Below are 57,671 nucleotides of genomic sequence, written 5' to 3'. Positions count from 1 at the left end.
AATGTCGGTAGTACTACCAATTCTATTACCACTTACACAAGAAGTAGGGTATCGACCTGAAATCATAACATTGATGACGTATATTATTGTCAATATTCATTTCTTATTACCATTTCATCAAGCAACGGTCATGATTGGAACGGCAAAGCAATACTATTCTGAAAAGTATATGCTACGTTTTGGAATGGCGATGACAGTCGTGACATTTATTTTACTGGCATTTGTTTATATGATATGGTGGAAAATAGTGCATATTTTATAAAAAACAGATACAACATCATTGCGATGCTGTATCTGTTTTTAATGTATCGAATAAATAGCGCATTGGTTTTTGTAGGACGGGATGAATATAGTGCGGAGCAATATCACACATTGGTTCAAGAACAAATGTGCGTTCTTGAATATAAGGATGAGGGACAATTAAATTGGATTCATAAATGATTTGATTATCGTAGAACAAAATATCAATATCAATTGTCCGTGGTCCCCAGTGTATGTGTCGTTCACGTCCTAACTCTAACTCAATATTTTGTAAGTGTTGTAGTAATGTTTGTGGTTCATAAAAGGTTTCGATTTCGATAACTTGGTTTAAAAAGTCAGGTTGGTCTGTTAAGCCCCATGCTTTTGTGCGATACAAAGAAGAAAGTTTTGTTACTTTTATGTACGCATTATTTAATTTTTGTATAGCTGTTTCTAAAAGTACTTGTGAGTCACCAATGTTTGATCCTAAACTTAAAAAAGCACGATGTCTTTTTCTGACAATATCAACATAGACGCTCTCCACAGGTAGAGTGATAGGAGCCCATGGTTTTTTAACACGTACATGTGCTTCATCAACGATTGGATATGTCGATAAAATAAAGTGTGCAATCTTTTCTGCACATGTTTCAATTAAATCATACGACTGTTGCTGAAATAATGTTGTGATATGTTGTGCGAGTTCTCCATAATGAACAGAGGCTGTTAAATCATTCGATAAAGCCGCACGTTGTGTGGATAAACCTAGTTTTAAATCTAAATAAAATTTTTGTCCGAGTGTTTTTTCTTCTTGAAAAACACCATGATTGGCAAAAATGAGTAAGTCGGATACGACAATATAATCCATAATATGCTCCTTTAAAAATGGCTAAATGAAAAGTCAGTGAAAAAACATCATCATGATGTTTTTTCACTGAGAGTGTTATAGTCCCATTAATTTATAAACTTCTTGTTTTAATGTTGTATCTGTTTCAAAAATCCCACGACTAATAGAAGTCACAGTAGATGTTCCGGGACGTTTGACGCCACGCATATTCATACACATGTGCTCTGCTTCAATAACGACTAAAGCACCGGATGCATTTAAATATTCCATAATTGCTTCGGCGATCTCTAAGTTTAATCGTTCTTGTAATTGTGGTTTTTTGGCATAAACATCAACTGTACGTGCTAATTTAGAAAGCCCTGCAACACGACCAGTTGGCATGTAGGCAATGTGAACCTTCCCCCAGAATGGTAAGAAGTGATGTTCACACATTGAATAAAATGGAATATTTTTTTCAATGACGACACTACTATCAACCAATTCAAATGTTTTTGATAAATGATGTTCAGCTGTTTGGTTTAGACCACTAAAAATTTCTTCATACATACGTGCAACTCGTTGAGGTGTTTCGAGAAGTCCTTCTCTGGTTGGGTCTTCTCCCACGGCTTCAATAATCATTTTAACGGCTTCTTCAATTTTTTGTTTGTCCATTTTATACCTCGTTGTTTGATATTACACCTCATTTTATCAAACTAAAAAAAGCAAGTCAATGAAGGGTTGACAAATCTTTTATAGAGCGATAAACTGATAGTAACGCTAAACATTAAACTATATTTTTATAGAATAATTTAGTTTCTCCTGTAAAAAGTTGCGGATATTTTCCGCAACTTTTTCGTTTTTTCTTTATTCATTTAAGTCAAAGTCGGTTTCTAATTTTTGAATGAGCGCTCGTAAAATATCTTTATTAACAAGATATTTGATAGGTTGCTCTTGCGAATGTTCATCGTTTTGAAAAATCAATAATAAATTAGAAGCTAGTTTATTTGTGTGATAGGAAACAGCAGCACTGGTCATTTTAAGTGTTTCGGCAATGTCTTTTGTTTTTGTGCCTTTTGATAGTGCTAACATCACTTTATAGCGTGTTGCATCACCTAATATTTTAGCAAGTTCGTGAAATGTATCATCATCTAATTGTTCATTAGCTGTGTTTAATAATTCTACCATGCGTGTCCCAATGAGTAGAATTGCTGGTTTATTTGATAAAGTATCTCTCCCGTTAAATAAAAAATAGGCGAAAAAGGGAGATAAAACACAAACGGTACAGGTGTCTTTTTTTGTGTCGTGATTTAATAATTGATTGTCAAAAATAGGAATTTGATTGATTAACGCTTCAGCAGTTGTTAGAGATGAACCGAAATTTGTGCGTTCTTCTTGCATTTGTTGATAAAAAGGATCATAAATCGTTTCGATTTTTAGAAGTAAATCGCATAATTGGTCAATCATTTCTTTAGGTTGATACAGTATGTTTGTGAGTTTCCATTTATCTGAATCAGATAATGCGTCAGCTGCTTGTGTAATCAGTCGATAAACATCTTCTATGGTATTTTGTTTTTTTATTTTTCCTTCATGGAATAAATATGCTAGTCCCTCAATAATCTGTTCGCTTGATAAGGTACGTAGAATATTTAATCCTTCAGTAAATGTTTGTACGGTTTCTGGTACATATACATTAAATAAGTGTAATGCAATTTTAGGAAGATTTTTGAAATAGAATTTTTTAATATCGCTTTTCAAAGGTTGTAGACATTCTAGCACATCATCTGTTTTTATAGGAAGATTACTTAATAAAATATCTTTTTGTTTGACGCTTAAGAGTGTTTCTTCGTCAATAAGTAATTCGGGTAAACAACAAATTTCAATAAATTTACTATAAAGTGGATAATAATGTAATTGCATGGTATCGATCCTTACTTTTTATTTTTCTTCTATTGTATCAAATTTTGCATAAAGTAGAATATATAATACTAATAATAAAGAAAATCCTAATAAAGTCCACACGATAATGTAAGGTGGGATAAATGTAATGAGTGTTGACACGGTTACACCAAGAACTAAATACCCAGATTGTAGAGCGGTTCCTAGTCCTCCTAGTGTTGTTGCCAATGAATCTTTGGGTAGAGAATTAAGTATAATGGCACTAAATTTTGGGTTTAATGCACTTGATAATAAACCTACTAACATAAGACCAAAAACAACAATATAAATATTTCCCAATCCGAATCCTAAGTATACGATAACGGGTGAGATAGTGGCACATTTTAAAAGAGTGGTTAATGACGTATTTTTTAAAAGTGTCATACCTAATACACTACCGATGATACCTGAAATGGTGATGCTTGTTGACATAATGACTAAAGTTGTTTGTGAGTTAATGATAAAAAAGTTTGGTAAATCGTGAATATAGCGTAACATGAGTGTGTTTACTGATGAAAACACGGCATTTAAGAAAATAGCAATGATACAAGTTTTAAAAACGATAGGTAAACTTTTTACATTTTCATAGGCTGTTTTTAAATTATTGAAAAAATGTGATTTATCTTTTGTAGAGTGACTTACTTCTTTTGGGACGAGTTTGTTTAATGGTTTATAAATACTTAACATAATAAGTGCAGATACTAAAAATGTGCCGGCATTAATAAACGCAATGTGTTGATAAGAAAACCAGGTAATAAATAGACCACCCAATGACAAAAATCCGATACGACTTACTTGAGAGATAGCTTGTCTAAAAGACATGGCTTGTTCACGGTCTTCGTCTGAGATGATGTAGATAGAAATAGGTGTAAAAAGTCCTGATTCGTACTGTCCAGAAATATCAGAAAAGAAGTTCAAAATAGCAACAATGATAACAATCCATAAAGCTGGTTGAAAGCCCATTAGTATACCGACAATGGAGTAAATCATTACTCTAAAAAACAGTGTTGCTAAAATGGTGTTTAGTTTGTATTTTGTTTTATCTGCCCAGTAGCCTGTAAAAACTTCGGCTAGCGTTGGTAAAAGTTCTGAGATGGAAATTGCTGAGATAGCAAGTGTTGCATCGGGTAGAACTAATACATAGTTCATCAGTGCCAAGTAAAAGAGTGTATCTCCGAAATTGGATAATAAATCTGCTGTGAAACTTGTCATGAATAGTTTGTTTTGTAAAATACGTTTCATATTAAAAAACTCCTTAATAAAAAATTAAACATTTATTTAACAAGAGTATAACTCTAAGAAGTAATTAAGTCAACGTTTAATTTTTGTTAAGCGAGTTTTTAATTATAAATAGGTAAAATATCTACTGTTGAATAATTTCTTGATAAGATTTATAGGCATGAGGTGCTTCGTCGAGTGTGGACATATTCATAGCAGTTGTGACAATAGATGCTATTTATTTTATAAGGATGATTTTTTCACTTAGCTACATGTAGTTGTTTATCTGCACCGCGAGGAGTGGAACAATTCCAGTCTTTGTTGCCCAAATTCTACAATTGAAAGAACCGTCTTTCATATTGAGTGGACTAATTAAATGTTCGTTTAATATCGCTGAGGGTGTTCCTTTCTTATCATATATTATAAGAAAGTATTGCACTGACGTGTGAAAGCGTCAGTGCAATACTTCTTGCTATTTATTGAGTATTTTGCTTGTTTGTAATGAATAGTCGAATACGTTCCATACTTTCTTTTAAAATATCCATACTTGTTGCATAACTAATGCGTATGTAGTTTTCGCCACCTTTTCCAAAAACAGATCCTGGGATAACACCGACTTTTCCATGAACGGCTAATTCACGTGCAAATGTTTTGTCGTCCATATTCAAGTGTTGTGGAATACGTGGGAATACATAAAATGCACCGTCTGGAGAAGCGACATCAAATCCCATGTTGGATAGTTCTTTGACGATAAAATCACGTCGTTCTTGGTATGCTTGTTTCATCATTGCAATAACGGCATCTCCGTCATTGAACGCTGTGGCTGCAGCAATATGGGCAAACTGAGATCCAACAGGCGTGCTAGATTGATGTGCTTTAAAAATAGGTGTAAATAAATCAGGAGGGCAAGCGATAAATCCAATGCGCCAACCTGTCATAGCATACGTCTTTGAGGCACCATTTAAGAGTATTGTTCGGTGTGGTAAATAACGAGCGATTGAATCATGTTTTTGATCGTAAACAAGTTCGCTATAAATTTCATCACTAATCACAATTAAATCTAATTCGTCTGCTGTTTTAGCGAATGTTTTTAAATCTTCGGGACTATATGTGACACCAGTTGGATTTGAAGGATAATTTAAAATAACCACTTTTGCATTTGGGTGATTGATTTTTGCTTGCCTTAAAGCCTCTGGTGTTAAAATAAATTGTGTGTGAGAGGTATCCACTGTCACGACTTCACCGTGATTGATAAGTGTGCATAATTCATATTGTGGAAAAGCAGGTGTTGGAATAATAACGGCATCTCCAGGGCTGATGAGTGCTTGTAAAACAGCGGCAAGTCCTTGAGATTCCCCAGTTGTAACGATAATATGAGAAGTATCATAAGATAAATCATATCGACGTTTTAAAAAGTGAACAAAAGCGTCGATAAGAACAGGCATACCTTTTGATGATGAGTAACCATTAAATCCATCATCAATAGCTTTTTTCCCAGCCTCTTTAATAAAATCAGGTACATCAAAATCAGGTGCACCAATGGTTAATAAATGAATGCCTTCTGTTTTTGCAAATAGTTCGTTATATGCCAAAATTTCTGAAGGGACAATTTTTTCTAATGCGATATTTGTCATTACAATTCCTCACTTTCATATCTTAAGAATACTTTAAAAAGATATTTAGTACAAGGTTTTTTTCATAAACGTTTCATTTTTTCTTAGGTCATAAAAGGAAGCTAATTTTAAAGCAAATATCTATTTCAATAACACGCAAAAAGCTTGAAAGCAACTCGTTGAATATGTTGCTTTCAAGTCTTTGCTATTTAAAAAGTATACATATTTTTTCCGGCCCACTATGATGGTATCGTCTTTGTACTTAGAGTGATGAAATACTTTTTTCCATGTGATAATAAAGATGCCCTAAAAAATCTATTTCATAAACTGTTGAAAAACCAAGACGTTCGTACAGTTTTTTTGCTTGAAGATTATCTTGTTCGCAATTTAAACCAACGCGTTGATAAGGAGCGACGATGTCTTTTAATACATCAAAAAATGCTGAAGCAATCCCTTGTCCACGATAATTTGAATGAACAACTAAAGAGTCTAAATACCATTCATTGTCGTGACTTTCACGATTACTTTCGTATTGACGTATGTTTAGGTGAGGAAAATGTGCATCAATAAAGGTATGAAAATGTTCATCAAATTGTCTTTCGTCTTGACCGGCATATCCATATAATACGCCAATAATTTGATTTTCTTTTTCGTAAACCCACGCATTTTTGTAACTAAATTTTGCGTGTTCGTCCGCTAAAATATGTAACATTGTTTTTTGAAAAGTATCCTTATCTAGTAGACGTAGCAATGGATAATTCATATCTTCCCAAATAATATATATCAATGGATAAATGGCATCAATATCTTGTTTCGTTGCTTTTCGTATCATTATAAACCTCCGTTCATACTTTTATTATATCTTATTTATAAAAAAATGTTATAATGTAATGAATAAAAAGCGGAGGTGTAGTGATGACAACAAAAGATAAATGGATGAGTACGATTTGGCTTATACTTTGCTTTTTTGTATTACAAGGCTTTATTTCTGTTCTTTTAGTTACAAGTTTTACTATAGACTGGTTTATGGCTCAAGCGATAGCACAAATGATTATATTTCCTTTGATGTTGAAGATTATGTCTTGTTACCGTATGGAACATTTTAAATTTTCTTCGATAACACTAAAAAATATTGGCTGGATGTTGCTTATAGGTATTGTGTGCCATTTTTTGACAGGCTATATCGTTGAATTGTTGCCTAAAGAAACATTAGTTAATCAAGAGTCGATTGAAACATTGGCGACAAAATCTAGTGAAGTATCTATTTTTTTAGCTGTTGTGATGATGGGACCTATTATAGAAGAACTATTATTTAGAAGTTTATTTATTCAAAATATTTTTAAAAATAAAAAATGGATTGGTTTTTTAGTGGCAACCACCTTATTTGCTTTAGCACATGCGGGTGTGACCGTAACCTCTTTTGTGACTTATTTTATGTTAGGTATACCGATGGGGCTTATTTTAATCAAAACAAAATCATTAGAGTGTGCTATATTGTGGCATCTCATCAATAATTTGCTAGCTGTATCCGTTATGTTTGGCTGGATTAGGTAGAATATGAAATGGAGTAAAACATGATTGTTGTAGAAAATTTATCATATGCATATAAAAAAGAAGATGGCACAAAAGAACATCAAGCGTTAGATAATGTGTCTTTTCACGTAAAAAAAGGAGAATGGGTTGCCATTGTTGGACATAATGGTTCTGGCAAATCAACATTGGCAAAATTATTGAATGGCTTGCTTGTGGCAGATAGTGGAAAAATATGTATTGATAAAACAGAATTATCCCAAGAAACAATTTGGGATATTCGTCAAGGTATGGGTATGGTGTTTCAAAATCCTGACAATCAATTTGTGGGTGCAACGGTGGAAGATGATGTTGCCTTTGGTTTAGAAAATCAAGGTGTACCTAGAGAGGACATGCAACAGCGTGTGGAAGAAGCTTTGGCATTAGTAGGGATGAGTGATTATAAAGATAAAGAACCTGCACGTTTATCGGGAGGACAAAAGCAACGTGTGGCGATTGCTGGTGTTTTAGCGTTGCATCCCAATATTATTATTTTAGATGAAGCGACGGCTATGTTAGACCCTAAAGGGCGTAAACGTGTGATTGATGTTGTACAATCATTACGTCAAACATTGGATATGACGGTTTTATCTATTACGCATGATGTTGAAGAGGCATCTCTTGCTGATAGATTATTCGTGATGAATGGGGGGTGCCTTTTATATGAGGGAACCCCGGCCGACATTTTTGGTACGGTCACAGACATCGAAACATTAGGCTTAGAATTACCGTTTGCAGAAAAAGTAAAACGAGCATTGGCGGAAAATGGGATACGTGTCCCAGAGCAATATATGACATTACAAGAGTTGGAGGAATGGGTATGTCGATTACTTTTGAACAAGTAAACTATATTTATCAACCCGATACACCTTTTACTTATACGGGTTTACAAGATATATCGTTTTCTATTGAAAAAGGCACTTATACAGCAGTTATTGGGCAAACAGGAAGTGGCAAATCGACACTTATTCAACATTTGAATGCTTTATTAAAACCTACTGAGGGAATGGTGAGCATTGAGCAATATACAATAACAAATCAGACAAAAGAAAAAAACTTGAAAATGTTACGAAAATTGGTTGGTATTGTATTTCAATTTCCGGAGTCGCAGTTATTTGAAGAAACGGTATTAAAAGATGTAATGTTCGGTCCAATGAATTTTGGAGCTAGTCAGGAAGAGGCTGAACAAAAAGCGAAGCGAGCGTTAAGCATGGTGGGGATTGATGAGAGATTTTTTACGCATTCTCCTTTTGAGTTGTCTGGTGGGCAAATGAGACGTGTGGCGATTGCAGGCATTTTAGCCATTGAACCGGATATATTGGTGCTAGATGAGCCGACGGCTGGATTGGATCCGCGAGGGGCTTTGGAAATGATGACATTATTTGATACATTACATAAAGAATATGGATTAACGATTGTGTTAGTAACGCATCAAATGAATGATGTGGCATTATATGCAGATAATGTTGTTGTTTTAAAACAAGGAAAAATTGAAAAAATGGATACACCAATACGTGTTTTTAGAGATAGAGAGTGGTTGAAAAATCAAGAAATTGATACTCCTCAAGCTATGGCGTTTGTGCAATCTTTAAGACATAGAGGGTGTGATGTGGAAGATGTTTTAACTTTTTCCGATTTAATTGATGTACTAACGAAAGCATTAGGAGGTCGTTCATGTTAGACAATGTGATATTGGGTAGATATATTCCGGGAAATTCACGCATTCATCGACTTGATTCACGTGCAAAATTATTGGGAACGATTTTCTTTTTGATGATTGTTTTTCAAGCTAACACCATTTATGATTATCTTTTATTGAGTATGTGTTTACTGTTAACAGTTAAATTATCAGAGGTTTCTTTTTCTTTTTTTTGGAGAGGAATTCGTCCGATGTTGTGGATTATTTTAGTGACAGCTAGTTTACAAATATTCTTATTACAAGAGGGAGATATTCTTTTTTCTTTCTCTTTTGTGAGTGTAACAACACTTGGTATTTGGAATGCATTGTTTGTGACGTTTCGATTTATGTTAATTATTGGTGCAGCGACTGTCCTATCATTAACAACTAATCCACTTATGCTGGCAGATGCCATTGAACGTTTAATTCGTCCTTTGAAAAAAATCGGTGTGCCTGTTGAAGAAATTGCGTTGATTATGTCGATTGCAATGCGATTTGTGCCAACGATTTTAGATGAAACCAAAACGATTATGAATGCACAGCGCTCAAGAGGTGTGGATTTTAATGAGGGTAGTTTTATCAAGCGTATTAGGGCGGTTATTCCAATTTTAATTCCTTTATTTGCAGTACAGTTACGACGTGCTGATGAATTAGCCAATGCTATGGAAGCTAGGGGATACCAAGGTGGTGAAAACCGTAGTAAATATCGACAGTTACAATGGGCAGCTCGTGATACATTCCTTTTTGTTTTGTTAATAGTTCTTAATATTATTGTATTATGTATATAGGTCATTGCACATGATTTCAATGAAAATTGTATTCAAAAGAAAAAATAGAGAAAATTCGGCAGAATAAGAAATATCGTAAATAATTAAAGTATTTGTGTGGTATGTATAATCGTTTTGTAGGTCAAAGTTCGTATTGCTTTGTTTCTTGATAGTCGATAAGTATATGTGACATACATATTTCATAAGATATTTGAGAACGGATTTTTTAATATAAAAGTGTTTTAAGAAAGTATTTATTTTTTAGTATATGTAATCTTTTATACTTTTAAGATTGGCGTTATTTTAGATTAAATGGCTCAAGTTTTTGAGCTTTTTTATTTAGTCTTGAACGTGTGTAGTGTTTTTCTTCATTTTACACTTTTATTATAGAACTAGATTTTTGTTCATTAAACTGTATTAATAAATAAAGTTGATAGATATAATGTTACATTGATTGATTTTGTGACAATTTTTCTTAGATTTAGTCTTATTACTCATAGGATAATCCTTTTATAATGAATTTTTGATGATGTGTATCGCTTATGAGATATTGTGCCAACTTATATTAAGTTAATTTTTTATAGATTATTATTTATTGTTTGATTGAAAGTGATTTTTTAAAAATATAAGGATTGACAAATTCGTAAGGGGGAGGGTACAATGTTTTAGTCTTATTTATAAAAATTATAGATAAAATAAATTAAAGAAAGGAGAGATTTTATGAAACGATGGATACAGATTTTAGGTATTTTGTGTTTAGTTTTTGGTAGTGTGACTCAAGTAGCACTTGGTTCAGAAGTGTATACACAAAATACGGTCGTTTATCAACATGTGGATATGGCTCAATTATCTAAAGTAGACAAATCCAAAATAGTCTACGCATCTCCTGATTTTTCGGTATATAGTGAAAATGCGCAAGTAGTTCTTGTTTATAAACAAACAGGGGAGTGTGTGGTAACACCAAAACAAAAACTAAGTGTTTTACCACATACAGGCACAAAAGAAGTTACGACAACTTTAATTGTATTAGGTAGTTTATGTTTAATTGGGGCGATTGTATTAGGTAAATGGCAACGTAAACGTTCAAAAATGATTGCGTTATTCTTGATTTTTTCAGGAGCTAATATTGGTTTATTATATACAAATCATGTGTATGCACATAGTTATTTAATGAATAATGTGTCGACAACAGTTCAAAATGGGCGAGTAACACATACACCAGAAAATATTCATGACTGCTATGAGTATGTTGGGTATATTCTTGTGAAACAATACAAGCCATATTATACGACAACAAAAGGTACATGGTCAGTACCGGAAGAGCCATTAAGTTATACATTACCGACACTAAAAATCTCATCAGTACCAGATGAAGCACCAAGCTACGACTTACCGACATTGGAATTGAAGTCGTCAGTACCAAACGAGGCACCAAATTATAGCTTGCCAACGATGAAAATCTCATCGGTGCCGGATGAAGCGCCAAATTATGAGTTGCCAAAATTGGAATTGAAGTCATCGGTACCAAATAAAGCACCAAATTATGAGTTGCCAACTGCGAACCCAGATGATTTTACTACAACAATTTTGAGAACACGTATTAATACAACCGCAACAGAAGAATTCGGTACAGTGGCTCCACCGTGATAAATGTAAAAAGATTGCTATTTTATGAAAGAATAGCAATCTTTTTTATTGGAATTAGTACGGTAGCTTTTTCTTTGATATGAGTTATGTTATACTAGACGGAAGAATAGTTTTTTGGAGAAACGTTTATGAAGAAAATAGCAAAAGGTATGGTAAAAGGATATCAGCACTATATTTCCCCGTTGTTTCCTCCAAGCTGTCGTTACGAACCGACGTGTTCTAACTATGCTTTAGAAGCAATTGAAAAACATGGAGCATTAAAAGGATCACTGATGGCAATGGGTAGAATTTGTCGATGTCATCCTTTTATTAAAGGTGGCGTAGATCCGGTTCCGGATTATTTTACATTAAGAAGAAATCAGTTTAAAGAAGATATATCAAATGGAGGTGCCCAAAATGGAAATGGGAATATTGAAGAACACATTTAAAATGCGACGAGATGTACTTGTTCTCTATGCATTTTTTAGTGTTATTTTATTATTGTTGTGTTTAGTTTGCCAGTATATTAAAGCGTTTTTCAGTACTTATCCGAGTATTTCTTTTATGTTTTTATTTGTACAATTAGTGAGTATTGGACTGATTGTGGCGATGTGGTATATCGCGGTTAGACAGCATCAGAAAACGGGTGTGTTTGAATTTTACGAATTGGGTATAAAAAATAGTAAAACAGAAGAAACGTATTTTTATCATGATATTATTAACTATTCATTTATTCCACAAACAAATAAACAGGCAAAGGCATTAGTGTTTGAAACAGATCAACATGAACAAGTTATTTTATCTGCAATGCTACCTCCTCAGGCTTTTGAATTATTTCAAGAGGATCATACAGCTGTTTGGAAATCATTTGTTCAAGAAGAATTAGAAAATGGGGAAATGTTTTCTGTTGATTTATACGAAGATGTCACATCTTTTAAAATGTCATTAACACCAACGCAAGAGCACGAACTTGTTATTTCTAAAGAGGGTATTGTCTTACATGATGTCTTTTATGAATGGAATGCGTTAAATTGGTATGATGTGTCATGGCATGGTATGTTAGCCATTCAAACGAAAGAGTATAAGGTAATTTTCTTAGAACCAATGACAAGTATATCAAGATACTTTTTATTTATTAGTATACTAGATGAGTTTTTACCGTCTAAAGTTGGGTGATGTGTGTGAAAGATAAAAAATTGATTTATATATTAAGTGGTTTATTACCAATCGTTGTGATGTTTATTGTATACATTTTTTTAGGTGTTTATCCATTTGGTTCAAACACCTTAATGGCGATTGATTTTGCAAGTCAATACATTGACTTGTTTGCTTTCTTTAGAAGAAGTGTTTTATCTTTAGATTTTTCAGGTATTTTTTATTCGTTCTCCAAATCTATTGGTGGAGATATGATGGGTGTGTGGGGATATTACTTGCTTAGCCCATTTAATTTTATTTATGCTTTATTCCCATTTGATGAAATTCGATTGGCAGCGACAGTAACATTGTTATTACGTTATGGTTGTATGGGATTAACATTTTGTCATTTTCTTGTGAAGCGTTATGACGCTTTGAAAAAACGTCCTTTATTAGTACCGACTTTTGCAACTTTGTATGCGTTGTCTGGTTTTGCTGTAGCGTATCAAATGAATCCGTTATGGTATGACGCTTTAGTCTTTTTACCATTGATTATCATGGGGGTTGAGAATGTACTAAGCGGACAAAAAGGGTATAAATATACATTGATATTGGCTGTAATGATGATTTGCCAATATTATATGGCATATATGATTTGTTTGTTTATTATTTTGTATAGCCTATTTTATATGGCGAAAATTTATACAGGAAAAACACTCAAAGAGAAATTAAAATCTTATTTTCTCCCTATTTTAAAATTAGCAGGGTATTCATTTCTTGCTGTGGGTATAAGTTTTGTGTTTTTGTACCCTATTATTCAAAATTTACTCATTAGTAAAGGTACCTATACAGATCCATTTGTTTTTTCTACAAAAATAGAAGCAGATCCGGTATTACTTTTATCAAAATTGATGATTGGAGCATTTGACCATGATCAAATGCCACATGGATTACCGAATATTTATCTTGGTAGTATTGCATTGATAGGCTTTATTTTTTACTTTATGACAAAAGTATTTCGTAAGTCTGAGCGTATAGCTGCTGTTGGTGTTTTTGGTGTGTTTTTATTATCCATGATTTTTAATATGATACATAGAATATGGCATTTAGGGCAAGAGCCAGCGTGGTTTTATCATCGTTTTAGTTTTTTGATTTGCTTCTTTATGGTGTTATTGGCATATCGAGCCATTAGAGAGTGGCAACGAGTGGATTTAGCAGGAGTATGTCTTTCTTCAGGCATCATTATATTAGTGAATGGTATTGTATATCAGTCATCACAATCTTTTATGTCCGTTCCTCAACAAATTTTATCAACACTGTTTTGGATGTTTGTTGTTGTGATGTTCTTTATGAAAGAATATAAATGGTCGAGTATTGTCTTATTGGCAGTAACATGTTTGGAATTAGGTGCTAATGCGTATATTGTACAATCACGAGTAGGGTATGCGGGTGCCTATCGTTTAGAAAATGCACAAAAGACAATAGAGAGTGCGATTGACCCAATTCGTCCACCGAAAACAAATTTTTATCGTATTGAAAAAATATTCCAACGCTCAAATAATGATCCGTTTATGTTTGACTATCCGGGGTTATCTCATTTTAGTTCGAATATGGAAGTTGACACCATGGACTTATTTGATGCGTTAGGTTCATCAGGAGCCAATGCATCAACAAATTATACATCGGGGACACCTTTAACAGATGCGTTATTTGGTATTCGTTATTTAGTCCAAATGAGAAATTTATCAGATGAACAAAAACAAAGTGAATATATTTACAGTTTTTCAAGAGAAACGACGAGAAAAGATCTCTATCAATATTATAATGCTATTTCTGAAACAGATCGTGTACGTGTTTATGAAAATAAACGTTATTTTTCAGTAGGATTTGGCGTTAATGAGGGTTTATTAAATTTAACGCTTGAAGATAATAAACCTGCAGAAAACCAGATGGCTATTTTACAACATCTTTCTGGACAAAGTATTCAATATTTTAAACGTGAGGCATTTAAAGAGATTACACTAGAAAATTTAGAAGCAACCAATCCGAATGATTTAGCTAATTCATCTTTTAAACGATTGGATTTATCAAAACCGGGTAAAATTCGCTATACATTTGTTCCGTCAACGGATAATGCTTATTATTTATCTTTGCCGGGGATGCTTAGTGAGCAACGGTCAGATATGGCAATTTCTTTAAATAAAGCAAATTATGAATATCATGGAATGTTTGATAAGCAGCAACTTTGGAATGTGGCTTACCAACAAAAAAATGTAGAAACCACTTTTGAAATAACCTTTACAAAAGCAAATGAAGTGTCGTTAAGAAATGTTGCCTTGTGGGAAATGGATAATAATGCTGTTGATATTGCGATTGGGCCTAAAACAAAACAAGGAATGACTGTGACAAATTGGGGTAATAACACCATGGAGGGAACGGTTCATTTGACGGATAATAGTACACACCTATTATTTAGTATTCCTTATAGTGAAGGATGGTCTATTTGGGTAGATGATGTTAAAGTACAACCACAAAAAGTTTGGAATAGTTTAATGGCAATTCCAATGGCAAGTGGACAACATCGTATTAAAATGGTCTATGTGCCTAAAGCATTTAGTGTAGGGCTATTGGTAACGGTCGTTTCTTTGGCGATACTAGGTGGCATGATATATGTAGGAGGTAGAAAAAATGAAGCTATACAATACTTTAACAAAGCAAAAAGAAACATTCGTTCCAATAAATGAGGGACAAATCAGCATGTATGTTTGCGGACCTACGGTTTACAATTATATTCATATTGGGAATGCAAGAAGTACGGTAGCTTTTGATACGATTCGTCGTTATTTTGAATATAGAGGCTATGCCGTAAAGTATGTTTCTAATTTTACAGATGTTGATGATAAAATTATTGCCAAAGGGCATGAATTAGGTTTAACACCTAGAGAGGTTGCGGATAAGTTTATTGAGGCGTTTTATGCGGATACATCTTTATTAAATATAAAAAAAGCAACGTTAAATCCACGTGTTATGGACTCTATTGACGATATTATTGCTTTTGTGGAAGAATTGATTGAAAAAGGATTTGCTTATGTTTCTGGTGGAGATGTATATTACCGTACAAGTACGTTTGATGCGTATGGAAAACTAAGTGGACAATCTTTGGAAGATTTAAGAGCGGGTGCTAGTGAACGCACCATTGATGATGAAAAAGATAAAAAAGAAAATCCATTAGATTTTGCCTTATGGAAATCTGCTAAGCAAGGAGAAATTAGTTGGCAGTCACCGTGGGGTGAAGGTAGACCGGGTTGGCATATTGAATGCTCTGTAATGGCGACGAAATATTTATCAAATACGATTGATATTCATGCCGGTGGGCACGATTTAATTTTCCCTCATCATGAAAATGAAATTGCACAATCTGAAGCTAAAACGGGTAAACCATTCGCGAACTATTGGTTACACAATGGATTTGTAACATTCGATGGCGAAAAAATGAGTAAATCTTTGGGGAATTTTGTGTTGGCGCATGATTTGTTAAAACAAGTTAATCCACAGGTGGTACGTTTGTTATTGGCAAGTGCGCATTATAGACATCCTCTTGCTTTCTCAGAAAATATTATCCAAGAGGCAAGTAATAATCTTGAAAAATTAAAACAGGCATATCGAAATTTAGCGCATCGCTTAGAAACAGCAAGTGTAGAAGTAGCTGAAAGCGATGAGGTAATGCGTCAAACGGTGCAATCCCATGAAGAACAATTTGTGATTGAAATGGACGATGACATCAATATTCCAAATGGCTTGACGGTTATTTATCAGCTTGTTAAAGATATGAATATTTATAGCGAAAAAGAACATATCAATCATGATGTTGCGGTATTTGCGTTGGAACGTTTGAAAACATTGGTAAGTATTCTGGGAGTTGAGCTGGAAGAAGAAACACTGTTAGATGATGATATTTTAGCGTTAATTGAAGAACGTCGTGTCGCACGTCAAGAAAAGAACTTTAAACGAAGTGATGAGATACGTGATTATTTAAAAGAACAAGGTATTGTCTTAGATGATACACCTCAAGGTACTCGTTTTAGAAGAATATAGAATACAGGATAAACCGATACTTGAAAAGGTCGGTTTATCCTGTTCTTGTCATAGAATGATGTGCTATAATACATCGAAGAAAGTGAAAGAAAGGAAGATGATATGCAACGTTATAAAGCGATTGTTTCTTATGACGGGACAGACTATGTTGGGTTTCAAAGACAGCTTAATGGAAAGAGCATTCAAGAAGAATTAGAAAAAGCGTTATATAAAATGACAAAAGGGATGTCAATAGGCGTTGTGGCGTCTGGAAGAACAGATTCGGGGGTACACGCAACGGGGCAAGTCATTCATTTTGATTATCCGGCTATTTTGCCCATTCAGCGTATGCAAAAAGCATTGAATAGTTTATTGCCAGAAGATATTCGAATAGATTCAGTTGAAATAATTTCGTCATTATTTCATGCGAGGTATCATACATGTGGAAAACAGTATATGTATCATGTTTCCTTAGGGGAGTATCAATCACCTTTTAAAAAGCGATATGCCTTACACCATCCGTATCGTGTAAATATAGATAAAATGAAACAAGCGTTACAAGATGTTTTGGGTGAACATGATTTTACGAGTTTTTGTTCAACAAAAACAGATAAAGAAAATAAGATACGTTGTGTGACAAAAGCCGATATTGTATACAAGGAAGAGGAACAAGAATTGATTTTTATTTTTGAAGGGAACGGCTTTTTATACAATATGGTTCGTATTTTAGTTGGGACAACGTTACAAATAGGAGATGGATTAAAACCTGTTACGGAACTAAAGCGATTATTAACTGTTAAAAATAGGCAAGAAGCCGGTCCAACAGCAGCTCCGCATGGTTTATATTTGACAAGTGTTTTTTATAAACCAGAAAATCAGTGGTTTCAAACGTATGAAGAAAATAAAGGGATGATGGTAGTTGATACAACTAACTGAATATATAAAAGCAGTGAACGGAGGTCTGAAAACGTCCGTTCACTGCTTTTGTATAATGGAGTATAGCTCCTGTTTATTTAATTTTTTTGTTTTCTTTTTTTATAAATAAAGAATCCTATAACAAGAATAACAATGGCTAATAGTATATATTTAAAAAGACTTGAAAAATGGTCAATATTATCCGCTGCCTCATGCCAACCTGAACCGGCAGCAGAACCAATCCATACCATTAGTATATTCCATAAAAATGTTCCAATTGTTGTATAGAGTGTAAATGGTACTAAATGCATGCGACTTGTACCCGCTGGGATAGAAATTAAACTTCTGACAACGGGAATACAGCGTGTGAATAATACAGTAATTGCACCGTGTTTATTAAACCATGAAATCGCTTTGTCTACATCGGTTCGTTTAAAACCAAAGATTTTACCAATTTTTCCATCAAGAATATTTTCGATAGTTTCTTTTTTTAGTAAAGCGCCTAAACCGTATAAAACAATGGCACCACCTACAGCACCGGCTGTTGCGGATAAAACAACACCCATAAAAGTCATGTTTGTTGTTAGTGTCATAAAACCACCAAATGTTAAAATGATTTCTGACGGAATGGGTGGGAAAATATTTTCCAGAGCAACCAGTAAGAAGATTGCTAGATAACCATGTTGACTCATAAAGTCTGTAATCCAATTTTCCATAATAAAACTCCGTTAGTTGATATTATTTTTGACATAACGTCATTATACTAATAAATGATGAAAAAGTCATTTAAAAATAATACCCCATAAAACTTAAAGTTTTATGGGGTATGGATTAAGCCATTTTTTGATGAATTACTTTTTCGATAATGTAATCGGCTAGATGAATGTTGCGAACGAGTAAAGGGCCGTGGAAGTAACTACAAAAGACATTTTTGTACCGAGCGCCCTCGGTTTTATCTTCGTTATTATTTCCAAAACCTTTTTCGACAATTCCTAAAGGTTGGACATTTTCACCTAAAAAGGTACGTCCATTATGATTTTCATATCCTTCATAAGTAAAGCCGGTTTCTTCATCATAAATGGTAATATCTCCTATATAGCGACCGTCTTGATTAGTAGTATAATAATCAATCGCTCCAATACCTTCTATGCGTTCTCCAACGGCACTTGTGTAATAATGGCCTAAGAGTTGGTATCCTCCGCAAATCGCCACGACAACACCGTTGTTTTCGATATAAGAGATGATAGCGTCTTTTTTGTGTTGAATATCTTTTGAAACAATACGTTGTTCATAATCTTGGCCTCCACCAAAGAAAATGAGGTCGTAGTCGTCGGGATTGAATGGGTCATCTAAACTGACAATGGTTGTGTCGACATTGTATCCGTGTTCTCTTGCTCGCCATTGGAGAATTAACAAATTGCCATTATCGCCATAAGTGTTTAATAGATTGCCATATAAATGACAAATACGAATGGTTTTCATTAGTTGAGTTCTCCTTTCACATATCCTTGTAGAGATAGTTGTTTTCTCAATTCAAGCATTGCTGTGTAGGTTGCCAAAACATTTATATGTTTGGTTGGGGCATGCTTAATGTGCTCTATAATATCTTGTATTGATGCAGCAATAATCATATTTTCTTTTTTAAAACCTGCCACTTCCAAGCGGAGTGACATTTCTTGATGACGTTTTCCTCCGACAACTAATTGTTGGATAGGCATATCTTGTAATTGTTCGTATTGACCGTCCCAAATCCAACTGACATCCTGTCCGTCAGCATAATTGTCATTCAAAACAGAAATCAATGTAAATGGATTTTTTTCAAATTGTAAAATATCCAGAACTTGATTTAAACCTGTTGGATTTTTAATAAGATTAATGAGCAGTGACTTATCGTCAACGTGAATGATTTCTTGTCGACCAAAGACACGTTGGGTTTGTTTAAAGCCTGTTTTTATGTCCTCAACGGAAATACCCATTAAAGAAGCAATGCTGTATGCAGCAAGTGCATTGTAAATATTGTATAAGCCTGAAATGGGTAAGGTAAATGTATGTCCGTCAATATCAAAAACACTTTCTTGTAGTGTCAATAAATCAATATTTGTCACAGCATAATCAAGATTAGGACGCTTAAACTGACAGTTTGGACAATAATACTTTCCTAAATTAGAGTAACTAATCGAGCGATAACGCAATATTTTTTCACAGTTAGGGCATAAAATACCGTCTGTATTGTAGTGTGCTTGTAAATCACTGTCTTCTTGATAATTAAATCCAAAAAAGACACGTTTGTTTGGCAATGAGGCAGAATGAAAAATAGGGCTATCTCCATTTGCTACCACAATCGTTTCTGGTGAGAGCATAATACCGTCTAAAATTTTTTGATAAATGGTATAAATTTCACCAAAACGGTCCATTTGATCTCTGAAAATATTTGTTGTCAAAATGATTTTTGGTTTTAAATGTGGTACAACATAGACTAAATTAGCTTCATCAACTTCAAGTACAGCAATTTTTTTCTCTCCTTTTTTCGCTTTATGTGATAAAAAGGCAGATACAATCCCTTGCTTCATATTAGAACCGGTTGAGTTAGTTAATAGATTTGGGTATTTTTGTTTCAGTGCTTGTACAGTCAGTGCAGTTGTCAATGTTTTACCATTTGTGCCTGTAATAATAATCGTTTCATAATCGTGTGCTAATTCTGACAAGACGTCTTTATCAACAGAAAGTGCTACTTTCCCGGGATAGCTACTACCACTTTTTTTCAAAAGTCGCAATGTTTTTAATGTTGTTTTTCCGATAAAACTAGCCAATTTTCTTTTTAAGTACATAGTAAACCTCCAATACATTAGATTGATTATATCATAGATATATCAAGACCGATAGTTTATAAGTTGAGAATAAAGTCTTTTTTAACATTTAAAAAACGTTCTAAATCATTTAGGAGTTGAAAGAGCATGGCACGTTCTTCAAATTCCTCTCGTGTTTGGGGTAGTGGTGCATCTTTAAGCGTTGTATAACATTGTTCAATGTCCTGAATAAGCGTTTCAGCTGTATTCCATTCGGTTACTTGTTGCGCTGTTTTTTCAAACAGATAGATAACGTGTTCTTTTTGATGCACGTTGACAGGGCGAACATAGGTAAACATATAAGACAGAAGAGTATACTGTTGTTTTCGCATTAGAATATATGACACATTATAATCACTTTGTTTATGAAAAACTTGATTATCTCTTTCGTTTAAAATAAGCGTTTCAGCTTTGATTAAGTCTGTATAAAGTGTATGTTGTATAGAATGTACCATATTTATTGTCGCTGTGTCACCACTGGATATTTGTGCATTTAAAAGAATAGCAAGTTGTGTTAATGTCACTGACAAATGTTCTTCGATACGCTGTTTTAATTCAGCAATATCTTTATCTTTTTTTGGCATGTAGCTATTGATGATACTTGCAGTTAAAATGCCAATGGATAAAATGGCAAATTCGTTTAAAAGAACAGTATAGTCAGTTGATTGGAGCGTGTATAAATGCCCAACTAGCACGCAACTAGGAACAAGTGCTATCTGCCCTTTTAGATAATAGGTCATAGGCACAAATACGAATAGGAAAAGTCCCCATACCCAAAAATAAAAGCCGAATACAAAAAATAACAAACTTGATAAACCTAGTGCTAAACATGCAATGTATAGACGTTTTTTCGCGTTATTTAAAGTGGATAGAACGGTGTCTTGTAAACTCAGCATCGCAATTAGCCCGCATGTTAGGCTATATTGAATGGAGAAAAGATCTGCAATAATGGTAGCAATAAGTGTTGCTACAATGGTTTTAAAAATTTTTAAAGACATATAAAGTCCCCTTTCCGTCCTTTTTATTGTATACAAATCTGAAAGGAGCGTCTATAAAAAGAATTGCGGTTTGTTCGGTTTTTATAGTATCATATAAAATAAACGAGAGGAGGTAGTTTATGAATGTGAAACGAATGGCAATGTTAACGTGTTTGACAGTGTGTATATTGTCAGGTGCTATTTTGATAACTTTATTATGTAAACCTTTATTTTTATGGCAGTTATCGAACTTGGATACCCAAGTGTTAGTAGGGTTAACACATGAACAAGTAAGTCAAAATTATGATGTGTTGTTGGGGTACTTACTAAATCCTTTTCAATCCGTTTTAGCCATGCCGAATATTCCCGTATCAGCGCAAGGGGCATTTCATTTTTTTGAAGTCAAACAACTATTTTTATTAAATAATGGTATTTTTGTATTGTCTTTAGTAGGAAGTATTCTTGTATTGTTTCGTATCAAAAAATATCAAGATGAGGCATGGTTTAAAGGCGTGTATCGTATCATGATTTTTTTACCGATTGTCATTGTGATTGTATTGTCCATGGGGTTCAATTACTGGTTTGTTTTGTTTCATCATGTCTTTTTTAATAATGATGCATGGCTATTTAATCCAGTAACAGATCCGATTATTTTAATTTTGACAGAGGACTTTTTCTTGGGATGTTTTATCATGGTGTTTGGTATTGTCGAAATTAGTTTTATAGTTTTATGGTGGTATTTTAGAGGCTCTTCGTCAAATTGTGTTGGTGGAGAGAAATAGTGAGCATATTCGTGATAGTGGTAGTATTTATCCATTCACTGCCTTTTTAGAATGATGTTATCTGAAGATTTTACTTGAATAAAGCAAAAGCGATGTAGCAGATATTAAAATAATGTCTGCTTTTCATTTATAAAAATGCTTTCTTGTAGAATCATGAAGAGGGAAACTGACATATAAAATCAGTTTTCCTCTCTGTTATATTGGATTCCTTTATACAACTTAGGATGTGTGATAGTTTTTTAATTTGCGAAAAAAGTATGTTTTGTTTTCCATTGTTCTAGTTTGATGCCTACCCAAAATGAGTAAATACCTAATGTAATAATGCTTAGAAGTAACCATTTTATCCAATTTCCAAAAAGTCCCATAGCTGTTCCGGTAAATATTAGTCGGTGTCCTTCTATGACAGTATGTTTTGTTTTCCAACGGTAGATTAAGCATACCGCCCAAGGATAACAAATACCAAGAGTTAGAACTGTGATTATGGTGCCGAAAAGTATGTGTCCAACAAGGCTGAGTAAACCTCCGTCAAAGTAGCTTTGTTTCATTATGTTCTCCTTTGTTTTTTATTGATAGTGAGAGTGTAACAGTAAATAGCTAGTTTGTAAAATAAAAGTTAAGTAATGAATAATAAAAAAGAGTTATAGATAAATAGTTTAATAGTTCGGCAACAATTCCGTTTAGTAAAGGAATGGATATGTAAATTAAATAAGAGATAAATGGATTTTTGAAAAAGAAGCGTCTGTACCATACTATTAGAATGGTATATGGGGATTGCTTTGTTTAGGGTATGTAGTAAACAAAAAAAGTATGCCATATCATGACATACTTTAATAGATGACGTTTCAGGAGGGATTCGAACCCCCGACCGTTCGCTTAGAAGGCGAATGCTCTATCCTGCTGAGCTACTGAAACAGAACCACTTAATTATTATATGTGTTTTTGTATCATAAGTCAATATTTTTAGTCATAAAAGTGGTTATTTGATACTCCAACCGCCGTCAATGGTGAGAATGTGCCCGTGAAGATAGGCGGCGCTTGAGCTAGCGAGGAAAATAGTTGCGTCGGCAATTTCATTTGGAAATGCCCATCTTTTTGCTGGTGTTTGTTCAGCTACCCATTTTGCTGTATCTCCAGTGCCTTCAAAGTCGGCTTGTGTCATGGATGTTTTGATAGCACCAGGAGCGATGCCATTGACACGAATACCTTTAGAGGCGTAATCGTATGCTAATTGTTTTGTATAGCCAATAACAGCGTGTTTACTTGCTGTATAAGCTGCTCCGCCACCGCCGGCCAGAAAACCGGCTATAGATGCCATATTGATAATGATACCTTGTTGTTTTTTTAGCATGTTATTTAATACGTGATTTGTGATTAAAAACATACTTTTTACATTGGTTGTCATAATACAATCCCATAGATCTTCGCTAGTCTCTAAACTAGGCATGTAATTATCTAGGATACCGGCACTATTGATAAGAATATCTATGGATTTTGGTAGTTTGGCAATATCCTCTCGAAGACAAACATCACCAATGATATGATGATAATTAGGATGTGTTATCTGACTTTTTTGTTTATCAAATCCGTATACAATGGCGTTTTGTTCTAAAAAAGCTTCGGCTTGTGCTTTTCCAATACCGCTAGAGCTACCCGTAACGAGAACGTTATAATTTATAAACATTTAGTCCACCAAAGTCCAATCTGTTGCAAAAATGTCGCATACGGTAGGGTTAAACATACTATAATAATCACTTTCTGTTTGGATAATTAAATAAGGTGTTGATTTTTCAACGTACGGAAGGGATTCTTGACGTTGAATAAATCGTTCTCCACCTTTCCAGCCGGTTCTGACTACTTTTTTGCCTGCTTTGATATAGGGTAAAATTTCTTCAAATGTCATCTTTTTTCTCCTTTATTTTGAAAGCATATAAAATATAATATGCTTTTAACTATATTATATAATATTATTTTTAAACAACAAGTCAGTCTTTAGCAGGATAAAAAATTTTTTAATTATGCTATACTAATAATGTTCAATGAACATAATAGCAGATAAATGAGGAATAGAGATGGCGAAAAAATTAACAAGATCAAGAACGGATAGACGTATTGCCGGGATATGCGGTGGTTTAGCTGAATATTTTAATATAGATGTCACAGTGATACGCATCATTGTTGCCATTAGTTCTATAATAACTTTTTCAACAACATTATGGATTTACATTTTAGGCATACTGATTATTCCTTTGGAATCGTATCAAAAAAGTAGACACTATACTTATTACCAAACATATCAAAAAACAAATACTAGAAAAGACGTCACACCGACAAAAGATGATTTTTAAGAAGTACCTACGGAGTACTTCTTTTTTTATGTAAGAATTGGTATACTTATGAAGATAAAGAGTAAGGAGTTAACATCATGAAACTATATGAACATGAGCGCTTGGATACATTGATAAAAGAAAATATTCAGATTATTCAAAGCAAGAAAGTTTTTTCTTTTTCTTTAGATGCGGTTCTCCTTGCACATTTTGCTGAATTGCCTAGGAATAAAAAAGCATGTATTTTAGATGCGTGTTCGGGGAATGGCGCGGTTGCTTTTATGATATCTGCTAAAACAAATAATCCTATTTATGCCATTGAATATCAAGAAATTTTAGCGGATATGGCACAACGTACGGTAACATTAAATCATCTCGAAGATAGAGTAAAGATTATTCACGGTGATTATAACGATGCACAAAAGTGGTTTGATAGAGGATCTGTTGATGTTATCACATGTAATCCACCTTATTTTACAACAGAAGATTATGCAAATATACATGAAGAAAATGCGATTGCTTTGGCAAGGCATGAATTAACCATTACACTGGATGAGTGGGTATCCACGAGTAGTCAATTATTAAAAAATGGTGGAAAGTTGTATTGTGTTCATCGTCCCGATAGATTGCTTCAATTATTAACAGTATTAAAAAGTCATCAATTAGTCCCTAAAAAGATGTGTTTTGTGCATCCGAAAAAAGAAAAAGATGCCAATATGGTATTGATTGAGGCAGTTAAGCAAGGAAAAGAAAAAGGGATTAAGATAATTCCACCTATCATTGTGTTTAATGAGAAAAATGAGTATATCGAGCCTGTTAGGAGTATTTTATATGGAGAGTAAGAATCATTATTTTTATGTACTAATGTGTGCGGATAATACATTTTACGCTGGATATACAACAGATGTTGCTAGAAGAGAATTAGAGCATAATACATCGGATAAGGGAGCAAAGTACACAAAAACAAGACGTCCGGTAAAAGTTATTCATGTTGAAAGTTTTCCAACACGATCCATGGCAACAAAGCAAGAAGCAATGTTTAAAAAATTAAGTAAAAAAGAGAAAGAAGCGTATATAAAACATGCACATTCAAAAGAGTTTTGAAAATAGCCAAAGTGGAATTTTATATTTAATTCCAACGCCTATTGGGAATTTAGAAGATATGACCTATAGAGCGGTTCGTTTGTTAGACGAGGTTACTTTGATTGCCGCTGAAGATACTAGACAGACAAAAAAATTATTAAATCATTTTCATATAAAAACACCTCAAATAAGTCTGCATGAACATAATATTATGGAAAAGATTGACTATTTAATTGATAAATTACATCAAGGAGAAAGTATTGCGCAAGTGAGTGATGCGGGTATGCCGTCCATTAGTGATCCAGGACATGAATTGGTACTTGCTTGTCTTGAACAGCATATTCCGGTAGTGTCAATTCCAGGAGCGAGTGCAGGACTAACGGCGCTGATAGCGTCAGGTTTATCGCCTCAACCATTTTATTTTTATGGTTTTTTACCTAGAAAAAAACAAGAACAGATATTTGTGCTTGAGCAATTAAAGTCACGAGAAGAAACGCTTATTTTTTATGAATCACCACATCGGATTAAAAAGACAATACAAGTGTTATCTAATGTATTTGATGAAACGAGGCAGGCTGTTATTTGTCGTGAATTAACGAAACGATATGAAGAATATATAAGAGGCAGTTTAAAAGAAATTCAAATATACTTAGAAGAAATCGAGTTAAAAGGTGAGATATGTTTATTAGTGTCAGGAACATCGGATGAGGATAGTCAGGAAGAGATGGTAGATTTGCCGTTGAAAGAGTGTGTTTTACAAGTTATGCAGGAGCAAGATCTGACAGCGAAAGAAGCCATTAAGTACGTGGCGAAAATGAAAAAAATGAAAAAGCAAGATGTTTACCAAGCGTATCATCAAGAATAGGAGAAATGTATGGAAACATTAGTATTAGGTGGGTATACAAAAGGACGTAATAAAGGAGTATCTTTTGCAACATTAGATACAGATAAAAAGAAAATAACGAATGTTAAATTAGCTCTTGAAATAGAGTCCCCAACATATGTGACAACAGTGGGAGATTTTGCCTTTTCTGTTGTGAAAGAAGGGGACTGGGCAGGTGTTGCTTTATTAGAAAAACAAGATGATGTGTATCGTCAAATTGCAGCGGCGTTAACAGAAGGTGTCAATCCACCATGTTATGTGTCATTTGATAAAAAGCGTCAGTTGATTTTTAGTGCAAACTATCATCAAGGTTTTTTTGATGTGATAGCTATCACAGATGATGGATTAGATGTGGTTCAGTCTGTGCAATTTGAAGGATCAAGTGTACATGAAAATCAACAATCATCTCATGTACATTATGTGCAAATGGATAGAGCAAGTGAGTATTTAATGGTTTGTGATTTAGGGACAGATAAGGTGCATGTGTTTGATGTGAAAGTAAGTGGAGAGGTAAAAGAGGTGTTTTGTTATCAAACAAAAGCTGGATTTGGACCAAGACATCTTGTTCAACATCCAACATTACCTATTGTTTATGTATTAGGTGAATTATCTAATGAGATTGATATTTGTCGTTATGAAAAAGGTGTTTTAACGCATATAGAAACGGTGTCTTTATTACCAGAAGAATATACAGATTGGAGTGGAGGGGCAGCGATTCGGGTGACGAGCGATGGACAGTTTGTGTATGCGTCTAACCGAGGACACGATAGTATTGTTGTATATAAAGTTAATAATAGTGGCGTTTTAGAACCAATTCAATGGATAAAAACAGAGGGAAAAACACCACGAGATTTTCATTTTAATCAAACAGAAGATTTTATTATTATCGGTCATCAAGATGACGATGTGTTATCATTGTTTAGCCGAGATACTAAAACGGGTGTATTGACATTACAAGATAAAGAAGCGATTGCTCCGGAGTGCGTCTGTGTGACACCGTTATGATGATGTAGAAACCACCAAAAGATGAGCGTTCATCTTTTGGTGGTTATGTTATATTTTGTAACATGATAAGGGAGTTTTTTCTTGAAAGTATGTAAAACTTTTTATATGATAGCATAATAATGTAGCATTACTTTACATAAGAGTGCTATAATGTGACTAGGTCCTAACACTTGTATAAGTGTTCTTCATGTGAAGGAGAGTTTTATGAAGGGTAAAGAAATACGACGTTCAATGCCGGTTTTTCCGATTGGGACAATGATGACACTGACGGACTTAACAGCTAGACAAATTCGATATTATGAAGAACAAGGGTTGATTATACCAAAACGTTCTCAAACAAATCGACGTTTGTATTCTTTAAATGATGTTGATAAATTGTTAGAAATTAAAGATTATTTAGCAGAAGGTCTAACAATTGTTGCGATTAAAAAGAAATATACAAAAGTTGAAAAAGAAAAAGAGCAACCTGCTCAAAAGTTTTTAACAGATGAAGATGTTAGACGTATCTTTTATCAAGAAATGATGAATCAACAAGAGTGGCGACATGATCGTTAATTTAAATAAAGGACGAGAGAAAAATGAAAAAACAAATCACGCGAGATACAGTATTAAAAGATGTTAAAGAAAAAGATGTTCGATATTTAAGATTAATGTTTACGGATATATTAGGAACAATCAAAAATGTTGAAGTACCTATTAGTCAGTTAGAAAAAGTATTAGCAAATAAAATGATGTTTGACGGCTCATCTATTGAGGGCTTTGTGCGTATTGAAGAAAGTGATATGTATTTGTATCCAGATCTATCAACATGGCTAGTTTTTCCGTGGGATAATGGGCAAGGAAAAATTGCACGTTTGATTTGTGATATTTATAATCCAGACGGTACTCCTTTTGAAGGAGATCCGAGAGCGAATTTAAAGCGTGTCTTATCTGAAATGAGAGAGTTAGGATTTACGGATTTTAATTTAGGGCCAGAACCAGAATTTTTCTTATTTAAGTTAGATGAATACGGCAATCCAACGATGAAATTAAACGATGAAGGTGGCTATTTTGATTTAGCACCAACGGATTTAGGGGAAAATTGTCGTCGTGATATTGTGTTACAATTAGAAGAGTTAGGATTTGATATTGAAGCAAGTCATCATGAAGCTGCGCCAGGACAACATGAGATAGATTGGAAGTATGCTGATGCTCTTGATGCGTGTGATAATATTCAAACATTTAAATTGATTGTAAAAACGGTGGCACGTCAGCATGGCTTACATGCAACGTTTATGGCAAAACCTGTTTATGGGATCAATGGTTCGGGGATGCACTGTAATATGTCTTTATTTGATGAAAACGGAAATGTGTTTTACGATAAAGATGCCCCAGACGGATTGAGCGATACAGCAATGCATTTTATTGCAGGGTTATTGGAGCATGCTCGAGGTTTTACAGCTATTTGTAATCCAACAGTTAATTCATACAAACGTCTTGTGCCAGGGTATGAGGCACCTGTTTACGTAGCTTGGAGTGGGCAAAATCGTTCGCCGTTAATTCGTATTCCAGCCTCAAGAGAAAATTCGACACGTGTAGAGTTGAGAAGTGTTGATCCAATGGCAAATCCATACTTAGTATTGTCTGTGTTGATTAAGTCTGGATTGGACGGTATTGTGAATAAAAAAATGCCACCAGCAGCAGTTAATCGTAATATTTATCAAATGTCTGCTAAAGATAGACTTGATAATGGTATTTTAGATTTACCGGGTAATTTATTAGAGGCTATTGATGAATTTGAAAAAGATGAAGTTGTTAAAAATGCTTTAGGTAAACATATTCAACAGAATTTTATAGCAGAAAAAACATTGGAGTTTCAATCTTATCGTACACAAGTGACGAAGTGGGAACTAGAACGTTATTTAACGCTATTCTAAAATACTATCTAATAAAAACTGTCTATTGTGTGGCAATCACAAATAAGGTTGGTTTCTAGTTAGAAAAGCTGTTTATACAAAAGGTATCTTTATATAAAATGAAGTGAGAAGAGATAGTAAATGATAGAACCATTTGCTATCTTTTTTGTGATATAATGGTGTTATTAAAAGAAAAGGAGATAGACAATGGCAGAAGCGTTAGAATTAGTCATTATTACAGGAATGAGTGGTGCTGGTAAGACAGTGGCAATGCAAAGTTTTGAAGATTTGGGATATTTTTGTGTCGATAATATGCCACCGAGTTTGTTGACGAAATTTTGGGATATTGTAAAAGAGAGTGGCAAAATCACACGTATTGCGCTTGTGATAGATTTAAGAAGTCGTGCCTTTTTCGATGAAATTATGGACTCCATTATTGATTTTGACAATACAGCGCTTGTGAGAACACGTATTCTCTTTTTAGATTGTCAAGATGAAGCGTTAGTATCTCGTTATAAAGAAACAAGGCGTACACATCCGCTTGTTGGGAATACGGGATTAATAACCGACGGCATCAGCCGTGAGCGTCAGTTGCTTGTTGATTTAAAAACACGTGCACAAATTGTGATTGATACAACGAATATTTCTCCTAGACAATTAAGAGAAAATATTATGACGCAATTTAAGTCGGATGATCGTGCGGTGTTTCATATTGAAGTGATGTCATTCGGATTTAAATATGGTGTGCCGATTGATGCCGATATTGTTATGGATGTGCGTTTTTTACCAAACCCACATTATGTTCCTGAGCTAAGGTCATTGACGGGATTGGATGAAGAAGTGTATGATTATGTGATGAAACAGCCTGAAACGAGTGAATTTTATAAGCGTTTTGAAGGGCTGATTGATTATATTGTGCCAGGGTACAAAAAAGAAGGAAAAACATCTGTGGTTATTGCTATTGGTTGTACTGGAGGGCAACATCGTTCTGTTGCATTAACGGAACGTTTGGGCAATAGTTTAATGGTAAGTGGTTATCCGGTCAATATTACACATCGAGATAAAGATAAACGAAAAGAAACGGTGAATCGCTCATGAGAAAAAAGAAAGTAACCATTATTGGTGGTGGAACAGGGCTGCCGGTTTTATTAAAAGAATTGAAACAGTATCCAATCGATATTACGGCGATTGTGACAGTAGCTGATGACGGAGGAAGCAGTGGCATTATTCGAGATTATGTCAATATTATTCCGCCAGGAGATATTCGTAATTGTTTAGTGGCTTTATCGACATTGGACGATGTTTATTTAGATATTTTTCAATATCGTTTTAATTCCGAAGATAAATTTTTTGCAGGGCATGCTATTGGCAATTTGATTATTGCGGCATTAAGTGAAATGCGTGATAATATTTTTGATGCTATTCAAGAATTGTCACGTATGATGAAAATTCAAGGGCAAGTCTATGCGGCAGCTAAAGAGCCTCTTGTTTTACATGCCACGTTTATGGATGGAACAGTCGTTAGTGGTGAGTCTGCTATTGCTAAGGAGAGAAAACGTATTAAGCATGTTCATGTGACGACGAAAGACGGTTCTATTGAAGATGCGCATGCCTCAAGTGATGTGGTTAGAGCAATTGAAGAAGCAGATATGTTAGTGTTAGGTCCGGGAAGTTTGTTTACAAGCATTTTACCTAATCTAATGATTCCGAATGTATCTGAAGCGATTTTAAAAACACAAGCGCAAATTGTCTATATTTGCAATATTATGACGCAATTAGGAGAAACAGAATCCTTTACAGATGCCGATCATGTACGTGTGTTGCATCGCCATTTAAAGCAGATGTTCATTGATACGGTTCTTGTTAATACAGAAACTGTACCAGATGATTATTTAAATCAACAAAAAGGCGAAGAGTATTTATTACAAGTGAAGCACCATTTTGACGGTCTACGAGGAGAAGGATGTCGTGTGATTTCGACAAATTTCTTAGAAATGAAAGAAAATGGTGCGTTCCACGACGGTAAAAAAGTAGTTGAAGAGTTGATGACACTATTAAACAGTGTATTTGAAAAATAAAAAATAGTGATAAGAAAGGTGGTGATAACATGTCTTATGCGGCTCAAGTGAAAAAAGAATTAACGTCTTTAGAAGTTCATAAGGAACATGCCAAAGCGGAACTTGCAGCGCTTATCCAAATGAATGGGGCAGTCAGTTTGTATCAGCAAAAGTTTATTTTAAATGTGCAAACAGAAAATGCAGCTATTGCTAGACGTATGTATACGTTATTGAAAGATCATTATGATGTTGAAAGTGAATTACTTGTTCGTCGTAAAATGAAGTTAAAGAAAAATAATATTTATATTGTACGTTTAAAAACAGGCACAAAAGAAATTTTAACAGATTTAGGTATTATGGACGGTTTGTTTTTCCAAACAAGAGTACCTAAAAATATTAAAAATAATGAGCAAAAAGTAAAGTCATATTTACGAGGGGCGTTTTTAGCAGGAGGTTCTGTTAATAATCCTGAAAAGAGTAGTTATCACCTTGAAATTTATTCAAACTATGAAGACCATAGTCAAGATATTTGTGATATGATAAATCGCTTTTATATGAATGGTCGTATTATTGAACGACGCAATGGGTATATTGCCTATATTAAAGAGGCTGAGAAAATTGCAGATTTTCTTGTGCTTATCGGTGCATTAAATAGTATGATGAAATTTGAGGATATTCGTATTATTCGAGATATGAGAAATTCGGTTAATCGGATTGTGAATTGTGAAAATGCCAATTTAAGTAAAGTTATCAATGCCTCAAGTAAACAAATTGAAGCGATCAATTACATTGCAGAAAAAGTAGGTCTGGACGAATTGCCACCAAAATTAAAAGAAGTGGCAGAGCTAAGACTTTCTTATCCAGAATCTAGTTTAATGGAAATCGGAGAGATGATTGTTGGAGAAACGGTTTCTAAGTCAGGAATAAATCATCGTTTACGAAAAATTGTTGCATTTGCAGATAAACTAAAAAAAGAAGGTGTTTAAATGGCATTGCAAGATAAAGATTTTATTGAAAAACAAATTGAGCAGCTAACAAATGGATTGAGTAAATTTATTGATGTTGAAGCATTATTTGATAAAGAAAAAGAGAAAAAACAAGAAGAAACAAAAGAAGATGATGAGTAGCAATCATCTTCTTTTGTTATTTTGAGATAAAAATACTTTTGAAAAAAGGTTGAGAATGATATAGTTAGTTTGATAAAAATGTAAAAGAGGTATAATATGTTAACACTTGCGTATATTGGGAATGGGAAAAGTACAAATCGTTATCATCTGCCATTTGTCAGAACATTGAAAGATAAATTTAAAGTGAAATATGTGTATGTTCGTCATTTTAAATCAGAGTGGGAAAAACAGCCTTATGTCACTTATACAACAGATTTAGATGTTTTATTAAAAGATACTACCGTAAATCTTATTGTCATTACAACGCCTATGGCATCACATTATGAATATGCTAAGTTGGCATTGGAGCATGGGAAGCATGTTTTAGTTGAAAAACCTTTTGTGAAAACAGCTAGAGAAGCTAAGGAATTATTTCAGCTAGCAAAAGAAAAAGGGTTAATATTGGAATGTTATCAAAATAGACGTTTTGATAGTGATTTTTTAACTGTTCAAAAAGTAATAGATAGTCAAAAATTAGGAGATATTTATGAAATAGATATGCATTTTGATTATTTTAGACCTGAAGTATCACAAGGAACGGAAATATTCAATGTAGAGGATAGTTTTGTGTACACGCATGCTTGTCATACATTGGATCAAGTGATTTCTTGTTTTGGAGTACCTACAAGTACGCATTTTGATGTTCGTCAACTTTTAGGTGAAGGACGTATGAATGATTATTTTGACATTGATTTATATTATCAAAATATGAAAGTATCTGTTAAATCAAGTTATTTTAGAATAAAACCAAGACCGAGTTTTGTTGTTTATGGAATGAAAGGTACATTTATAAAAGACAAAAAAGATAGGCAAGAAGAGCATTTGAAGTATTTTTATATGCCAGAGCATGATGATTTTGGAGTAGATACCTTAGAAGATTATGGTGTTTTAACGTATGTAGACGATTTGGGATGTATCCATGAAGAAAAAATTGTATCTGAGAAAGGTCATTATAAATATTTTTATGAGCATTTACACGATACGATTGTGTTGGGTAAAGAAAAACTAGTCAAAGATGAGGAAACTATATTACAAATAGAATTATTAGAAAAAGGTGTAGAGAATTTATGGTAGATAATAAGGAACCCATTTTTTTAAAGCCTGTGTTACAGGAAAAAATATGGGGAGGTAACAAATTAGAAACAGAATTTGGTATGCTCTTACCTAGTCAAAAAATAGGAGAATCATGGAGCATTAGTGCACATCCGAATGGTGTATCAACAATTATATCTCCAAAAATGTTTGAAGGTATGGGATTGGATACATTTTATCAAACATATCCAGATTATTTTGGTGGTAAGGTAGAGGAGCGTTTCCCTTTGCTTACAAAAATTTTAGATGCTAGTGATGATTTATCTGTTCAAGTACATCCCGATGATATTTATGGGTTAGAACATGAGGGAGAATTAGGGAAAACAGAATGCTGGTATGTGATTTCAGCAGAAGAAGGATCCAAAATCGTTTATGGGCACACAGCTCAAACACAAGAAGAGTTTAAAGAAAAAATTGAGAAACAAGAATGGAAAGATTTATTTCTTGAAATACCTGTTCAAGCTGGTGATTTTTTCGATGTGCCTCATGGTACCATTCATGCAATCGGGAAAGGTATTGTGATATTAGAAACACAACAAAATTCAGATACAACCTATCGTGTATATGACTATGATAGAGTGGATGAACAAGGTCATCAAAGGGACTTACATATTCAACAATCATTAGATGTGACACGATTTCCACATCAGCATCCAGTTTTGAAAGATGCTAGACACGATATAGAAGATGGTTATGTGCATCATTATTTGAGTAATGACTATTTTAGTGTTTGGAAATGGCAAGTAGATGGACAAATGTCTATTTTTTTAGACGAAGGCTATTATTTGGTGACTGTGATAAAAGGAGCAGGAAAAATGAGAATAGATGAGAGAGAGTATAAGCTCTCTTTATCTCATTCGTTTATTTTACCATTTGGGACACAAGAAATTAGGTTGACTGGAGATTTAGAACTAATTGCATCCAAACCAAATAGGCAAGTAGATTAAAACTACTTGCTTTTTTAATTATAAACACATAGATATATTTAAAAAATGGTGGATTTATACCAAAAGGGATTTTTTACTAGATAAAGATTTTTTGAAAATAAAATGGCTCTTCGTCAAATTGTGTTGGTGGAGAGAAATAGTGAGTATGTTGGTAGTGAATGGCATTAACCATTCACTACCTTTTTCACATTCTTTTTCTGCCACTGAGAATGGTGTTGTATGATTAAAATACGCAATCTAAAATAAGAAAAACGTCTGTAGCCATAGGCAATCCGTTTGATGACTTTAATATGATTGTTGATAGCTTCTGTGATACCGTTTGAATAAGGTGTGGTAAAAGCTTGATAAATACCATTCTGATAGGTTTTAAAAATATCAAATTTCTTTCTAAACCACTCTGGTAATGACGGGTCAATATGATGAATAACCTCCATAAATAAATCAAAATCTCGCTGTCTATAAGCATATCTCAACTCTTGTACAAACTCATATGCTTGTTTTAAAACAGGACTATAGTCTAATAATCTATCAAGGACTTGTGCGTGTGTCAGATATGTTTTAAAGGATTGGTGATAATGATAGTCTGTATCATTTACATCAAAGGCATCTTTTAATAATAATTTCCAGTATTTCTTTAAGTGTTTATAAGCCTTTTCTTCTTTTTTAAAGGTGTTCATTTCTTTTATACGTAGTGTATTTAAATTCCGATGTATATGTTGTATGATATGAAATCTATCTGTGACAATAACGGCATTAGGAAAAACCTTCTGAATAAGTTTGCCATAATTGGCATTCATATCCATAACAAGATAGCGAACGCTATGTCTTGCTTTTTTAGAAAATTGTTTAAAATAAGTGATTAAATGGTCTAATTGGCGACTAGGTAACACATCAATAATACGGTGTGTCAATCCGTCTACACAGATGAAACTCATCTTCCCTAAATGAGATGTCACAGACTTAAATTCGTCGATACATAGTACCTTAGGTAGATAATGAAAAGACGGTTTAACTTGTTTTGTATATTTATCTAAGACACGTTGTACGGTCACATCAGATACAAAGTGGTCTTGGCAGATATGTTTTCTTGAAATATTTTTCGTTAAATCAAGTGCAATAAGTTGTTTTAATTCTTTAGAAATACAACAATGTTTATCGACTAAAGAACACGAAGAAGAACAGGTTTTTAGACACGTTTTACAGCGATAACGGGTTCTTTTAAGAAGTAAAACAGTTTTGATTTGTCTAAACTTTGGTAATAATGTTTTCGTTTGATATGTCCCATGTTTGATGAGTGTTTTAGCATGACAATGTGGACAGGTGTGGCAAGGCTTTGTCCAAGTACCTTTAATAAAGTGGTGTGGAATACCATTTATTGTTTTTTCTTCTAACCAATGTTCATCAGCTATGAAAGATTTATCTGTTAATGTTAATAATTTTTTTGTATAATAATCCATGAGAAATACCTCCTTGTTTAATTGTGGTGATTTAATCATACAGGTATTTCTCTTTTTTTGTCCACTTTTATATACAAAATCGTGTTGGTGGATTATTCCCACCAACACGATTTATTATAGAGCCAATAAAATTTGAGAAAAAATACACAAAACGTTGATTTTATGCGGTTTTAATATATCAACTTTTCAGAAAATAGGACGTGCCATTTTCTGAATTCATTTATTTAACAGTGATTTTACGGTACTCTGTTACTTTTCTCTCATCATTTTATCATTCTAGAGCATTGAATAAAAAAAACTATTTACATTCGTATTCTTTTTGATATTCTGAAATAGAAATTATTTATAATTTCAGAAGAAAAATCAAAGGAGGTATTTTGATGGTAGGTATTATTATTGCAAGTCATGGAGAATTTGCATTAGGAATAAAACAATCTGCATCAATGATTTTTGGTGAACAAGAACAAGTTGAAGCAGTTGCATTTATGCCGAGTGAGGGACCTGAAGATTTGCAACGAAAACTTCGTGAAGCAATGGCTAAATTTGACACTGAAGAAGTGTTGTTTTTAGTGGATTTATGGGGTGGTAGCCCATTTAATCAAGCAAATATTTTGTTTGAAGAATCCCCAGAAACAAGAGCAATTGTTGCAGGCTTAAATTTACCAATGTTAATGGAAAGCTATGCAAGTCGTTTTACAATGACAAAAGCTCATGATATTGCTAAAGCGATTCTTCCAACAGCTCAAGAAGCTGTAAAAGTAAAACCTGAAGAGCTACAACCAGTTGTTGAACAACAACCAGTAGCACAAAAAGAAGAACGTCTAGGAGCTATTCCTGAAGGGACGGTACTAGGTGATGGACATATTAAATTTGTTCTTGCTCGTGTCGATACGCGTTTATTACACGGACAAGTTGCAACAACATGGACAAAAACAACGAACCCTGATCGTATTATTGTTGTATCTGATAAAGTATCTCAAGATGAGTTACGCAAAAAACTGATTGAACAAGCTGCCCCTCCGGGTGTAAAAGCACATGTTATTCCGTTGAAAAAATTAGTAGAAGTCACAAAAGATACACGTTTTGGTGACACAAAGGCATTATTATTATTTGAAAATCCACAAGATGTGCTAGCAGTTGTTGAACAAGGTGTCGATATTAAAGAATTAAACATTGGGTCAATGGCGCACTCTGTTGGAAAAGTGCTTATTAGCAGTTCGTTATCAGTTGATCAAGAAGATGTTAACACGTATAAAAAATTAGCTGATTTAGGTGTTAAATTTGATGTTAGAAAAGTTCCAGCAGATAAACAAGCAGATTTATTTAAATTGATTTCTGCTAAAGCATCTGAAGGCTTATCATTATAATAGGAGGAAATTATGGAATTTAATGTAATTTCAACAATTTTAGTTCTCGTTGTAGCATTTTTGGCGGGTATGGAAGGTGTTTTAGACCAATTTCAATTTCATCAACCGATTATTGCGTGTTCATTAGTTGGATTAGCAACAGGACATTTAAGTGAGTGTATTATTTTAGGTGGGGCATTACAATTTATTGCAATGGGTTGGTCTAATATTGGTGCTGCTATTGCACCAGACGCAGCGTTTGCTTCTGTTGCTTCAGCGATTATTTATGTAAAAGCAGGTAATTTTGATGTAGCAGGACGCCAAGTAGCGATTGCTTCAGCGATTACATTAGCAACAGTTGGTCTAGTGTTAACAATGGTGATGAGAACTGTTTCTGTTGTACTTGTTCACCAAGCAGATAAAGCTGCAGAAAAAGGTAATTTTAGAGGCGTAACAATGTGGCATTTAATTGCCTTAGCAGGTCAAGGATTACGTGTAATGATACCGTCAGGATTATTACTATTTGTACCTTCTGAAACAGTAAAAGATGTATTAGGTTCACTACCAGCATGGTTTACTGAAGGTATGGCAATCGGTGGAGGATTTGTTGTAGCTGTAGGGTATGCAATGGTTATTAACTTAATGGCAACAAAAGAAGTATGGCCATTCTTCTTCCTAGGATTTGCATTAGCACCATTAAACGAATTGACTTTGATTGCAACAGGTATTATCGGTCTAGCACTAGCTATTATCTACTTGAATTTATCTAAAAATGGTGGGAATAGCGGTGCAGGTGGTTCACAAGTTTCTGGTGATCCTTTAGGCGATATTTTGAATGATTATTAAGAGGAGGTATAGAGTATGACAGAAAATAAAGTAACATTAACAAAAAAAGACCGTCGTCATGTTATGCTTCGTTCACAACTTTTACAAGGTTCTTGGAACTATGAACGTATGCAAAATGGTGGTTGGGCATACGCTTTAATTCCTGCTTTGAAAAAATTATATACCACAGAAGAAGAACGTTCAGCAGCGTTAAAACGTCACTTAGAGTTTTTCAATACACATCCATATATTGCAGCACCAATTTTAGGGGTAACATTAGCTTTAGAAGAAGAGCGTGCAAATGGTGCAAGTATTGATGATTCTGCTATTCAAGGGGTTAAAGTCGGTATGATGGGACCTTTAGCAGGTATTGGTGATCCAGTATTCTGGTTTACAGTACGTCCAATTTTAGGTGCGATTGCAGCATCATTGGCAACTGGTGGCTCTATTATTGCCCCATTATTCTTCTTTATCGTATGGAATGTTATTCGTGTATCGTTCTTATGGTATACACAAGAGTTTGGGTATAAACAAGGTTCAGAAATCACAAAAGATTTATCTGGTGGTTTATTACAAACTATTACAAAAGGAGCATCTATTTTAGGGATGTTTGTTATGGGGATTTTAGTACAACGTTGGACGTCTATTAACTTCCCAATGGTAGTATCAACAGTAAAATTATCTGAAGGAGCGTATGTGGAGTTCCCGAAAGGTAACATTACTAGTGAACAATTACAACAAATTTTAGGAGAAGTGGCAAGTGGAAAAGCAATTTCTCCAGAAAAAGTCACAACATTACAAGATAACTTGAATCAGTTAATTCCAGGTTTTGCAGCGTTATTATTAACGTTCTTGTGTATGTGGTTATTGAAGAAAAAAGTAAACCCAATTCTTATCATCTTCGGATTATTTATTGTGGGTATCTTAGGACATTTAGTAGGTATTTTCTAAGACATGAAAGGATAATATGAAATGGTCGTATCACAAAATACAAAAGTAGATTTTACAACAAAAGCAAATTCTTTTCACAGTGGCATTACAGCTAAAAATGGTTCCATTTTAATTGGTGATAAAGCGATTGAGTTTTATTATGAAAAAAATCCGAATGATTTTGTGCAAATTCCATGGCAAGAAATTGATAAGGTAAGAGCTCAACTGTATTTCAATAATCGTTATATTCGTGGCTTTTTTGTTGACACTAAGAAAAATGGTAGTTTTAACTTTGTTGTCAAAGATGCAGGCAAAGCATTAAAAATTATGCGTGAATATTTAGGTAATGATAAAATCGTCAAAAATGTACCGTTTCTTTCTTTAAAATCCTTATTTAAAAGAAAATAATAGAACTCTCTATAAAGCCGTATGACTTTATAGAGAGTTTTTTTGTCATAAGAAATAAAAAAAGATGAAAAATCTTTTAAAATTAGGTATGATATATGAGATATGAGAATGATAAGGAGCGAGATAGATGACAAATTATCCACAATTAGAAACACAAACACAAAATGAAATACAAGTGTTGATGAAAACAACCAAAGGAGATATTGTTTTACGCTTATTTCCAGATGTTGCGCCAAAAACAGTAGCGAACTTTGTAGGTTTAGCAAAACAAGGTTATTATAATGGTGTTATTTTCCATCGAGTTATTTCAGACTTTATGATTCAAGGAGGAGATCCTACTGGAACAGGTATGGGTGGTGAATCGATTTATGGAGAAAAATTTGAGGATGAGTTTTCTTTAGACGCATTTAATTTTAATGGAGCATTATCTATGGCAAATGCTGGACCAAATACTAATGGGAGTCAATTTTTTATTGTTACAGCTAAACATGTGCCGGCACATATGTTATCACAATTAGAAAAAGGAGGTTGGCCAAAAGAAGCGATTGAAGAATACGCTAAAAATGGTGGGGCACCTTGGTTAGATCAAAGACATACTGTTTTTGGGCAAGTGAAAAGTGGCATGGATGTTGTGTATGCTATTGAACAAGCAAAAACAGGCGCTCAAGATAGACCGTTAGAAGATATTGCCATTTTATCTATTGAAGAATTATAAGGTGTTGCCTATGTATAAAATTGGTGACATTATAGAAGGGACAGTGACAGGGGTTCAACCTTATGGAATTTTTGTTAGTCTTGGCCAGGACGAACAAGGTTTAATTCATATTTCAGAATGTACACATGGATATATACAAAATGTACAAGGTTTTTTGACTTTGGGGCAAACGGTACGTGCCATGGTCATTGATGTTGATGAATATACAAAGAAAATTAGTTTGTCGTTACGTGCGTTAGAAAAAATTCCGGTTCCTAAGCAAGTGGTACGAAAAAAAAGACGGCGTGATGTTTATACTAATCAATTAGGATTTGAAACACTGCGTCAAAAATTACCTGAATGGATTGATGAAGCTCAGGAGTTAATCAATCAACAGACACATCAAGAATAATGGAGGTAGAAACATGGGAAAACATATAACATTTGATTATAAAAAAGCACTCTCTTTCTTTGGAGAGCATGAATTACGTTATTTACAATCAGCTGTATCAACAGCAAATAAAGATTTACGTGAAAAAACAGGCGCAGGGTTTGATTTTACAGGTTGGGTGGATTTACCAGAAACATACGATAAAGAAGAATTTGCACGTATTAAAGAAGCTGCTAAAAAAATTCAATCTGATTCAGATGTTTTAGTTGTGATTGGTATTGGAGGTTCATATCTAGGTGCTAAAGCAGCCATTGATTTCTTAAATCACAGTTTTTATAATTTAGACCCGAACCGTAAAACACCACAAGTATTCTTTGCAGGAAATAGTATTAGTTCAACCTATTTATATGACTTAATTGATATTATTGGTGATAGAGATTTTTCTGTGAATGTGATTTCTAAATCTGGTACAACAACCGAACCAGCGATTGCTTTCCGTGTATTTAAAGAGTTATTGATAAAAAAATATGGACAAGAAGAAGCAAAAAAACGCATTTATGCTACAACGGATGCCGCACGTGGTGCATTGAAACATGAAGCTGATGCAGAAGGTTATGAAACATTTGTTATTCCGGATAGTGTAGGTGGACGTTTCACAGTTCTAACGCCTGTGGGATTATTACCAATAGCTGTGACAGGTGCTGATATTGACGGACTGATGTCTGGTGCTAAGCAAGCAATGTTAGATTATCAAGAGGATGCTTTAGAAACAAATGAAGCGTATCAATATGCAGCAATTCGTAATATTTTATACCGTAAAGGTAAAGTGACAGAGTTGTTAATTAACTATGAACCAAGTTTGCAATATTTCTCTGAATGGTGGAAACAATTATTTGGTGAGTCAGAAGGAAAAGACCAAAAAGGCATTTACCCATCTAGTGCAAACTTCTCAACAGATTTACATTCATTGGGACAATACATTCAAGAGGGACAACGTAACTTGTTTGAAACAGTTATTAAAGTAGATAAACCAAGACGATCTGTTACAATCCCAGTGACCGAAGAAGATTTAGATGGATTAGGTTATTTGCAAGGAAAAGAAGTAGACTTTGTGAATACAAAAGCTTATGAGGGTACATTATTGGCTCATACTGACGGAGGTGTTCCAAACCTATTGGTTACAATTCCAGATACAAGTGCTTATACATTAGGATATTTGATGTATTTCTTTGAAATTGCGGTGGCTATTTCAGGTTATTTAAATGGTGTTAATCCATTTGACCAACCAGGAGTTGAAGCATATAAGAAAAATATGTTTGCATTATTAGGGAAACCTGGTTTTGAAGATTTAAAAGCAGAATTAGAACAAAAATTATAAAATAGAACAAAGGTAGTGGAAAATTAGTTTTTACGGCTCTATGTCAAATAGGGTTGATGACTCATAAAAGGTAGTGATGTAATGAATGTTACGTCACTATCTTTTTATTTTAAGTCACAAAGTGATGTACGGCTCACCGACATGTACACGATACATGTCTCTTCCCCTACGTTGTGCGGGGAAGGAGTTATTCGTACGTCACTTTTGACTTAAACTATTAAGCAACTAGTGAAGTAGATGGCACGGTATATGGTACATATAACTTACACATGAATAAAATACGATTTCTAAAATGTGAAAAGTTACGATAACCATAGGCATTTCTCTTAAGTACTTTAATTTTATGATTGATACCTTCAAGTGCACCGTTAGTCAAATGATGGTAGATAAAGGTGTTTTTAATATAGGGTAAATACCCTTTGAACGTTCTTAATACTCTACGTAAACCAGGAGAAATAGCTTCCTGTTTAGCCCATATGAGTATTTCTTCAAATCGGTCAAAATCTCTATTATGTAAAGCATCTCTTAATTGATGAACGACATCGTATGTAGCTCGTAGTTCGGGGACTTGTTCCAATAAATAATCGACTATCCCTTGTGTATGCGTCATCCAATCAAACAGTGGAAAACGGTGATAAGGATAACTACTTAGGGTATCTGTGTTACTTAAAAACAACTTCCAATAACGTTTCATTTTGTTGTATAAACGGCGATTGTTCTGATGTAAAGCTTTCATTACATGCACTCTGTGTTTTGTTAATTCACGATTTAATGCTTGTACAATATGAAAAGGGTCGATAATGATATGTGCGTTAGGAAATACTTGCTTGGATATCTGAATATAGGGGCGAAACATATCAATCGTAATTGTTTTAACAGCTTTTCTTGTCTGGGTATCGTATCTAGCAAAGTAGTCTAATAGCGTGCTGGATTTACGGTCGTGTACAACGTCAATCAGTTGATGAGTCAGTGCATCACAATAGATAAAACTCATGGCACTATCAGAAGATTTTACTGACTTGAATTCATCAAAACATAGGTGTTGAGGTAATTGCGTGTTGTGATTTACTTTTAAAGTAGAGGCGACCTTATCAACAATACGTCTGACCGTATGTACAGATACATTGTGTTGTTTAGCGATGTACGTTTCTGAAATGGTTTCTGTTAAAGTATCCATTATCTTTTGTTTTAAACGGTTTGTGATAAAACAATGCTTATCCACAATAGGTGTTTCCGCTGTAAATGATGATTGACAGGATTTACAATAAAAACGTTGTTTAGTGAGTGATAAATAGGCGTTTAGTCCTGAAATTTGGCATAAAGACAGTTGCGATTGACGTGTCCCATTTTTTACAATGCCATTGGTTGCGTGACAATTTGGGCAACAATCTGGTGTATAGGTTAATTTACCGTATAAGACCAATGATTTTTTATGTCGAATGTCACACTCTGATATGTTTTCATGATCAAATGTGATGTTTTTATCCTTTAATTGTAGTAAGATTTCTGTTATATTAGACATAGGCAATTTCTCCTTATTATTTGGTGGTACTTTTAATTTAAGAGAAAATTGCCTTTTTGTCTACATAAAATTAGGGTTGGTGGCTTATGCCATCAACCCTAAAAATTATACAGCCGTTTTTACTACCTTTTTCATTTGATATGATGTCTGGTACCATGCACATTAGTATTCTTTTTATAAAGAACAAACGTTTTGTACATTATTTGTTCGCATTCATATTGATATTCGTATATATCGAATAGATATGAGTGAATTTATTTGTTATAATTAGACAAATTGATTTCTTTTTGTAGTTTTTTTCACTAAAGTATAGTAATATCAATATAGAATATTTAAGAAAACGAGGGCATTGAGATGAGTGAAAATATAAGTAAAATTCCAAATGCTACGGTTAAACGTTTACCTTTGTATCATCGTTACTTACAGTTATTATTAGACTCTGGTAAAACAAGAATTTCATCTGCTGAATTAAGTGAGATTATTAAAGTAGATAGTGCGACTATACGCCGTGACTTTTCACATTTTGGAGAACTTGGAAAACGAGGGTATGGGTATGATGTTGAGGCTTTATTAGCCTTTTTCAATAAAACATTAAATCAAGATCGACTGGCACATGTGGCGCTTGTTGGTGTTGGGAATTTAGGACATGCGTTGTTAAATTATAATTTCCAACAAAGTAATAGTGTGCGTATTAGTGCAGCGTTCGATGTGTCAAAAGACATTGTTGGTACAATTCAAAGTGGTGTACCTATATATGATATGAATGATATGGAAAAGCAGTTAAAAATACAAAAAATTGATATTATCATTTTAACGGTACCACAAACTGTTGCTCAAGAAACAGCAGAAATAGCCGTAAAAGCAGGTGTAAAAGGGATTTTAAACTTTACACCACTACGTTTATCTGTGCCAGAAGGTGTACGTGTACAAAATGTTGACTTAACAAATGAATTACAAACATTGATTTATTTCTTGGATAATGTTGAATAATACAAAATAAGGAGGAATCGTATGGCAAAAGACAAGAAATCTTTTTATTTAACAACGCCTATTTATTATCCGAGTGGGAATCTGCATATAGGGCATGCTTATACAACGGTTGCAAGTGATGCAATGATACGTTATAAAAAATTACAAGGATTTGATACTTATTTTTTAACAGGAACAGATGAGCACGGACAAAAAATCCAGCAAAAAGCGCAAGAGTCTGGAGTTACTGAAATAGAATTTGTAGATAATATTATTCATGGTATTAAATCGTTGTGGGAATTATTGGATATTTCTTATAACGATTTTATTCGTACGACACAGACAAGACATAAAGAATCTGTTCAAAAAATCTTCCAAAAATTAGTTGATAATGGAGATATTTATTTAGGTGAGTACGAAGGGTGGTATTCTGTATCTGATGAGGAATATTTTACAGAATCACAATTACAAGAAGTGTTTCGTGATGAAAACGGAAAAATGATTGGTGGTATTGCGCCGAGCGGTCATGAAGTACAACTTGTGAAAGAAGAATCTTACTTCTTTAGAATGAGTAAATATGCAGATAGATTATTGGCATATTATGAAGAACACCCAGATTTTATTCAACCAGAATCACGTCGTAATGAGATGATTAACAATTTTATTAAACCGGGTTTAGAAGATTTAGCGGTATCGCGTACATCGTTTGATTGGGGTATTAAAGTACCAAATGATCCAAAACATGTTATTTACGTATGGATTGATGCATTATCAAACTATATTACGGCTTTAGGATATGGTTCAGATGATGAAACACTCTTTAACAAATATTGGCCAGCAGATGTGCATTTTATTGGAAAAGAAATCGTTCGTTTCCATACGATTTATTGGCCAATTATGTTAATGGCACTTGATTTACCATTACCTAAGAAAATTTTTGCACACGGTTGGTTATTGATGAAAGACGGGAAAATGTCTAAATCAAAAGGAAATGTTGTTGATCCAAATACATTAATTGAACGTTATGGATTAGACGCATTGCGCTATTATTTATTACGTGAAGTACCATTTGGTTCAGACGGTATTTTTACACCAGAATCTTTTGTAGAGCGTATTAACTATGACTTAGCAAATGATTTGGGGAATTTATTAAATCGTACGATTGCGATGATCAATAAATATTGTGGCGGTGTGATTCCAAGTTTTACACAACCTGTTTCTAATTATGATTCAGAACTGATACAAGCGTCAAAAGATATGATTGATGAAGTCGAACAAGCAATGGATAATATGCAATTTTCAGTGGCATTAACAGCTATTTGGAAATTTGTTTCTCGTACAAATAAATATATTGACGAAACAACACCATGGGCAGCAGTAAAAGACGACACAAGACAAGAGGAATTGGCACGTACAATGAACTATTTAGCAGAAAGTTTACGTATCATTGCTGTTTCTTTACAACCGTTTTTAATAGATACACCAAAACGTATTTTTGAGCAACTATGTATTGAAAATGAAACATTAAAAGATTATCCGTCTATGCACACATTTGGTGTTATTCCAGTCAACACAAAAGTTGTGGAAAAAGGAGAACCGATTTTCCCACGTTTAGATATGGATATAGAAGTTGCGTATATTAAAGAACGTATGGCAGCAGGAGCACCAGTAAAAGAAGAGGTAGAGGTTTTTGAACCTGAAAAAACAGAATTAAGTTGTCAAAAAGATGCGATTGTTTATGAAGATTTTGATAAAATTGAATTAAAAGTCGCGCAAGTTGTTGATTGTTCACGTGTTGAGGGCGCTGATAAACTATTAAAATTCAGACTAGATGCAGGTGATAAAGGAGGACATCGTCAAATACTATCTGGTATTGCGCAATGGTATCCAAATCCTGAAGAGTTTATAGGGAAAAAAGTTGTGATTGTTGCAAATTTAAAACCACGTAAACTAAGAGGGTATATTAGTCAAGGTATGATTTTATCTGCTGAGAAAGACGGTCAACTACAAGTTGTTTTTGCTCCAGAAGAATCACAAATTGGTTCAACAGTAGCGTAATGAGTAAATGCAGCGTTAAACCGAACTCGGTTTAACGCTGTTCTTTTGATTAGGAGTTATCATGAAAGATTTTAAAGTAATTGATTTACATAAAACATATGGCATTAAAACTTTATTAAATGGTGTTTCATTTCATATTCGTGAAGGTGAACATATAGGACTAATTGGACAAAACGGAACTGGAAAAAGTTCTTTGATGTCTATTTTAAGTAGAGAAGATGTAGCAGATAGTGGAGAGATTGAATGTGCCAATGACTTTAGAATTGGTTATTTAAAGCAAAATCCATTTTTATCTGAGCAGGATACGGTTTTTGAAGCGGTTTATAATGGAGATGCACCTTTATTACAAGTGGTTAAACAATATGAGCAGGCTGTTTTGGCACTAGAGCAAGACCCTGAAAATCCAGTTTATCAAAAACAATACACACACGCAGAGCAGCAGATGACGCAAACGAATGCTTGGCAGTACGATGTTCAAATTAAAACGATTTTAACAAAATTAGGTATTCTAGACTTAACGCAAAAAATTAGTACACTTTCGGGTGGTCAGAGAAAACGTGTGGGATTAGCGCAAGTGTTAATTGAAGAGCCTGATTTGTTACTTTTAGATGAGCCGACAAACCATTTAGATTATGAAAGTATTGAATGGCTTGAACAATATTTAGCGCAGTATAAAGGAGCATTGATTTTAGTCACGCATGATCGGTATTTTTTAGAACGTGCTGTAACCAAAATGTTTGAATTGATAAATGGAAAAATTGAGGTTTATGAGGGAAATTACGAAACGTATTTAGAGCAAAAATCTCAAAGACAAGCTATTCAAGAGCGTATGCACGCTAAAATGGAAAAATTGTATACTAGTGAATTAGCGTGGATGCGTCAAGGAGCACAAGCAAGAACGACAAAACAACAGGCACGTATTCATCGTTTTAAAGAGATTGAAGAACAAGTCAAAAATAAAGTCGAAACACAAACGATGTCATTGAATGTAGAAGGCTCACGATTAGGAAAACGTGTCTTTGAGTGTGAACAGGTTACTTTAACCGTAGGAGAACATACAGTTGTGGAAGATTTTACATATATTGTTCAAACGCATGATAGATTAGGAATTGTTGGAGAAAACGGTGTTGGTAAAACGAGCTTGCTACACGCATTTGCACAAAATCTACCCTTTACAAGTGGTTTATTTAAAGTTGGAGAAACTGTTAAAATTGCCTATTACAAACAATTATCAGACGACTTGCCAGAAGATAAACGAGTGGTTACTTATATGCAAGAAGTAGCAGAGGAAGTTGAAGTGGGACAAGGGCAAAAAATGAGTGTGACAGAATTACTGGAAACATTTTTATTTCCTCGTCATATGCATGGTGCTCTTATCGGAACATTATCGGGAGGAGAAAAAAGACGTTTATATTTATTGCAGTTGCTTATTCAAAAGCCTAATGTATTACTATTGGACGAACCAACAAATGATTTAGATATTGCGACGTTACAAGTATTGGAAGATTACTTAGACACTTTTTCCGGGGCTGTGATTGTTGTGTCACATGATAGATATTTTTTAGACAGAACAACAGATAAACTTATTGTATTAAATGGGAATGGACAATACGATACATTTATTGGAAGTATGACGGATTATTTAGAGAAAAAGAAAATAGAGAATGTCCATGAAAAAAGAGAAAGGGCAATATCATTCGTTGAACAAGAACAAAAAACAGTGAAAAAGCGTATGACGTATCAAGAGAAAAAAGATTGGGAAACGATTGAGGATGATATTACTCATTTAGAACAAGAAATTGCAAAAATTCAGGAAGAAATGGTACAACAAGCAAGTGCATTTGATATATTGCAGTCATTACAGCTTGAGCTAGAAGAGAAAGAAGCCTTACTCTTAGATAAAATGGAGCGCTGGGAATATTTAAGTACATTTTATGATGCCTAAAAATCTATATTGAAAACGGTTATCATATCTTTTATAATGAACAAAAATGATAAAATAAATGGAGGAACTATGTTAAAGAAAAGTTTTTTAACAGCTTTGTTGTTATTTGGTATTTTCTTTGGTGCAGGAAATTTAATTTTTCCACCAGCATTAGGATTATATTCTGGACAATATTTTTGGCCTGCAATGACAGGGTTTGTATTATCAGGAGTGGGTGTCGCTGTTTTAACTCTAATTATTGGAACACTTGGAAAAGATGGCTATAAAAAAGAAATAGAGGGGAAAATATCAAGATGGTTTTCTGCCTTATTTTTATCTGCTTTATATTTAACGATTGGTCCATTTTTTGCTATTCCACGTACAGCGACAACATCATTTGAAATTGGTGTAAAAGTATTCATACCTGAAAATAGTTTACAAATAGGTTTGTTTATTTTTACTGTATTGTATTTTGGATGTGCGTATTTATTATCGGTTAATCCAAATAGTATTTTAAAAAGTGTTGGTAAAATTTTAACACCGATGTTTGCTCTTATGATTGTGGTTGTGATGGTATTAGGTATTATGAAATATCATCAAAATCCAGTGTCAATAGCTAGTCCAGAGTATGTTCAAGCGCCTTTTTTAACAGGATTTATTGAAGGATATAATACCTTAGATGCATTAGCAGCCATTGCTTTTTGTGTGGTTGCGTTACAGACATTGAAACAGTTTGGGTTTCAATCAAAAAAAGAGTATTTACAAACTATTTGGGGTGTAGGTATTTTAGTAGCAATTGGATTTAGTGTTTTTTATGTAGGATTAGGGCTATTAGGAAATAAATTTCCTGTTCCACAAGAGGTTTTGTCTAATAGTAACATTAACAAAGGGGCTTATTTATTGACAGAAATTACGAAAGATTTATTTGGTTCGGTAGGCCAATATTTCTTAGGAGGTATGGTTATTTTAACGTGTTTTACAACAACAGTTGGTTTAATTGTATCTGCCAGTGAATTTTTTAGTGAATTATATTCAAAAATTAGTTATAAAATGTATGCAAGAGTATTTACATTAGTAGGCTTAGTCATTGCTAATTTAGGATTAAGTAATGTGATTAAATATTCAGTTCCAGTTTTATTGATATTATATCCGATTGCGATTAGTATTGTATTGCTTGTGATTGTGAATAAGTTTGTCCCAATGTCTAAATTTGGTATGCAATTAACCGTGGGAGTGGTTGTATTCATTTCTATTTTCTCTGTGATTAAAGTGAGTGGTATTTCAGAGGTATTGGCACAGTTGCCACTGACGAAACAATCATTGGGTTGGCTATTACCAGATATAGTCTGTATGCTGATTGCATGTGTTTTGCCTAATAGACAGCTCGGAGAACCTTTTGATTTTTCAGTTATGGTACATAAATAAACAAACAACGTGAAGTGACGAGGTTACTTCACGTTGCTTATTTTTAGGGTATAATTATTATTCAATTAGACTAAGGGTGTACATCTTGCATAAATATTAAAAAAATGATATAGTTTTGTTGTATAGGTCTTTAACGTTATTCCGTGAGATAACAAAGAAAGAATTGAATAATCAAATTTTTCAGGCCGAATACCATTATTTCGGGCTTTTTTTATGCCCAAAAATATAGGAGGAAAATATGGAAAAGAAATTATTATTAGACGTGCATCAAAAGCCGGAATGGAAAATGGGATTATTATTGAGTGTGCAACATATTTTTGCGATGTTTGGTGCAACGATTTTAGTACCGATTTTACTGAACATGTCTGTATCAGTAGCGTTGTTTTGTAGTGGATTAGGGACATTGATCTATATACTTGCTACAAGAGCAAAAGTTCCTGTTTATTTAGGTTCTTCGTTTGCGTATATTAGTGCAATGAGTTTAGCTATTCAACAAAAAAATGGGGATATTTCAGCGGCACAAACAGGTATTATTTTAGTTGGTTTTGTTTATGTATTGATTGCCGGTGTGATTAGTGTAATTGGGACAAAATGGGTAGATAAATTATTACCACCTATTGTGATTGGACCAATGATTATGGTTATTGGATTAGGTTTAGCAAATTCAGCCGTAACAAATGCAGGTTTTATAAAAGATGCTGATTTGAAACAAATTTTTGTTGCAGTCGCAACATTTCTAGTGACAGCTTATATCAATACAACGGCAAAAGGCTTTTTCAAAATTATTCCGTTCTTACTAGGTATTTTAGCGGGATATATTGTCGCAATATTTGTTGGATTAGTTGATTTTTCTGCCGTAGTGAGTGCACCATGGATTAGTATTCCTGATTTTTCTTTACCATTTGCAACACCATGGTTTAAATCATATACATTAGATTTTGGAGCAGAATCATTGGCAATCGTTCCGATTGCGATTGTGACGATTTCAGAGCATATTGGAGATCACACAGTATTAGGTGAAATTTGTAAACGACAATTTTTGAAAGATCCAGGATTAAAATGGACGTTAATTGGAGATGGTGTAGCAACCTCTGTATCAGCCTTTTTGGGAGGACCAGCTAATACAACATACGGAGAAAATACGGGTGTCATTGGTATGACACGTATTGCTTCTGTATCTGTTATTCGTAACGCTGCATTGATTGCGATTGGGTTGAGTACATTAGGTAAATTTACAGCACTTATTTCTACTATTCCAACGGCAGTTATCGGTGGGATGTCTATTCTTTTATATGGAGTTATTGCAAGTAATGGTTTAAAAGTGTTGATTGAAGCAAAAGTAGACTTTGGTTTATCTAAAAATTTAATTATCGCAAGTGCAATGTTGGTTTTAGGACTTGGTGGAGCGGTTTTACAAGTAACACCAGAATTGACACTATCAGGGACAGCACTAAGTGCTTTAGCGGGGATTATTTTGAATTTAATTTTACCAAATAAAAAAGGCGAAGCAGGAAAAGAAGTGTTATAGATAAGAGGCATCTTTGATACTAAATAGATTTTACACAAAAGACGTATACGTTAAATAGTCACGGGCTATTTAACGTATTTTTGTAAGGAATATCCAAAAAGAGCAGTGTTTTATAGTGTACATATATATTGATAAAATGTATTTTTTAATAAATTATAAAAAAATTACGTTTTATCATAGACAAAATTATTCAAAACTTGCTATACTTTTAGTAACTATAAAATTGTATAGGCAAGATAGGAGGATAGTGCTATCACTGATAGCTTTTATATGGCAAAAGTAAATAAAAATAGTGCAAAGCACGCCACCAATCGAGTGTTTATATGGTTGCTTATTAGTAGTGTGTTGGCAGGCTTATTGGTTTTTCAAATATGGCAAAATGTGAAACAAAATCAAGAATTTCAACAAACCCTTAAAAATGTTCAGGCGGATAAGGAAAAAGCTGAAGTTCAGAAAATGGAATTACAAGCCCAAGTGGATTTGCTAAACGATGATGATTATATTTTGAAACTCGCTAGAAGCAGAGGATTTATGGGAACAAAAGATGAAATCATTTTTAATATTCCAAGTGAAAACATGTTATTAAAGCAAGAACAGAAAAGGGAAGAGCAAGAAAACAAAGAATAAACAATTTAATGTATAGTGGAGGAAATATCATTTTATGGTAGTTGAAGTAGGAAATAAATTGTCTGGTAAAGTGACAAGCATTACAAAATTTGGAGCATTTGTACAGTTGGAAAATAATCAAACAGGGCTTGTGCATATCAGTGAAGTGTCAGATACGTTTGTTAATGATGTCAACGATGTGTTGGCTGTTGGAGATACAGTGAATGTAAAAGTGACAAATATTTCTCCAGATGGAAAAATTAGTTTATCCATTAAACAAACGATTGAAAAACCAGCTTCTGAACAATCTAAACCTAAATTTAAAAAACAACAATCCGAAAACCACACAAGTTTTAAAGAACGTCCGTCATTTCAATCAAAAGCACCACAAAAACCAAAAGAAGTAAAAAAACAAGATGATTTTGATGCGTTAATGAGTGCCTTCTTAAAAGATAGTGATGAAAGATTGCTTTCTTTAAAACGTAATACAGAAGGAAAACGTGGTGGACGTGGTGGACGTCGTAGTTAAAAAAGAACCCCTATCCTAGCCTATTGTTAGGAGGGGCTTTTATCTTTTATTGAATGGAGATTATTATGACAGTAGAGTTACCGCATTTTTGGAATAAAACGAGCAAGCTCTTATTGGCGATTTCAGGAGGAGTAGATTCCATGGTATTACTTGATTTATATATACAGTTAAAAAATCGTCCTAGAGCATTGGTAGCTTATGTCAATCACGGTATTCGTCAAGAGGCATATAAGGATATTCAACTTATTCAGAATGTTTGTCGAAGGGAAGGTATTCCGTTCGTAACCAATGAGGATATTCCAACTCTTCTTTCTGAGGACGAAGCAAGAACGTATCGCTATGGATTTTTGAAAAAAATTGTTCAAGAGCACCAATGTACGCATCTTGTGACGGCCCATCATTTAGACGATCAAGTTGAAACAATCATGATGAAACTCGTTCGAGGGAGTAGTCTTGAGAGCTTGGTAGGTATGCAACAAGTACGATTTTTTACTGAAAATTGTCAACTCGTTCGTCCTTTATTATTATATGGAAAAGAAATGTTGATGGACTATGCAAAAAATCATAGAATTGACTATTTAGAAGATAGTACCAATCATTCTGATGCTTATACAAGAAATCGTTTTAGACACCATATTTTGCCACTATTAAAAAAAGAAAATCATCAATTTTCAAAACATATAGAAGATTTTTCAAAAGAATTAATAGATGTGCTACAGATTGCTAATGAGCATATCGTTCATACGTATGAGCATGTTGTGCAAAAGAATTGTATTCAAGGAGAAACATTCAGAACTTTGCCAACTTATCTACAAAAACAAATTATTGTTAAATGGCTTCGGCAACATCAACTCGTGACAAAGAGTGCTATTGAGGACGTTTTGAATCTACTTAATCATACAGCAGGAGAAAAAGTGTGTGATTTAAAAAATGGATGGCAATGCGTTAATCGTTACGGGAATGGATTTCTAGAACGAAAAACGAATCACCAGTATAAAGCACTAAATATGACCGAAGATGACACAGTGGATATACAAGATTATTGCTTATATGTGTCTGATAGTACAGAGCATGCTATTTGTCCGGTATCCATAGATGATTTGCCATTGACTATACGAACACGACAAACAGGAGATAAGATGTGTTTAGGTACTTTTTCAAAAAAAATCAATCGTATTTTTATTGACGAAAAAATACCTAAAAGTGAACGAGATAGTATTTATTTAATTGTAAATAAAAAAAATGATGTTTTAGCGATTTTAGATGAGCGTTGTCAACGATTGTCTAATTTTAGAGAAACTGGTAAAATAAGTGAGCGATATATTATTTATAGAAAGAGAGAAAAATCATGATACATGAAGATATTGAAAAAGTTCTTGTGACAAAAGAAGAATTAGAAGAGTGTGTAAAACGTTTAGGTGAACAATTGTCAGCAGAATATGACGGGAAAAAGCCTTTAATCGTAGGAGTTTTAAGAGGGTGTATTATGTTTATGACAGATTTAGTACGAAATATGTCTATTCCTTTAGAACTTGATTTTATTGATGTGAGTAGTTACGGGGATGAAACAGAGTCTTCTGGTTATGTCAAAATCTTGAAAGATTTAGATACATCTGTTGAAGGACGTCACTTGATTTTAATTGAAGACATTGTGGATACAGGTAGAACATTGATGAAATTGAAAGAATTGTTTGAATACCGTAAAGCAGAGTCTATTAAAGTCGTGACCTTATTAGATAAACCAGAAAGACGAGTTGTTTCATTAGATGCAGATTATGTAGGTATTGAAATTCCAAATGAGTTTGTTGTTGGTTATGGATTAGATTATGCTCAACTATATCGTAACTTACCATATATCGGTGTATTAAAAGAATCTGTCTATTCAGAAAAAGACTAAGACTAAAGGTTGATTTTTTGCAAATTGATGTATTTTTAAAATCAATTATGCTAAGATATAACGTGACGCTGTTAGCGTAAGAATAGATTGAAGATAGTTTGAAACATGACAATATGGCATGTAGGAGGTATAAATGAATAAAAAACGCTTTATAGGAAGCAATGTGTTGTATTTGCTCTTGTGTATAACAGTCGTTTGGGGCTTTTTCTCTCTGGCAACGGGCGGGAGCACGTCATCAGGGCAAAATGCCATTACAACGACAGAATTATTTGAGCAATTACAAAAAAATAATGTCAAGAGCATAAAAACACAACCTGTAGATGATGCGGTTGAAGTTACGGGTGAGTTGAAAGAATCTATTGATGTTAAAGCTGTTGAAACAGGTATTTTTACAAACTTTTTAGGTTCTGGTCAATCTAAAGTTAAAAAGTTTAAACTTTACATTAGTAATTCTGAATACATGAAAGAAACGATTGAAAAATTATCATTGGAAAAAGGTGTAGAAGTCAAAGCAGAGCAAAGAGATCAATCAGGTATTTGGATTTCTGTTTTAGCCAATTTAATTCCAACAGCTGTTCTTATTTTCTTCATGTTTAGCATGATGGGCAATATGGGTGGTGCCGGAGGCCGTAATCCAATGAGTTTTGGGAAATTACGTCCTGAAGATACACAAGGTAAACCAAGTAAAGTACGTTTTACTGACGTTGCCGGTGCAGAAGAAGAGAAACAAGAATTATTAGAAATTGTTGAATTTTTAAAAGACCCTCGTAAATTTACAGCCTTGGGAGCTAGAATACCTTCTGGTGTTTTATTAGAAGGCCCTCCAGGAACTGGTAAAACATTATTGGCAAAAGCAGTTGCCGGTGAGGCAAATGTACCATTCCATTCTATTTCAGGTTCTGAGTTTGTGGAAATGTTTGTTGGGGTTGGTGCAAGTCGTGTGCGTGATTTATTTGAAAAAGCAAAAAAATCTGCACCAGCAATTATTTTTATTGATGAAATTGATGCAGTAGGTCGTCGCCGTGGAGCTGGTATGGGTGGCGGAAACGATGAGCGTGAACAAACATTAAACCAAATGTTAGTTGAAATGGATGGGTTTGAAGGTAATGAAGGTGTTATTGTTATTGCTGCAACAAACCGTTCAGATGTTTTAGACCCAGCCTTGCTACGTCCAGGACGTTTTGATAGAAAAATTTTAGTTGGTAATCCAGATGTGAAAGCACGTGAAGAAATTTTAGCTGTTCATGCACGAAAAAAACCAATGGCTAAAGATGTTCATTTAAAAGATATTGCAGAAAAAACACCGGGATTTTCAGGTGCTGATTTAGCAAACTTATTAAATGAAGCAGCACTTATTGCGGCTCGTTTAAACAAAAAAATGATTGATGCGGAAGATATAGATGAAGCACAAGATCGTATTATAGCCGGTTTGGCAAAACGTGATCGTGTGAGAACAGAAAAAGCAAATCGTGTTGTTGCTTACCATGAAGCAGGACATGCCATTGCCGGTCTAGTATTAGCATCTGCACAAGATGTCCATAAAGTGACGATTGTACCACGTGGGCGTGCAGCAGGATACGTGATTTCTGTTCCAAAAGAAGATCAAGTTGTCTACTCAAGAGAAGAATTATTCCATAGAGTAGTTGGTTTGCTTGCGGGACGTGCAGCAGAGGAGTTAATTTTTAATGAATCTTCAACAGGTGCAAGTAATGATATTGAACAGGCATCTCAAATTGTACGTTCTATGGTTATGGTTTATGGGATGAGTGATAAGCTTGGTATGGTTGATTATAAATTAGATAATAATGGCTTTATGACAAATAGACATTACTCTGATAATACAGCGAGTGCGATTGATAAAGAAGTTATTGATATTATGAATCAAGCAAAACAAAAAGCACGTCACATTTTAGAAAAACATAAAACACAATTAGATTTAATTGCGGAAAAATTAATTGAACTTGAAACGATTGATGGTCGTGCAATTAAAACATTATTTGAAACTGGAAAAATGCCAGAAGAGGTTGACTATCCAAGTGAAAAAGTAGTGGAAGAAACATCAGAAGAAAATATAAAAGAACAAGAAGCATAAACGAATGAATGCGTTAAGTGGCACGTCGTGCCACTTAACGCCATTTTTCATGAAAGGAATATATAAATATGTCGGATTATTTTGTAAAAGCATTGGCATTTGACGGGCAAATTCGCGCATTTGCTGTTGATGCAACACAGACGGTTAAAGAAGCCCAAAAACGTCATGATACGTGGCATACTTCAACGGCTGCTTTAGGTAGAACGATGATTGGCGCTTTATTATTAGGCTATAATTTAAAAGGAGAAGAAAAATTAACGGTTGAAGTCAAAGGAGATGGACCGGCGGGTAAAATTGTAGTCGATAGCAATGGTAGTGGACAAGTAAGAGGATATATTCAAAATCCTAATTTATCCTTACCGTTAAATGTATATGGCAAGTTAGATGTACGTGGTGCTGTTGGCACACAAGGAACGCTAACCGTTCGTAAAGATTTAGGATTAAAAGAACCTTTTTCTGGGCAAGTACCAATTATTGATGGAGAATTGGGTGAAGATTTTACATATTATATGGCACTTTCTGAACAAACACCGTCATGCGTTGGTGTGAGTGTTTTAGTGGATACCGATGATAGCGTCAAAACAGCCGGTGGATTTATGATACAAGTGATGCCAGGTGCCACTGATGATGTGATTACTGAGATAGAAAATCGTATTCAAAAAATGCCTCAAATTTCAGATTTAATGGATTCAGGCTGTAAACCAGAAGAACTATTAGAATGGGTACTTGGAAAAGAGCATGTGAATATTTTAGAAACATTACCAGTTGCTTTTCATTGTGACTGTACACGAGAAAAATTTGAAGCAGGCTTATTAACACTTGGACTAGAGGATTTAAAAGAAATTAAGGAACAAGATAAAGGCGCTGAGATTGTATGCCATTATTGTAATGATAAATATTATTTTTCTGAAGAGGATTTACAAGAATTGATACAATCAATTGAAACAAAAGCATAAAGAATGAAAAAAACAATGTTTATACTTGCTTAACATTGTTTTTTTATGTATGTTATAAAGGTAATCATAAGCGAAAGGAATGTATTG

58 protein-coding genes and 1 tRNA gene (1 of these 59 running past the window's edge) are annotated in these 57,671 nt (G+C 33.9%); 43 read left to right on the top strand and 16 right to left on the bottom strand.

Annotation, left to right across the window (positions count from 1 at the left end):
• Positions 1-262, top strand: partial view of an SLC13 family permease gene (locus H1220_08445; protein QMI85702.1) — the 3' end only. It extends 1,121 nt beyond the left edge of the window; 262 of the gene's 1,383 nt are visible here — the last part of the coding sequence; its start codon lies off the left edge, out of view; the stop codon is at positions 260-262.
• Positions 263-277: 15 nt separating this feature from the next.
• On the opposite strand, the gene folK is transcribed toward H1220_08445, so the two are convergent.
• The 6 genes from folK to H1220_08415 all read right to left on the bottom strand — a co-directional run bounded on the left by folK (position 278) and on the right by H1220_08415 (position 6,661).
• Entirely contained in the window at positions 278-1,105 is an 828-nt protein-coding gene (folK, locus tag H1220_08440) for a 2-amino-4-hydroxy-6-hydroxymethyldihydropteridine diphosphokinase (protein ID QMI85701.1), read from the bottom strand.
• A 75-nt stretch (positions 1,106-1,180) separates the two neighbouring features.
• The gene (folE, locus tag H1220_08435; GenBank protein QMI85700.1) at positions 1,181-1,735 is read right to left on the bottom strand and encodes a GTP cyclohydrolase I FolE; all 555 of its coding nucleotides are present in this window, start codon (positions 1,733-1,735) and stop codon (positions 1,181-1,183) included.
• A 192-nt stretch (positions 1,736-1,927) separates the two neighbouring features.
• Positions 1,928-2,980, bottom strand: coding sequence for a winged helix-turn-helix transcriptional regulator (locus H1220_08430; protein QMI85699.1), 1,053 nt, complete (start codon positions 2,978-2,980; stop codon positions 1,928-1,930).
• 18 nt (positions 2,981-2,998) lie between these two features.
• Positions 2,999-4,240 carry an MFS transporter gene (locus H1220_08425; protein QMI85698.1) on the bottom strand — a complete coding sequence of 414 codons (1,242 nt, stop codon included), beginning with the start codon at positions 4,238-4,240 and terminating at the stop codon, positions 2,999-3,001.
• 452 nt (positions 4,241-4,692) lie between these two features.
• A complete protein-coding gene (locus tag H1220_08420) occupies positions 4,693-5,850 on the bottom strand; it encodes an aminotransferase class I/II-fold pyridoxal phosphate-dependent enzyme (GenBank protein ID QMI85697.1) in 1,158 nt (385 codons plus the stop codon).
• A 241-nt stretch (positions 5,851-6,091) separates the two neighbouring features.
• Complete coding sequence (locus H1220_08415; protein ID QMI85696.1) at positions 6,092-6,661, bottom strand: GNAT family N-acetyltransferase; 570 nt, start codon at positions 6,659-6,661, stop codon at positions 6,092-6,094.
• An 83-nt stretch (positions 6,662-6,744) separates the two neighbouring features.
• On the opposite strand from H1220_08415, the gene H1220_08410 reads away from it, so the two are divergent.
• The 10 genes from H1220_08410 to truA all read left to right on the top strand — a co-directional run bounded on the left by H1220_08410 (position 6,745) and on the right by truA (position 17,613).
• Positions 6,745-7,383 carry a CPBP family intramembrane metalloprotease gene (locus H1220_08410; protein ID QMI85695.1) on the top strand — a complete coding sequence of 213 codons (639 nt, stop codon included), beginning with the start codon at positions 6,745-6,747 and terminating at the stop codon, positions 7,381-7,383.
• A gap of 20 nt (positions 7,384-7,403) precedes the next feature.
• Positions 7,404-8,243 (top strand): energy-coupling factor ABC transporter ATP-binding protein, encoded by an 840-nt coding sequence (locus H1220_08405; GenBank protein ID QMI85694.1) that lies wholly within the window; start codon positions 7,404-7,406, stop codon positions 8,241-8,243.
• Positions 8,219-9,079: an energy-coupling factor transporter ATPase gene (locus tag H1220_08400; GenBank protein QMI85693.1), complete on the top strand. Its 861-nt coding sequence runs from the start codon at positions 8,219-8,221 to the stop codon at positions 9,077-9,079. The genes H1220_08405 and H1220_08400 overlap by 25 nt, the downstream gene beginning before the upstream one ends.
• Positions 9,073-9,864, top strand: coding sequence for an energy-coupling factor transporter transmembrane protein EcfT (locus H1220_08395; GenBank protein ID QMI85692.1), 792 nt, complete (start codon positions 9,073-9,075; stop codon positions 9,862-9,864). The genes H1220_08400 and H1220_08395 overlap by 7 nt, the downstream gene beginning before the upstream one ends.
• Before the next feature lie 699 nt (positions 9,865-10,563).
• Positions 10,564-11,490 (top strand): LPXTG cell wall anchor domain-containing protein, encoded by a 927-nt coding sequence (locus tag H1220_08390; GenBank protein ID QMI85691.1) that lies wholly within the window; start codon positions 10,564-10,566, stop codon positions 11,488-11,490.
• A 128-nt stretch (positions 11,491-11,618) separates the two neighbouring features.
• Positions 11,619-11,918, top strand: coding sequence for a membrane protein insertion efficiency factor YidD (yidD, locus tag H1220_08385; GenBank protein QMI85690.1), 300 nt, complete (start codon positions 11,619-11,621; stop codon positions 11,916-11,918).
• The gene (locus H1220_08380) at positions 11,887-12,645 is read left to right on the top strand and encodes a hypothetical protein (GenBank protein ID QMI85689.1); all 759 of its coding nucleotides are present in this window, start codon (positions 11,887-11,889) and stop codon (positions 12,643-12,645) included. The genes yidD and H1220_08380 overlap by 32 nt, the downstream gene beginning before the upstream one ends.
• A gap of 5 nt (positions 12,646-12,650) precedes the next feature.
• Positions 12,651-15,347 (top strand): YfhO family protein, encoded by a 2,697-nt coding sequence (locus H1220_08375; GenBank protein ID QMI85688.1) that lies wholly within the window; start codon positions 12,651-12,653, stop codon positions 15,345-15,347.
• The gene (locus H1220_08370; GenBank protein QMI85687.1) at positions 15,292-16,698 is read left to right on the top strand and encodes a cysteine--tRNA ligase; all 1,407 of its coding nucleotides are present in this window, start codon (positions 15,292-15,294) and stop codon (positions 16,696-16,698) included. Before H1220_08375 ends, H1220_08370 begins: the two co-directional genes overlap by 56 nt.
• Before the next feature lie 102 nt (positions 16,699-16,800).
• Positions 16,801-17,613 carry a tRNA pseudouridine(38-40) synthase TruA gene (gene truA, locus H1220_08365; GenBank protein QMI85686.1) on the top strand — a complete coding sequence of 271 codons (813 nt, stop codon included), beginning with the start codon at positions 16,801-16,803 and terminating at the stop codon, positions 17,611-17,613.
• A gap of 77 nt (positions 17,614-17,690) precedes the next feature.
• Here truA and H1220_08360 read toward each other — a convergent pair whose 3' ends face one another.
• The 4 genes from H1220_08360 to H1220_08345 all read right to left on the bottom strand — a co-directional run bounded on the left by H1220_08360 (position 17,691) and on the right by H1220_08345 (position 21,436).
• On the bottom strand, positions 17,691-18,308 hold the full coding sequence (locus tag H1220_08360) for a DedA family protein (protein QMI85685.1): 618 nt from the start codon (positions 18,306-18,308) through the stop codon (positions 17,691-17,693).
• Positions 18,309-18,423: 115 nt separating this feature from the next.
• Positions 18,424-19,074 carry an adenosylcobyric acid synthase gene (locus H1220_08355; protein ID QMI85684.1) on the bottom strand — a complete coding sequence of 217 codons (651 nt, stop codon included), beginning with the start codon at positions 19,072-19,074 and terminating at the stop codon, positions 18,424-18,426.
• Complete coding sequence (locus H1220_08350) at positions 19,074-20,420, bottom strand: Mur ligase family protein (protein ID QMI85683.1); 1,347 nt, start codon at positions 20,418-20,420, stop codon at positions 19,074-19,076. Before H1220_08350 ends, H1220_08355 begins: the two co-directional genes overlap by 1 nt.
• A gap of 56 nt (positions 20,421-20,476) precedes the next feature.
• Positions 20,477-21,436 (bottom strand): aromatic acid exporter family protein, encoded by a 960-nt coding sequence (locus tag H1220_08345; protein ID QMI85682.1) that lies wholly within the window; start codon positions 21,434-21,436, stop codon positions 20,477-20,479.
• 119 nt (positions 21,437-21,555) lie between these two features.
• Between H1220_08345 and H1220_08340 the strand changes: the two genes are divergently transcribed.
• Positions 21,556-22,197, top strand: a complete 642-nt coding sequence (locus tag H1220_08340) for a TIGR01906 family membrane protein (GenBank protein QMI85681.1) — start codon at positions 21,556-21,558, stop codon at positions 22,195-22,197.
• Between the two features lie 239 nt (positions 22,198-22,436).
• Here H1220_08340 and H1220_08335 read toward each other — a convergent pair whose 3' ends face one another.
• The 4 genes from H1220_08335 to H1220_08320 form a co-directional block, all read right to left on the bottom strand.
• A complete protein-coding gene (locus H1220_08335) occupies positions 22,437-22,742 on the bottom strand; it encodes a DUF898 family protein (protein ID QMI85680.1) in 306 nt (101 codons plus the stop codon).
• Between the two features lie 293 nt (positions 22,743-23,035).
• Positions 23,036-23,109 (bottom strand) — tRNA-Arg (locus H1220_08330).
• Positions 23,110-23,173: 64 nt separating this feature from the next.
• Positions 23,174-23,878 (bottom strand): 3-oxoacyl-ACP reductase, encoded by a 705-nt coding sequence (locus tag H1220_08325; protein ID QMI85679.1) that lies wholly within the window; start codon positions 23,876-23,878, stop codon positions 23,174-23,176.
• Complete coding sequence (locus tag H1220_08320) at positions 23,879-24,097, bottom strand: DUF2829 domain-containing protein (GenBank protein ID QMI85678.1); 219 nt, start codon at positions 24,095-24,097, stop codon at positions 23,879-23,881. It lies immediately after the preceding gene.
• 163 nt (positions 24,098-24,260) lie between these two features.
• Here H1220_08320 and H1220_08315 point away from each other — a divergent pair, with 163 nt between their 5' ends.
• The 13 genes from H1220_08315 to manA all read left to right on the top strand — a co-directional run bounded on the left by H1220_08315 (position 24,261) and on the right by manA (position 34,649).
• Positions 24,261-24,542, top strand: a complete 282-nt coding sequence (locus H1220_08315) for a PspC domain-containing protein (GenBank protein ID QMI86697.1) — start codon at positions 24,261-24,263, stop codon at positions 24,540-24,542.
• Positions 24,543-24,619: 77 nt separating this feature from the next.
• Complete coding sequence (locus H1220_08310; GenBank protein QMI85677.1) at positions 24,620-25,363, top strand: tRNA1(Val) (adenine(37)-N6)-methyltransferase; 744 nt, start codon at positions 24,620-24,622, stop codon at positions 25,361-25,363.
• Positions 25,353-25,625 carry a GIY-YIG nuclease family protein gene (locus H1220_08305; GenBank protein QMI85676.1) on the top strand — a complete coding sequence of 91 codons (273 nt, stop codon included), beginning with the start codon at positions 25,353-25,355 and terminating at the stop codon, positions 25,623-25,625. The genes H1220_08310 and H1220_08305 overlap by 11 nt, the downstream gene beginning before the upstream one ends.
• Complete coding sequence (gene rsmI, locus H1220_08300) at positions 25,603-26,469, top strand: 16S rRNA (cytidine(1402)-2'-O)-methyltransferase (protein QMI85675.1); 867 nt, start codon at positions 25,603-25,605, stop codon at positions 26,467-26,469. Before H1220_08305 ends, rsmI begins: the two co-directional genes overlap by 23 nt.
• Before the next feature lie 9 nt (positions 26,470-26,478).
• Positions 26,479-27,492, top strand: coding sequence for a lactonase family protein (locus H1220_08295; protein QMI85674.1), 1,014 nt, complete (start codon positions 26,479-26,481; stop codon positions 27,490-27,492).
• A gap of 204 nt (positions 27,493-27,696) precedes the next feature.
• Entirely contained in the window at positions 27,697-28,047 is a 351-nt protein-coding gene (locus H1220_08290) for a MerR family transcriptional regulator (protein QMI85673.1), read from the top strand.
• Between the two features lie 23 nt (positions 28,048-28,070).
• On the top strand, positions 28,071-29,408 hold the full coding sequence (gene glnA, locus H1220_08285) for a type I glutamate--ammonia ligase (protein ID QMI85672.1): 1,338 nt from the start codon (positions 28,071-28,073) through the stop codon (positions 29,406-29,408).
• A 186-nt stretch (positions 29,409-29,594) separates the two neighbouring features.
• Positions 29,595-30,485, top strand: coding sequence for an RNase adapter RapZ (gene rapZ, locus H1220_08280; GenBank protein QMI85671.1), 891 nt, complete (start codon positions 29,595-29,597; stop codon positions 30,483-30,485).
• On the top strand, positions 30,482-31,465 hold the full coding sequence (locus tag H1220_08275; protein ID QMI85670.1) for a YvcK family protein: 984 nt from the start codon (positions 30,482-30,484) through the stop codon (positions 31,463-31,465). The genes rapZ and H1220_08275 overlap by 4 nt, the downstream gene beginning before the upstream one ends.
• A gap of 29 nt (positions 31,466-31,494) precedes the next feature.
• Positions 31,495-32,430 carry a DNA-binding protein WhiA gene (gene whiA / locus H1220_08270; protein ID QMI85669.1) on the top strand — a complete coding sequence of 312 codons (936 nt, stop codon included), beginning with the start codon at positions 31,495-31,497 and terminating at the stop codon, positions 32,428-32,430.
• Positions 32,431-32,571 carry a hypothetical protein gene (locus H1220_08265; protein ID QMI85668.1) on the top strand — a complete coding sequence of 47 codons (141 nt, stop codon included), beginning with the start codon at positions 32,431-32,433 and terminating at the stop codon, positions 32,569-32,571.
• Positions 32,572-32,667: 96 nt separating this feature from the next.
• Positions 32,668-33,684, top strand: a complete 1,017-nt coding sequence (locus H1220_08260) for a Gfo/Idh/MocA family oxidoreductase (GenBank protein ID QMI85667.1) — start codon at positions 32,668-32,670, stop codon at positions 33,682-33,684.
• The gene (manA, locus tag H1220_08255; protein QMI85666.1) at positions 33,678-34,649 is read left to right on the top strand and encodes a mannose-6-phosphate isomerase, class I; all 972 of its coding nucleotides are present in this window, start codon (positions 33,678-33,680) and stop codon (positions 34,647-34,649) included. Before H1220_08260 ends, manA begins: the two co-directional genes overlap by 7 nt.
• 164 nt (positions 34,650-34,813) lie before the next feature.
• Here the strand turns inward: manA and H1220_08250 are convergent, their stop codons facing one another.
• Positions 34,814-36,214 (bottom strand): ISL3 family transposase, encoded by a 1,401-nt coding sequence (locus tag H1220_08250; GenBank protein QMI85665.1) that lies wholly within the window; start codon positions 36,212-36,214, stop codon positions 34,814-34,816.
• A 272-nt stretch (positions 36,215-36,486) separates the two neighbouring features.
• Between H1220_08250 and manX the strand changes: the two genes are divergently transcribed.
• From manX to H1220_08215, 7 genes are all read left to right on the top strand, one after another.
• A complete protein-coding gene (gene manX / locus H1220_08245; GenBank protein ID QMI85664.1) occupies positions 36,487-37,473 on the top strand; it encodes a PTS mannose transporter subunit IIAB in 987 nt (328 codons plus the stop codon).
• A gap of 12 nt (positions 37,474-37,485) precedes the next feature.
• Positions 37,486-38,298, top strand: a complete 813-nt coding sequence (locus H1220_08240) for a PTS mannose/fructose/sorbose transporter subunit IIC (GenBank protein ID QMI85663.1) — start codon at positions 37,486-37,488, stop codon at positions 38,296-38,298.
• 15 nt (positions 38,299-38,313) lie between these two features.
• Positions 38,314-39,228 (top strand): PTS mannose/fructose/sorbose transporter family subunit IID, encoded by a 915-nt coding sequence (locus H1220_08235; GenBank protein ID QMI85662.1) that lies wholly within the window; start codon positions 38,314-38,316, stop codon positions 39,226-39,228.
• A 21-nt stretch (positions 39,229-39,249) separates the two neighbouring features.
• Positions 39,250-39,615, top strand: a complete 366-nt coding sequence (locus tag H1220_08230; GenBank protein QMI85661.1) for a DUF956 family protein — start codon at positions 39,250-39,252, stop codon at positions 39,613-39,615.
• A 127-nt stretch (positions 39,616-39,742) separates the two neighbouring features.
• Positions 39,743-40,330 (top strand): peptidylprolyl isomerase, encoded by a 588-nt coding sequence (locus H1220_08225; protein QMI85660.1) that lies wholly within the window; start codon positions 39,743-39,745, stop codon positions 40,328-40,330.
• Between the two features lie 10 nt (positions 40,331-40,340).
• Positions 40,341-40,721, top strand: coding sequence for a S1 RNA-binding domain-containing protein (locus H1220_08220; GenBank protein QMI85659.1), 381 nt, complete (start codon positions 40,341-40,343; stop codon positions 40,719-40,721).
• Between the two features lie 13 nt (positions 40,722-40,734).
• Positions 40,735-42,078 (top strand): glucose-6-phosphate isomerase, encoded by a 1,344-nt coding sequence (locus H1220_08215; protein ID QMI85658.1) that lies wholly within the window; start codon positions 40,735-40,737, stop codon positions 42,076-42,078.
• A gap of 217 nt (positions 42,079-42,295) precedes the next feature.
• On the opposite strand, the gene H1220_08210 is transcribed toward H1220_08215, so the two are convergent.
• Positions 42,296-43,600, bottom strand: a complete 1,305-nt coding sequence (locus H1220_08210) for an ISL3 family transposase (GenBank protein ID QMI85657.1) — start codon at positions 43,598-43,600, stop codon at positions 42,296-42,298.
• 354 nt (positions 43,601-43,954) lie between these two features.
• Here H1220_08210 and H1220_08205 point away from each other — a divergent pair, with 354 nt between their 5' ends.
• From H1220_08205 to hslO, 11 genes are all read left to right on the top strand, one after another.
• Positions 43,955-44,590 (top strand): redox-sensing transcriptional repressor Rex, encoded by a 636-nt coding sequence (locus H1220_08205; protein ID QMI85656.1) that lies wholly within the window; start codon positions 43,955-43,957, stop codon positions 44,588-44,590.
• 21 nt (positions 44,591-44,611) lie between these two features.
• Positions 44,612-46,627 carry a methionine--tRNA ligase gene (gene metG, locus H1220_08200; protein ID QMI85655.1) on the top strand — a complete coding sequence of 672 codons (2,016 nt, stop codon included), beginning with the start codon at positions 44,612-44,614 and terminating at the stop codon, positions 46,625-46,627.
• 61 nt (positions 46,628-46,688) lie between these two features.
• A complete protein-coding gene (locus tag H1220_08195; protein ID QMI85654.1) occupies positions 46,689-48,572 on the top strand; it encodes an ABC-F family ATP-binding cassette domain-containing protein in 1,884 nt (627 codons plus the stop codon).
• 69 nt (positions 48,573-48,641) lie between these two features.
• Positions 48,642-49,976: a branched-chain amino acid transport system II carrier protein gene (brnQ, locus tag H1220_08190; protein QMI85653.1), complete on the top strand. Its 1,335-nt coding sequence runs from the start codon at positions 48,642-48,644 to the stop codon at positions 49,974-49,976.
• A gap of 238 nt (positions 49,977-50,214) precedes the next feature.
• Positions 50,215-51,504 carry a uracil permease gene (locus H1220_08185; GenBank protein ID QMI85652.1) on the top strand — a complete coding sequence of 430 codons (1,290 nt, stop codon included), beginning with the start codon at positions 50,215-50,217 and terminating at the stop codon, positions 51,502-51,504.
• 270 nt (positions 51,505-51,774) lie between these two features.
• On the top strand, positions 51,775-52,131 hold the full coding sequence (locus tag H1220_08180) for a septum formation initiator family protein (protein QMI85651.1): 357 nt from the start codon (positions 51,775-51,777) through the stop codon (positions 52,129-52,131).
• 34 nt (positions 52,132-52,165) lie between these two features.
• Positions 52,166-52,639 (top strand): RNA-binding protein S1, encoded by a 474-nt coding sequence (locus H1220_08175; protein ID QMI85650.1) that lies wholly within the window; start codon positions 52,166-52,168, stop codon positions 52,637-52,639.
• A gap of 65 nt (positions 52,640-52,704) precedes the next feature.
• A complete protein-coding gene (tilS, locus tag H1220_08170; GenBank protein ID QMI85649.1) occupies positions 52,705-53,991 on the top strand; it encodes a tRNA lysidine(34) synthetase TilS in 1,287 nt (428 codons plus the stop codon).
• Positions 53,988-54,536 (top strand): hypoxanthine phosphoribosyltransferase, encoded by a 549-nt coding sequence (hpt, locus tag H1220_08165; GenBank protein QMI85648.1) that lies wholly within the window; start codon positions 53,988-53,990, stop codon positions 54,534-54,536. The genes tilS and hpt overlap by 4 nt, the downstream gene beginning before the upstream one ends.
• 133 nt (positions 54,537-54,669) lie before the next feature.
• Positions 54,670-56,628 carry an ATP-dependent zinc metalloprotease FtsH gene (hflB, locus tag H1220_08160; protein QMI85647.1) on the top strand — a complete coding sequence of 653 codons (1,959 nt, stop codon included), beginning with the start codon at positions 54,670-54,672 and terminating at the stop codon, positions 56,626-56,628.
• Between the two features lie 68 nt (positions 56,629-56,696).
• Positions 56,697-57,584: an Hsp33 family molecular chaperone HslO gene (gene hslO, locus H1220_08155; GenBank protein ID QMI85646.1), complete on the top strand. Its 888-nt coding sequence runs from the start codon at positions 56,697-56,699 to the stop codon at positions 57,582-57,584.
• Positions 57,585-57,671: the final 87 nt, after the last annotated feature.

Source organism: Carnobacteriaceae bacterium zg-84, assembly GCA_013874835.1.
In the GTDB taxonomy this organism is placed as follows: Bacteria; Bacillota; Bacilli; order Lactobacillales; family Aerococcaceae; genus WM01.
This window is presented reverse-complemented; position numbering and strand designations above follow the sequence as displayed.

Excerpts from the sequence above, each read along its gene's own strand:
- H1220_08335 (QMI85680.1), bottom strand. The coding sequence starts at position 22,742 with ATGAAACAAAGCTACTTTGACGGAGGTTTACTCAGCCTTGTTGGACAC.
- H1220_08415 (QMI85696.1), bottom strand. The coding sequence starts at position 6,661 with ATGATACGAAAAGCAACGAAACAAGATATTGATGCCATTTATCCATTG.
- H1220_08420 (QMI85697.1), bottom strand. The coding sequence starts at position 5,850 with ATGACAAATATCGCATTAGAAAAAATTGTCCCTTCAGAAATTTTGGCA.
- H1220_08240 (QMI85663.1), top strand. The coding sequence starts at position 37,486 with ATGGAATTTAATGTAATTTCAACAATTTTAGTTCTCGTTGTAGCATTT.
- H1220_08360 (QMI85685.1), bottom strand. The coding sequence starts at position 18,308 with ATGGAAAATTGGATTACAGACTTTATGAGTCAACATGGTTATCTAGCA.
- H1220_08260 (QMI85667.1), top strand. The coding sequence starts at position 32,668 with ATGTTAACACTTGCGTATATTGGGAATGGGAAAAGTACAAATCGTTAT.
- rsmI (QMI85675.1), top strand. The coding sequence starts at position 25,603 with ATGCACATTCAAAAGAGTTTTGAAAATAGCCAAAGTGGAATTTTATAT.
- glnA (QMI85672.1), top strand. The coding sequence starts at position 28,071 with ATGAAAAAACAAATCACGCGAGATACAGTATTAAAAGATGTTAAAGAA.
- H1220_08350 (QMI85683.1), bottom strand. The coding sequence starts at position 20,420 with ATGTACTTAAAAAGAAAATTGGCTAGTTTTATCGGAAAAACAACATTA.
- H1220_08400 (QMI85693.1), top strand. The coding sequence starts at position 8,219 with ATGTCGATTACTTTTGAACAAGTAAACTATATTTATCAACCCGATACA.
- whiA (QMI85669.1), top strand. The coding sequence starts at position 31,495 with ATGTCTTATGCGGCTCAAGTGAAAAAAGAATTAACGTCTTTAGAAGTT.
- metG (QMI85655.1), top strand. The coding sequence starts at position 44,612 with ATGGCAAAAGACAAGAAATCTTTTTATTTAACAACGCCTATTTATTAT.
- H1220_08195 (QMI85654.1), top strand. The coding sequence starts at position 46,689 with ATGAAAGATTTTAAAGTAATTGATTTACATAAAACATATGGCATTAAA.
- H1220_08275 (QMI85670.1), top strand. The coding sequence starts at position 30,482 with ATGAGAAAAAAGAAAGTAACCATTATTGGTGGTGGAACAGGGCTGCCG.
- H1220_08340 (QMI85681.1), top strand. The coding sequence starts at position 21,556 with ATGAATGTGAAACGAATGGCAATGTTAACGTGTTTGACAGTGTGTATA.
- H1220_08380 (QMI85689.1), top strand. The coding sequence starts at position 11,887 with ATGGAAATGGGAATATTGAAGAACACATTTAAAATGCGACGAGATGTA.
- H1220_08220 (QMI85659.1), top strand. The coding sequence starts at position 40,341 with ATGTATAAAATTGGTGACATTATAGAAGGGACAGTGACAGGGGTTCAA.
- H1220_08305 (QMI85676.1), top strand. The coding sequence starts at position 25,353 with ATGGAGAGTAAGAATCATTATTTTTATGTACTAATGTGTGCGGATAAT.
- H1220_08355 (QMI85684.1), bottom strand. The coding sequence starts at position 19,074 with ATGAAAACCATTCGTATTTGTCATTTATATGGCAATCTATTAAACACT.
- brnQ (QMI85653.1), top strand. The coding sequence starts at position 48,642 with ATGTTAAAGAAAAGTTTTTTAACAGCTTTGTTGTTATTTGGTATTTTC.
- truA (QMI85686.1), top strand. The coding sequence starts at position 16,801 with ATGCAACGTTATAAAGCGATTGTTTCTTATGACGGGACAGACTATGTT.
- H1220_08175 (QMI85650.1), top strand. The coding sequence starts at position 52,166 with ATGGTAGTTGAAGTAGGAAATAAATTGTCTGGTAAAGTGACAAGCATT.
- H1220_08405 (QMI85694.1), top strand. The coding sequence starts at position 7,404 with ATGATTGTTGTAGAAAATTTATCATATGCATATAAAAAAGAAGATGGC.
- H1220_08180 (QMI85651.1), top strand. The coding sequence starts at position 51,775 with ATGGCAAAAGTAAATAAAAATAGTGCAAAGCACGCCACCAATCGAGTG.
- H1220_08410 (QMI85695.1), top strand. The coding sequence starts at position 6,745 with ATGACAACAAAAGATAAATGGATGAGTACGATTTGGCTTATACTTTGC.
- H1220_08320 (QMI85678.1), bottom strand. The coding sequence starts at position 24,097 with ATGACATTTGAAGAAATTTTACCCTATATCAAAGCAGGCAAAAAAGTA.
- H1220_08310 (QMI85677.1), top strand. The coding sequence starts at position 24,620 with ATGAAACTATATGAACATGAGCGCTTGGATACATTGATAAAAGAAAAT.
- H1220_08225 (QMI85660.1), top strand. The coding sequence starts at position 39,743 with ATGACAAATTATCCACAATTAGAAACACAAACACAAAATGAAATACAA.
- hslO (QMI85646.1), top strand. The coding sequence starts at position 56,697 with ATGTCGGATTATTTTGTAAAAGCATTGGCATTTGACGGGCAAATTCGC.
- yidD (QMI85690.1), top strand. The coding sequence starts at position 11,619 with ATGAAGAAAATAGCAAAAGGTATGGTAAAAGGATATCAGCACTATATT.
- folE (QMI85700.1), bottom strand. The coding sequence starts at position 1,735 with ATGGACAAACAAAAAATTGAAGAAGCCGTTAAAATGATTATTGAAGCC.
- H1220_08265 (QMI85668.1), top strand. The coding sequence starts at position 32,431 with ATGGCATTGCAAGATAAAGATTTTATTGAAAAACAAATTGAGCAGCTA.
- H1220_08430 (QMI85699.1), bottom strand. The coding sequence starts at position 2,980 with ATGCAATTACATTATTATCCACTTTATAGTAAATTTATTGAAATTTGT.
- H1220_08390 (QMI85691.1), top strand. The coding sequence starts at position 10,564 with ATGAAACGATGGATACAGATTTTAGGTATTTTGTGTTTAGTTTTTGGT.
- H1220_08345 (QMI85682.1), bottom strand. The coding sequence starts at position 21,436 with ATGTCTTTAAAAATTTTTAAAACCATTGTAGCAACACTTATTGCTACC.
- H1220_08295 (QMI85674.1), top strand. The coding sequence starts at position 26,479 with ATGGAAACATTAGTATTAGGTGGGTATACAAAAGGACGTAATAAAGGA.
- manA (QMI85666.1), top strand. The coding sequence starts at position 33,678 with ATGGTAGATAATAAGGAACCCATTTTTTTAAAGCCTGTGTTACAGGAA.
- H1220_08395 (QMI85692.1), top strand. The coding sequence starts at position 9,073 with ATGTTAGACAATGTGATATTGGGTAGATATATTCCGGGAAATTCACGC.
- H1220_08205 (QMI85656.1), top strand. The coding sequence starts at position 43,955 with ATGAGTGAAAATATAAGTAAAATTCCAAATGCTACGGTTAAACGTTTA.
- manX (QMI85664.1), top strand. The coding sequence starts at position 36,487 with ATGGTAGGTATTATTATTGCAAGTCATGGAGAATTTGCATTAGGAATA.
- H1220_08235 (QMI85662.1), top strand. The coding sequence starts at position 38,314 with ATGACAGAAAATAAAGTAACATTAACAAAAAAAGACCGTCGTCATGTT.
- H1220_08215 (QMI85658.1), top strand. The coding sequence starts at position 40,735 with ATGGGAAAACATATAACATTTGATTATAAAAAAGCACTCTCTTTCTTT.
- H1220_08370 (QMI85687.1), top strand. The coding sequence starts at position 15,292 with ATGAAGCTATACAATACTTTAACAAAGCAAAAAGAAACATTCGTTCCA.
- hflB (QMI85647.1), top strand. The coding sequence starts at position 54,670 with ATGAATAAAAAACGCTTTATAGGAAGCAATGTGTTGTATTTGCTCTTG.
- H1220_08425 (QMI85698.1), bottom strand. The coding sequence starts at position 4,240 with ATGAAACGTATTTTACAAAACAAACTATTCATGACAAGTTTCACAGCA.
- H1220_08290 (QMI85673.1), top strand. The coding sequence starts at position 27,697 with ATGAAGGGTAAAGAAATACGACGTTCAATGCCGGTTTTTCCGATTGGG.
- folK (QMI85701.1), bottom strand. The coding sequence starts at position 1,105 with ATGGATTATATTGTCGTATCCGACTTACTCATTTTTGCCAATCATGGT.
- H1220_08185 (QMI85652.1), top strand. The coding sequence starts at position 50,215 with ATGGAAAAGAAATTATTATTAGACGTGCATCAAAAGCCGGAATGGAAA.
- tilS (QMI85649.1), top strand. The coding sequence starts at position 52,705 with ATGACAGTAGAGTTACCGCATTTTTGGAATAAAACGAGCAAGCTCTTA.
- H1220_08210 (QMI85657.1), bottom strand. The coding sequence starts at position 43,600 with ATGTCTAATATAACAGAAATCTTACTACAATTAAAGGATAAAAACATC.
- H1220_08230 (QMI85661.1), top strand. The coding sequence starts at position 39,250 with ATGGTCGTATCACAAAATACAAAAGTAGATTTTACAACAAAAGCAAAT.
- rapZ (QMI85671.1), top strand. The coding sequence starts at position 29,595 with ATGGCAGAAGCGTTAGAATTAGTCATTATTACAGGAATGAGTGGTGCT.
- hpt (QMI85648.1), top strand. The coding sequence starts at position 53,988 with ATGATACATGAAGATATTGAAAAAGTTCTTGTGACAAAAGAAGAATTA.
- H1220_08325 (QMI85679.1), bottom strand. The coding sequence starts at position 23,878 with ATGTTTATAAATTATAACGTTCTCGTTACGGGTAGCTCTAGCGGTATT.